The sequence below is a fragment of the Cellulophaga sp. BC115SP genome (assembly GCF_009905545.1).
Lineage (GTDB): Bacteria > Bacteroidota > Bacteroidia > Cytophagales > Spirosomataceae > Flectobacillus > Flectobacillus rivi.
In genome coordinates this window covers 230686-288356 of sequence record NZ_JAAALB010000002.1, presented here as the reverse complement: position 1 = coordinate 288356, position 57671 = coordinate 230686, and the positions used below count along the sequence as shown (strand labels likewise).

Genomic DNA, 57671 nt, shown 5'->3' with positions numbered 1-57671 from the left:
GAAGAATATTCAAATCATTTATTACTAAACTGAGGATGATTGTTGTATTGTAGGGTTAATCGTCAAAAATGTTTTTTTATTACCAAATGGTAAATTCCGTTTGGTATGATTTTTGCGGCTTTATTATCAATTCTCTATTTCTTTTAAACCTTATTTATTAGTTTGAAAATGAGAGAGTTATAGCCTAGCCTTACTATTATGATTCTCTTTGCCGTCATTTATATAGACTCATACAAGCAGCTTCATATAGTAACTTCCGACCATTAAGATTATTTGTGGACAGTTGCTTATGCAAAATCTGGTAAATCATATATTTGAAGATACATTTGTAGGATATTGGCTTTGGGACGCAAGCACAAATCTGAACTCATGTAATCCAACATTTCTCAATCTTCTGGCATACCCCGAGGCAAAATTTAACGCATCGGAGGTTTTTTGGCATGATTACCTGTCTGCTTCGGATTCATTTGATTTTCAAAACGCATTCGAAGAACTTTCTCAAACGCTTGAACCACGCAATTTTTCGTTTAAATGGCGCATGAAGTTGCCAAATCATGAAGTTCGATATGTTCGTGCGGGATTTAGAAATCTTCTCAATGACTTTTCGATCGAAGCGGTAGTGGGTAGTTTTATCGACATTACAGAAGAAACGCTCCAATTATTAGATGTTCAAAAAGAAGAAAAACTCTATCAACAAACTTCACAATTAGGAAAGAGTGGCGCTTGGGAATTTGATTTTGCCAAAAATTGGTTTTATCTCAACAAGCCAGCTCAAAAGATTTTGCATCAACAATCGGCTTGCGCGGATTGGGAGGTGCTTCAAAGTGTTTTTGCTCACAAAGAAGATTTTCTTTCTTTTGAGAGAAATATCAAAGCTTTGTCGCCTTCACAGAATACATTCTTGTTGGAGTTTGAGGCGAATAAAACGCTTGGGGTTGGACGTTGGTTTAGAATTATTGCAGAACTAAAGAGCGCAACTATATCATCGACAAAGGTTTTCGGTGTAATTCAGGACATTACAGATTTTAAATTGTTTGACGAACGACTCAATGTAATTTTTGAGCGCTCAACCGACGCACATTTGGTATTTGACGAAAGCGGTATCATTGATTGTAATGCAGCAGCAGTTGAAATGCTTGGGTGTGATGATAAGGTAACTCTATTGAGATACCATCCAGCTCATTTTTCCCCTGATTTCCAACCTGATGGGATGACTTCTTTCGAAAAGTCGAAAAAAATGGATGCCTTGGCACGCCAAAATGGGTATCACCGATTTGAATGGCTTCACAAGCGTTTAGATGGCACGACTTTTTTGGCTGAGGTAACACTCAATCCCATTCGATTAAATCAGAAAGATGCGCTTTTGGTGGTTTGGCATGATATTACAGAAAGAAAAAAAGCAGAAGCAAAACTAGCCAATACCCAACTTTTGCTCGCCGAAACTCAAGTGCTGACTCACTCGGCAAGTTGGGTACTCGATTTGTCAACTTATACCAATACTTATTCGTCGGCGGCTTGTGAAATATTTGAAATAGAAAATGTGTCAAGTTTTCCTCAAATCAATCCACTTGATTGGATAGATGAAAGTGCAAAGACTCGATACCAAAATTTATTAGAACAGGCTATCCAAAACCAAGAAGAGTTTGAGATAGAGCTATTGCTTAATCTTAATAACGGTAAAAAGAAAGTAATCCGAAAAATTGGAAAGCCGACAGTTTCAGAAAGTGGGAAGATAGATAAAATTATTGGGGCTATTTTGGACATTACTCAAGAAAGAAAAGACCAAGAAGCCATTTTAGTGAAGCAAGAGCAGTTTGCCAACTTTATTACCAATACACCTGCTGCCGTAGCGATATTTGACACCAAAATGAATTATATCGCCTATAGCCAGCACTGGATTGACTCTTTGTTGATTCAAGAACAAGATTTGGTAGGGCAAAATCATTATGAGATTTTTCCTAATATTCCTCAAAAATGGAAAGCTATCAATGATTTGTGTTTGAAGGGTGAGATACATCATTCTAAGAGCGATACCTATACACGTGCAGATGGGAAGGAGGAATGGCTATCTTGGGATGCTCGTCCGTGGTACTTGGATTCAGGCGAAATCGGAGGGATCATCATTTGTCTTGATGTGATTACCGACCAAATTGAAGCCAAAAATACCCTTATTCTCGCCAAAGAGGAGGCCGAACAAGCAGCAATTGCCAAAACACAGTTTTTGTCAACCATGAGCCACGAGATTCGCACACCGATGAATGCCGTGATTGGTATCACGCATTTATTGATGCAAAATGCCCGTGAAGACCAAGCTGAATATTTGAAAATTTTGAAGTTTTCTGCCGAAAATTTATTGGTTTTAATCAACGATATTCTTGATTTTAATAAAATAGAAGCAGGAAAAATTACTTTTGAAGAGGTAGATTTTAGTCTGAAAGACTTATTGGGCAATATCCGAGCCGCTCTATTGCAGAAGGCTATTGATAAAGGAATTCAGTTGAAATTGATGATGGACGATGATCTTCCTGATGCGGTAAAGGGTGATTCGGTAAGAATAGGTCAAATCCTGACCAACCTTGTTTCCAACGCAGTGAAGTTTACGGATTACGGACGAGTTACCATTTCGGCATCAATTCTTAAAAAAGATGCAGATGCCACGACGGTGACTTTTGAGGTAAAAGATACAGGAATTGGCATACCTCAAGACAAATGGGATTCTATTTTTGACAGTTTTACGCAGGCCAGTTCAGAAACTACCCGAAAATACGGTGGTACTGGATTAGGGCTGACCATTACGAAGCGATTATTGGAGTTACAAGGTAGTAAAATCCAATTAGAAAGTGCTCCAGGGGAAGGTTCAATATTTTACTTTGACCTTCGTTTGAAGAATAGTTCATTCCAATTTAAAAAACGTACCGAACCTGATATGACAAGTCAAAAACACCCAAGTTTGAAAGGACTTAAATTATTAATTGCCGATGACAATCGAATAAACATCATTGTGGCGCAACAATTCTTTAAGCGATGGGATATTGAAAGCGATGTGGCCGAAAATGGCGTACTCGCTGTTCAAATGGTACAGCAGTCTGACTATGATATGGTCTTGATGGATTTACAAATGCCCGAAATGGATGGATATGAGGCTACACAAAGTATTAGATCATTGAGTAACGATAGATTTGCTCAGATTCCAATCATTGCATTGACAGCTTCAGCCATGCTTGATATTAAAGATAAAGCATTTTCAGTGGGGATGAATGATTATATTTCAAAGCCTTTCAATCCTGACGAACTCTATCGAAAAATTGCTTTGTATAAAAAAGAAAGTACTCAGGAGGTGTAAAAAGCTATTCATTTGAATGAAAATACCTTTGATTTAAGTACAAATTTTGTGAAAATTCGTATTCCAGCAGTAGAGATGCAGTGATTGCGTCTCAAGTCAAGTTATATCTAGCGTAATAGCATCAAAAAAGCGGTCGAAAACTATTTTCGACCGCTTTTTTGGTAAAAGCTTGGAGTATAATCCCAATCCTAAAAATTCGGAATGATTTATGTTTTAGCAACAAAGCATTGCGGCTCTAAAGATGAAAAAGAGATTTAATAATAATCACTTATTCACTCAATTAGATACGACACCTATTTTATGATTAGAAAATATCAAGGAACCTTCAACACTTTTCCTTGATAAACAGGAGCAATCTTGGTATTGCCAGTAGTAGGAGTGACCGAAATCAAGTAAAGGTTAGGAGATAGGTCTGACATATCTACAGGAAGTAAATTGTTTTCCGCAATCATATTTTCCTGAGCTTGTACGAGTCTTCCTAAACTATCATAAATTTTTAGATTAAAATATTGACTTTCAGCATCTAAACGCACAAAAAGTATTGAGTTGCAAGGATTAGGATAAGTAGGTAGTTCTTGAACAGGAACGAAGTCATCTATGGTCCAATCGCCCGTGTATTCATAACAACCAATATCGTAGGCACCCCCAATAGGTCGAAGGGTATCTGTCAAATCTGTTTTTAAATTAAGATAAGCTAAGTCTTTACCCGCATTTACCAGTGGTGACGAGAGTCTTGGCTTGTAATTATCGTTATTGGAATATTGAAGTTTTGCGTTGTCTATCGATTTGTCCGTAAAGTTATTTGAGGCAATGTATCTTACTGTCGGATAGGTTTTGATATATTGGTTAGTAGGAGTTTTGAGCAGTAAATTATTATAAACCTCATACTGTTGGATATTACTGTAAAGTTTAAGGCTTTCTCCTTTGGTACTGATGATACTATTGTTCATGATTCTGACGTAGGTATTTTCGGTAGAACGAGGTCTGGTATCTGAGAAAATACCATTCCCTCCAACATTATAGATCAGATTGTTATATACTTGCTGATTGCCCAAACCTCCAATCATTATAATACCCGTTCCGTTTACATCATGGATAATATTATTATAGCAGTCGCCACCAGCACCTCCGCCAATCTGAATACCATTTACCTGATATATCGAAAATGGATTATACCCCGTATGTTGGAGTTCATTGTGATGGACTTTAGCATCAGGCGCACACGCATATTGGATTCCTTCGGCTGCAGTTCTTTGGACTTTATTATGGTGTATTTCTAATCCATAAATCAGGTGAGGGGATGCCAGCACTTTGCTACCATCGCAAGTGATTTCTTGTCCCTCGTTCCAAAACGAACTTCCTATATACATCCCTTCGCTTCCTGTATCGTGAATATAATTGTGATGTATCAATATATTAAACATCGCAAAATTGCCTTCCCAGTTACTTTGGTCACAAAAAGGATCAGATTTTACCATGATTCCTGCAAATCCCACGTGGGAAATCTCAGTATTTGCCACCTCGATATCGCTACTTGTTCCCTCTATTTTGATACCCATTGAAGCACTAGCGTTTGAACTTACACCAATGCCCTCTTTCAAACTAGCATCTCCCGAGCCTAAAAATTGAATATAATTACAATCAGAGAACAAAACTCCGACATTGTAACCTGTGATGTTGACTCTACCACCGCAGTTGATGATTTTGATAGGCTGTGAAGCCGTACCTTTGATATTGGTAAATCTCATTTCGGTATAATCACCAGCAGTAATACAAACCGTTTGTCCAGGTTTGACAGGTAAGTTGGAAGGGTCAAAGTAGTTGGCTTTGCTAATTTTAATGTCACAATTACAGTTTTGTGAAAAGGACGAAAAACTCGCAAGAAGTCTCAGAAAAAATATCGTAGTTATAATTAAGCGCATAATTCTGTAAACCAAGATGAATAAATTAATAACTGGCGGATAATTAATCGAAACATTAAGCTTAATAATAGGTGGTTTTAACAAAATTATGAAATTTTCGCATTTATGTATCTTTTTGCTCTAAAATGTATTTTTAGAAAAACCTTTTCTATTTTGAGCTACAATTTTAAGCCATCGTTGGAGATCACTCCAACGATGGCAAAATACTTAAATATCAAGAAAGAAGAGATGAGCCATACAGCTGTATCTATGCTACAATTGGATACTATCCTTCTGTTTGAAAGCGCCTTCAAACAGAAGAGATATGATTAACTCATAACATCTTCCTACTTACGATGATAAGAATGCCTATCTTTGCGACAAAATAAAATAAGAATGGCAGATAGTGAATGGATAGAAGAGCTTTGTCAATGGCTCGAATGGCAGGGTATTCCTTTTCAAAAAAGCACAGAGCAACTGGAAGGACAGATTTTGCCTTTGTTATATTTTCCTACTAAAAAAATAAAACTCCTTCTATTTGATATTTATCATTGGGAAAGCACACCACTTTCAGAAGCGTATGGCACTAAATTGAGCCAGTTAGCTCAATCTACAGGTATCAAATATATTTGTCTTTGGCAAGATTTATGGTACACCAAGCAGGCACTCCTAAAGGCAAGAATCAGCAGTATATTGGGCTTTTTTACCAGATTGCATGCACGTCATTGTGTAGTCTCCAGAATTGATAAGCCTCTAATGGATGTTTTCCTACAAACACACCATTTACAAGGAAGTACGCAAGCCAAACTGAAATATGGACTTTTTCTCAAAAAACAATATATCCCTAAATACTTAGGCGAAAATTTTCCTACAGATGAAAATGCAATGATTGCTGTAGCAAGTTTTAGCGGCGCTCGTACCATGAAATGGGGCGATAGACAGGATTTTCGTTCGTATGAATTACTACGATTTGCTTCACTGCAAGGATATGTTGTGGTAGGAGGGATGGACAAACTCATGAAGGCTTTTATGCAAGAAAACCAGCCAGACGACATCATGAGTTATGCAGATAAAGATTGGTCTGATGGGCGTAGCTATCAGGTGCTAGGATTTGAGCAAGTGTTAGATTTTGAGACAATTACCTATTATTGGGTGAACTCGAAAACATACGAGCGTTATCCTGAAAACCGTATTCTCCAACAATACTCTGTAGAGGAATTGAAATCCCAAGGTTGGATTAGAATAGGCAATTCGGGTAGTTTAAAGTACATAAAAACTCTTAGAAAAGAATAGGAAAGTTTTATTTATGCAATATGAATTAATCACCATATTAGGTCCAACAGCTTCAGGAAAAACGCATTTGGCAGTACAATTAGCGGCACAGCTCGATGCCGAAATTATTAGTGCAGATTCAAGGCAAGTGTATCGTGGAATGAACTTGGGAACGGGCAAAGACCTAGAAGAATACTGTATAGGAAATAAAAAAATTCCTTATCACTTGATTGATATTGTAGAGGCAGGAGACAGTTATCATATTTTTCAGTTTCAAAAAGACTTCCAAAAAGCATTTAACGATATTCGTAGTCGTGGCAAAATTGCTATTCTTTGCGGAGGTAGCGGATTGTATTTGGAGGCAGTTTTAAAAGGCTTTCAATATACGGCTGTTCCCATAGATGAGGCGTTTCGTGCGACCTTACTTCCCTTAAGCCACGAAGAACTCCTAAAACGTTTTGATACAGTAGCCTCGTTTGTACCCAAAGCAGATACATCTACCCACAAACGCACCATCAGAGCCATTGAAATAGGAGAGTATCTTAAAGCGCATCCTGAGTTTGAATTGCCACAGCAACAAGTAATCAATTCAATCATCTTTGGACTAAATCCACCTGTAGAATTACGTCGAGAAAAAATCACTAGACGTTTACATCTGCGTTTTGAACAAGGAATGGCGGAGGAGGTAAAAGCATTACTTGATACTGGTGTCAGCCCAGATAAGTTGATATTTTATGGCTTAGAATACAAATGGATAACGGAGTATTTGCAAGGTACAATAGACTACCAGACAATGTTTGATCGATTAAATGTAGCGATACATCAATTTGCTAAAAGACAAATGACTTATTTTAGGAAAATGGAGAAAGATGGTTTGATTATCAATTGGTTAGATGCAGAGCCGTTTACTCAAATTCAACAATTTATATAGGCTTTTTTAGGAGTGTTTTGTTACTTTGTTATAGAAAAATCGTATAAATATTACAATTCGATTAGGGTTAGCCTGTTCAAAGTTGTCATTGTATCAAATTAGAGATTTTTTCACACTCTTTTTCACTCCTATCTAAAATGTCAGTCGTTATTTTTGCCCTTGTATTATTAGGAATGGGTTTTTACCTTTCCTATTCAGTGAGTAGCACTCACAAAGAAAAGAAGTTTTCCAAATAAGAAAACTTTCTAGATGCTTGATTCGTAGTAAGGCAATATATGCACGGAAAATATTACTTACTAACCCATAAGTGTTCCTGCTTTGTTAAATTTTATTAAATGTTAGGTTTTGAAATTTGAAAATGTGTACGGTATTTTCAAATTTCAAAACCTTTATTTTTGGCCTAGAAATCATCATCTAGTGCTTCCAAAATATTGATTAATTCGTCCATATCGGCAAAACCTGGACGAATTTCTTGCCCACCTTTCAGAGCCAAACCTTTAAATCCTACTTCTTCCAATAATTGGTTTGCATTGTCCTCTGTAATACCAAAACCTAGGAGAATTGGATATTGTGCTGCCCAAGTTTCGATTTGATTGGTGATATCATCTATTGGAGTAAATTCATCCGAATTTTCTAACAAAAAATAGGTAATATATCCCGCTGTCGATTGAAACAAAGCTGGAAGATTAGCTTCAGCAAAATCAGTTTTGAGAATAATGGGTAAATTCAACTCTTTTAAAACATCTAAATCTGGCAAATCAGTCCCTGAATTGGCCGAAATCTGGATTGCATCGGGTAAAAAAGTGCTTACCATTTCTTGAATATGCAACGCATTATTCGAGCTAGTCTCACCCACGATTTGAACGCCTGCAAGCCAACCTCTCATTTCTTTGTATTTCTCAAAAGGAACATTGTCCATTGAAAAACCAATATATTCAACGCCCATTCCTGCACAGTAGCGAGCATCTGATAAATTATTTACCTCCGAAACCTTAACGATAGTTTTTAACATAATTGTTTGCTTCTTGTAGGGCAAAACGTTTACCCTAGAATTTTTGCAAAAGTACAATTTGACCAACTCAGAACCAAAAAGCTAGCCGTGGTGTTAGAAAAATATTGTATTTTTGCAAAAGAATATTTGGTTAAGAAAAGCTGTCAATCTTTGATAAGTACCATTATTGGATTTACAACGTTGTTCTGTCCATTATTCAAAATCATATTTAAAAACAACGGAGGACTTTGAATCCTCGCCGAAAACATGAGTAAGCACGGAAGAATTTTAGTCGCCATGAGTGGCGGTATCGACAGTTCGGTGGCAGCAGTAATGCTTCACGAGCAAGGTTACGAAGTAGTTGGTATGACCATGAAAACATGGGATTATGCCTCGTCTGGGGGAACCAAAAAAGAAACAGGTTGTTGCTCGTTAGATTCCATCAACGATGCTCGCAACATTGCTGTAGAGTTGGGTTTCCCACATTATATTCTCGATATTAGAGAGGAGTTTGGAGATTATGTAATCAACCACTTTACAGGTGAATACTTGGAAGGACGTACGCCAAACCCTTGTGTAATGTGTAATACGCACATCAAGTGGGATGCGCTTTTGCGCCGTGCCGATAAGCTTGATTGCGAGTTTATTGCAACAGGACATTATGCCAATATTCGTGAAGAAAACTCACGTTTTGTGATTTCTAAAGGTGTTGATACTTGGAAAGATCAAAGTTATGTTTTGTGGGGTGTTTCGCAAGAAAGTCTTTCTCGCACTAAGTTACCTTTGGGGCATTTGACCAAAAATACCATCAGAGAAATGGCAAAAGAACGTGGCTTTATGGATTTGGTCAACAAATCTGAAAGTTATGAAATCTGTTTTGTGCCAGACAATGACTATCGTGGCTTCTTGAAACGCCGAGTAGAAGGTTTGGAAGATCAAGTGCGTGGCGGAAACTTTGTAGATACCACTGGTAAAGTTCTAGGAAAACACGAAGGTTATCCATTTTATACCATCGGTCAACGCAAAGGTTTGGGTATTGCCCTAGGCTATCCAGCTTTTGTAACGGAGATTCGTAAAGAAACTAATGAGGTGGTATTGGGACGTGATAAAGATTTGGAGCGTGATGGTATGTGGGTTGGACAATTGAACTTGTCGAAGTATGCCTCTATCCCTGATACGTTAGAAACTATCACGAAAGTTCGTTATAAAGATCAAGGAACACCAGCTAAAATTATTCAAGAAGGAGAAAAAATTAGAGTAGATTTCCATCAGCCTGTATCAGGTATTGCGCCTGGTCAAGCGGCGGTGTTCTATGAAGGAGAAGATGTTGTTGGCGGAGGCTGGATTACAAAATCGTTTAAACAAGATGCCACTTCTGGTATATATGCTGCGGTAATGCAGTAATATAAACGTTGAATTTAGAGAGACCTTTTTCAAATATGTTTGGAAAAAACTCATTACAACATCAAATATTTTAGCAAGAGGATAGATTCGAGAGATAGTCTATCCTCTTTTTTGTTTATTCTTTTCCTGAAATTTTACTATTTTTGATTTTCTAACCAAAATAATATCTATGAAATACAATCAACAATGGCTCTGTGAAAAGTACAATTACGGAGAGCCAATTAAATATCTATTTTTCTGGGGGCATCAGTCTACAAAAGATGGTAGCCTTTCTAAGTCCTGTTTTAGTCAGTGGTGGCAATCACCATTTGAAGTCGACAGAGAAGTTTTTGTAACAGCCGAGCATTGGATGATGGTACATAAAGCCAGACTTTTTCAGGATGAATTTACAGCTGAAAAAATCCTAAAAGTGAGGAGTCCAGCAGAAGCCAAAAAACTTGGACGCTCGGTAAAAAACTTTGATTCAAGGATTTGGGATACTCACAAATTTAATATTGTTGTTGAAGGTAATTTTCATAAATTTTCTCAAGATATAGCTTTAAAGGAGTTTTTATTAACCACCCAAAATAGGGTTATTGTAGAAGCAAGTCCTGTAGATTCTATTTGGGGAATAGGCATGGCTTCTGACCACCCAGACGTAGAAAATCCGATGGAGTGGGAAGGCGAAAATCTATTGGGTTACGCACTTATGGAGGTGCGAGATAGGTTGCAGAACTTTAGGCAATAGGGATCAGGCATTAGGCAAAGGGTATCTAATTTGTGTGAAATGACATCTTATTTAATAGGACATAATTCATAGCATTACTCCTAATTATTTGGAGTAATGCTATTTTATTTCCAAATCGTCAAATAATTCCCTATTTCAACTTATTGGGTTCAACACCTTCGAAAGTCATCTTAACATCTTTAATGGTACCGTCTTCTTTAAAATACAGATGATCGACACATACTACACGATGGTCACGGTCGAGATTAGGAATAGGGCGACGGTGATAAACAATGTACCAATCATCAGATTTAGGAGAATTAATTACGGAATGATGTCCTGCGCCTGTTGCAACCTTTTCGTCTGCCACTAAAATAGTGGATTTCTTTTCAAATGGTCCCCAAACTGAATCTGCCACCCCATAGGCTACTTTGTAAGTACCATTAGTCCAACCACCTTCCGACCACATCAAATAATATTTGCCCTTACGGATAAACATAATTGGTCCTTCCACGTAGCCTTTTGGTGTGATTTCTTTGACCATTTCCCCGTTTTCTAAAGGCATTAAACCCGTAAAATCAGGTTTGAGTTTGGCAATATTACAGTGTCCCCAACCTCCATAAATAATATAATATTGTCCGTCTTTATCCTGAAAAACTGCTTGGTCAATAGGTTGTGCTTTATTGTAAAATTGATTGATAAGAGGTTTCCCAAGATAGTCTTTATAAGGACCTTCGGGTTTAGAGGCTATGGCAATACCTATTCCTCCCACCTTATCATCTTTGTCTGGATTGTTTGCGCCAAAGCCCTTACGTTCGGAGCTTTGAATATCATTTGCTGAAAAAAATAAGAAATACTGCTTGCCTTTTTGTACAATTGATGGTGCCCACATTGCCATTTTGGCCCATTTTATGGCAGTAGTGTCCAAGATTCGAGAATGTTTTTTCCAATTGACTAAATCTTTGGACGAAAAGGCATCAAAGAATATTTGGTCTTTGTATTTAGCCGAAAATGTTGGAAAAATCCAATATTCTTTATTCAAAATGACCGCTTCGGGGTCGGCATACCAGCCTTCAAAAATGGGATTGCCTGAGGTTTTTTTAGGAGCCTGAGCTAACACATTTGAAAGAGAGATGATAAATGTTAAAAAACAGTAAATAGAAAATTGAGATATTGATTTCATAAAATTTGGGTTTGATTATTACCCCAAGTTATGACCAATAAAAATCGAATCCAAAGCGCTAACATCCTATAGCAGGGCATAACCCTGTAGCCCAATCTCTAACCCTGTTGACAATACGTTAATATTTACTTTACAAAAAAAATGGAGTCACAAGATAAACACTTATAGGTTTTTACAGGGATGCTTAATATTGTACGAAAGGCATCATAAACAAAAGGGGTTTGAATCCGCTGTCCATAATTTTGATGACAACAGGGGCATTGATTTTTGACAGTGGTTCTACTTTTCATCTTAAAGTAGTAGAGCATACCAATAATTACACTCACAACGAAAACAATCGCTGTGAGAAAAGCTAGGTTTAATAGTTCGGCTTTCATGAGTTCTAACTTGTCAAGTATATATCGTGTGTTTAAATAGGAAAAGTATCAAATCAAAATAGTTTAAAATAAGGTTTACATTAGTACTGTACAGTTTAGTACAAGGCTAATAAAGTTATCTTGATAGTGTTTTCCTATGGGCAAAATACACCCATTACTCAGTGTAACTTCCTGAGTACTAAACTCTATCAGATGGTCGATGTTGATTAAATAAGAGCGATGAATGCGTATAATCCTGTCATAATTTAAGGAGTTTTCTATGTGTTGAATACTTGTTTTTAGAATGTACCTTTTCTGACCACTGGTCATTAATTCTACGTAGTTGCCTGAGCTTTTTGCAAAAACTAAATTCTTATATGGCATCTTAACATATAAGTTATTTTGTTTTACAAAGACGTACTCGCGTCCATTGTTTTCTTTAGGTTCGAGTGTTGGCGAGATCGAAAAACTATCACTTTTTTTTAGATAAACCATTTAATACATAAGTGTTTGAAAGCAACTAATTTGAAAATAGAAGCTCGAAACAATGCTTTTCATTTTAATTGCCTAAGGTGAATGTTTAATAATGTCAAAAACAAGGTTTTAAAATATTCTAAAAACGGACAATTTAAGAAGTACCTAGGCGAGAAGTACAGTGATAAAATGATGTTATGGTTTTCTTTTCAATACATAAACTCGATTAGAAGATAATGGCGATACCTCTAAAAGATTTTATCCTATTAATTTGCAAGAAGAAGAAAAGTAGCTAATTAAAATTTTGGCAAGAAAAAATTGAGTGGAATTCAAATGATGTAGCTGTTGAAAAATAATGAAATGTTACAGGTTTTAAATTTTATGGCGAAAATTCCTCAGTTATCTTTTGAATTCTTTACAAATCTCGTCAAACTGATGCCTGAAAGCAATATCTTATTGGATATAAATTTAGGCTTAAAGATAATTAGATGCAAATTTTTTTCACTACTTAGTCAAGAAATTATGTATTTTCTTTAAATACTTACAATTAGGTATTTGTAGAAGTATATTCAGCAATATTTGGGTAGGATGGATAGAGATAATTCATAAAATTTGCTTTATAAAACTAACAAAATATATGAGTCTTTTTTTATATGATGAGTTTGATTCTCAGGTCAATTGGCTTCCACAAGATGGTGTTGTCAACTACTATGGTAAACTTTTTTCAGAAGAAGAAGCCAATCGATTCTTCGAAGAGCTTTGGACTACTATTGATTGGAGAAATGATGAGGCGATGATGTTTGGCAAAAAAATCATTACCAAACGTAAAGTCGCTTGGTATGGCGATAGTCCTTTTCGCTATACGTATTCTAAAGTTACCAAGGAAGCGTTGCCTTGGACACCAGGATTATTGATGCTAAAGAATAGAATTGAAACGGCCACTGGCGAAACTTTTAATTCATGTTTACTCAACCTCTATCATACTGGTGATGAAGGCATGGCTTGGCATAGCGACGATGAAATTGATTTGAAAAAAAATGGTGCTATTGGTTCAATCACCTTTGGGGCTGAACGAAAATTTGCTTTCAAACATAAACATACAGCCCAGAAAGTGGAAATGCTATTAGAACATGGAAGCTTGTTGGTGATGAAAGATACCACTCAAACATTTTGGTTACACCGATTACCGCCTTCTAAAAAAGTCAAAAAACCAAGAATCAATCTGACTTTCAGAACTATCGAAAATCAGCGATTTTAGGTTAATACAGGCTGTATTCTTCGTTCATAATACCAAACAATTTTATCCAAAAGTACATCTCCGCCACCATAAAAAAATACTGCTCCCAAAGGAGGGTTGGCTGTAGCTAATCCTCCATAAGTGTAGGGACGCCAAATCCAACAGTTGTAATATGTACCAATGAGTTCAGTCGTAAAAACCGCTATTCCAATGAAAAAATACACATTCTGCCATCTTTTTCGTCTGACCAATACAAAAAATAACAGACCAAATAGCAATGAAAAATGGTCGTTCCAACCATAACCAACCGCTACAAATACTAGTGCATAAAATACAATGAAAATAGGTCTTAATACCTTGTCATAACGAGCAGCCCATGATGTGTGTGCGAAGATATAACCTGTGGCATATACGATGCTATGACCAAATGGCACATAAAAAGGTACATAAGGCGTACGATAATCATACATTCCTGCGCCATTGCAGAAAATTAATTCCCCTAAATAGGACAAAAAAATCATAACGAAAAGTAACTTTCGCAAATGAGCATCGCTGTGTTTGAAAAGTAATCCAAAATAACCAAGTGTCAGTATATCAGCTAGATATCTGCCGTCAAATATATTTTGGGCAAACCAAGGAGAATCGACAAAAAGTAAGGCTGTAATAAAAGGGAAAAAGCCCCAAGCCAGTGCCAACAGTGCCTTGAAGTTTTGAGTGTTTTGATTAAAAATGGGAAAGGAAAGAATATATTTCATCGAAAGTCATGTCAAAAGTTATCTGAATGTGAATTTAACATTTTGGGCAAGGCCAACTCACAATTTACCACGATTACTTAAGTTAGTGGGCAAAATTAAAATAATTTTACCCGCAATAGGCATTAAGCTATATGCCATAGGCAAAAAGTATTTCTAACAAAATCATGAATACAATTTTTACCTAATGCCTACGGCTTATAGCTTACAGCATATTAATGCAATTTTATTTTGCATTAATACTCAAATAATCTTGCAGAATTAAGTTGGATAAATTATGAGATAAAACATTAGTAATCAAAAAAATACACTCAAAACTCACAATTCAGCACTCATATTTATCTCCATTTAAAAGACTTGTTATCGATAGCCCTCATCGTACATAAAATACCATCTAAATGATCATATTCATGCTGGAGCAGTTCTGATAAATCACCTTGCATATCCCAAATTTGCTCCTGCCAATTTTCGTCTAAATAACGAATCGTGAGACTTTTATGTCGCATTACTTTTACTAACAAACGAGGGAAACTCATGCAGTCATCCCAGAGTTCAAATTGTTCTTCACTGAGATTTTCTAACACAGGGTTGATAAAAACTACGGGTTTGTCAATATTCATATAAATTACCCTTTTCATAATGCCTAATTGTGGCGCCGCAATAGCTCTACCAAAATTGTACTTTTCTCGGATTTCCTTCATGACATTATGTAGGTCTTCAACCCATTCTTTTACGAAGGGTAATTCTTCTTTTGTCACTTCTTGACATATCTCATAAAGTCGAGGGTCGCCCAAGACTAGCAAATCATCTAAGGTTTTCATTTTTGAATCAATTATTTATGCAAAATCTGGAATATCTATTTAAAAAAAGTAGTTTAAATTTACAGAAGAATATGAGAATTTTAGAAACCATACAGATACAAGATGGAAAGATTTTACAATTATCTTACCATCAAGCACGCATGAACGCCGCCCGAAAGCAACTTTGGCAGTGCAAAAACGTCATAGATTTAGCGTCAATGCTGATGATCCCATCAGAACATCAGAGCGGTATTGTACGTTGTAGAGTAGTGTATCAACAAGAAATAGAGGAGATACAGTTTATTCCATACCAGTGGAAAAATATTCAGAAAATAAAAGTAGTAGAAGCGCCTCCTATCGATTATGCTATCAAATGGCTTGAAAGAAGTGTTTTTACACAACTACTACAAGACAACTCTGAAGCGGATGAGTTGATCATTACTCAGAATGGATGGATTTCAGATGCTACTATCGCGAACTTGGCATTCTGGGATGGAAAACAGTGGTTTACGCCTAATACTCCATTATTAAAAGGAACAAAACGACAATATTTGTTGGATACGCATCAAATAAAAGAAAAAGCGATAAAGATTGAAGACCTGAAACATTTTGAGAAAGTCTGTTTAATCAATACTTTCAGAGATTTATCATATCAAGATGCAATCATTCTTTAGCGCTTTAACATCACAATTTACTCAATTACTCCCTCACAACTCATTCAATAATTGCCGTGGCAGAAGAACAAAAAACACCTTCGTTTTTATTAAGACAAAAATTCCCCTTTGAACCAACGGTAGGGCAGGTTGAGCTTTTTCAGAAAATGGAAAAGTTTATCCTCAATACTGATGATTTTGGTCCTTTATGTTTTTTGCTAAAAGGATATGCAGGTACAGGGAAAACCACGGTGATTTCGACAATAATTAAGGTATTGCCCAAATTTGGTTATAAATCTGTTTTGTTGGCACCAACAGGTCGTGCCGCAAAGGTAATGTCCAATTATTCGAAAAAGACTGCCTTAACGATTCACAAGAAGATTTATCGCCAAGTTGCCAACCAATATACAGGTAGCTTAGAGTTTCAGCGTCAAAATAATTACGCCACCAATACCATTTTTATCATCGATGAATCCTCAATGATTTCGGATGATGCCGAGTTTGGCACTGCGGGTTTGCTCACCGATTTAATGGAATATGTGTTTACGCACCCAGAGTTAGATTATAATGGGAACAAAATTATTTTTGTTGGGGATACCGCACAGTTACCGCCCGTAGGAAAGTTTATGTCGCCTGCGCTGGAAAAAGTTTATATGGAAGGACAGTTTCACTTGGGTGTTTTGGAGCAAGAACTTACCGAGGTAATGCGTCAGGATGCTGAATCAGGAATTTTGTATAATGCTACCCAATTGCGTAGTACGCTTAGTACCAACAAACCAAAAATCTCTTTTGTAACTAAAGGATTTAGAGATTTTTATAAAATGACTGGTGAAAAGCTGGAAGACGGACTGAACTATGCCTATCGTAAATTTGGTCGTGAAAACACGATTATTCTGACTCGTTCCAATAAAACTGCTGTTCTCTACAACCGCTATATTCGCCAACAAATTTTTGCCTTGGATGATGAGCTTTCAGTAGGAGACTTGTTGATGATTGTAAGAAATAATTATCACTGGTTGGGAGATGACTCCCCAGCGGGATTTTTGGCCAATGGCGATTTTGTAGAGGTTATGAAAATCCGAGGCGTAGAAGAAATGCACGGTTTTCGCTTTGCAACGCTTTACTTGCGTTTGCTCGATTATGAAGACCATCCCGAAATTGAAGCGAAAGTATTGTTAAGTACCTTGTATTCCAATAATCCTTCTTTGAACAAAGATGAAAGTAAAGCGCTTTACGACTCTGTAGCCTTGGATTATGAGCATATTACCAACAAAAAAGACCGTATTGCCGAAATTCGTAAAGACCCCTATCTCAATGCACTACAAGTAAAGTTTGCCTATGCACTCACTTGCCATAAATCGCAAGGTGGTCAGTGGAATGCTGTGTTTGTAGAACAAGGCTATTTGACTGACGAACAAATCAATGAGGATTTTGTACGATGGTTGTATACGGGCATTACACGTGCTACACATGAGGTATTTTTAGTTAATTTTCATAATGAGTTTTTTGATTAGTACTGTAAAAAATATTCTAAAAAATTGATAAATGATAAGAGGTTTGAAGCAATTCAAAATCTAAAAGGCTAAGTTTTTCGTATTTTTCCCAAACGAGAAACTTATGAAATACATACTTGCCTTTACTTTGTTTTTGATGAAAACCAATTTTGTACCGAATGCCACGGTCGAGAAAGTTGATTTAAGACGCTATTGTGGTGTCTGGTATTCACTTTACTCTTTACCCACCATGTTTGACCGCAATACCCGTGAAACCACTGGATATTATTCCCTCAATACGAAAGGGTATTTCGATGTAGTAACCACTTATAAAAAAGGGAATGATGAGGAAGTCCACTCAGTAAAATCTAAAGTTTTTCCTGTTGCGAATACCAATAACGCTAAGCTCGAAGCACAATTTTTATGGCCATATCGAGTGGATTATTGGATTATCGAACTCCCCGAAGATTATTCTTATGTGGTAGTGGGACATCCAGAGTACAAATTTTTGTTTATCATGAGTCGTCAAAAGACTATGCCACAAAAACAGTTGGATGATATTATCGCCAGATGTAAAGCAAAAGGCTATCCTGTCGATAAATTAAGTTCACAGAAGCATGACTAAGGAATAGTAAATGATATTTACTTTCTGAAAAAATCTTCTAATTAAGACGTTACTTAGTAGAAATATACCAATTGAATCTTTTAGGTTATATAGCGTTATTCGTTAGTTTTATTTGGTTTAGAGATCTAAGAAATCTTGTAAACACAGTGATATTTCTACCGAATAACGTTAATGTAAGTTAGTGCAGAATTATGAGTCATGAATTAGGTAATTGCCATTTTGAATGCCGCAACTGTAAGAGTTGCCACTATATCAATTTTACCTCAAAGACATAATTCTCAATTCAGCACTAATCATTTCCTGATCTAAAAATTGATATTATCTCTAAACAGTATGCTTTCTAGAAGAACCTTTTTGGCTTCTTTGGGAGTCTTGCCATTGACTACATTTAGCTTTGGAAAACCCAAAACGAAGGTTTTGCCTTTATCCGATTTTGTTAAGCATCTTGAACCAATTGGTCGTCGATTGGAAATAGAAGGATATTACGTTTGGTGTGCTTCGCCGATAATAGCTCCAGATGGTAAAGTACATGTTTTCTTTTCGAGATGGCCAGAAAAATACAAAATGGGTGGATGGATTCACAAATCCGAAATCGCTCATGCTGTTGCTGATTCACCGACTGCTCCTTTTCAAGTGATAGGTACTATCCTTGCCCCAAGAGGCGAAGGATATTGGGACGCTACTACTTGTCATAATCCTCATATTCAATTTGTTGATAATCAATATTGTTTGTTTTACATGGGTAATTCCAATGGTAAAACAGACACTAAGCGTATTGGTATTGCCACAGCGCCAAGTCTCGACGGGCCTTGGACTCGCTATGACAAACCGCTGTTAGAAGCGGGTGCTGAAGGTGCTTGGGATGACCATTGCACTACGAATCCCTCTTTTATCAAACATCCCAATGGGGAATATTGGTTGTATTACAAATCTTGGAATACGAAAGAATACCAAGAAGCCCAAGGTGCTATTCGAGGAAATCGAAAGTACGGTTTAGCGATAGCCAAAAACCTTATGGGTCCTTATCAAAAGTATAAAGGAAACCCTATTGTGGATTTTTCGAGAAAAGGTAATAATGCTCAAGTTGAGGATGCTTTTACTTATTTAGAAAAGGGGAAATTCAAAATGCTTACCCGTGATATGGGGTATTACAACCATGAGGTAGGTTTATTTATGGAGTCTAAAAATGGGAAAAAGTGGAGCGAACCTACGGTATCGTTTCTCCCTGCTGAAGCCTACATTACCGAACCACCAGCACCTTCGCACCTTAAGCGATATGGTAGATTTGAACGCCCGCAATTACTCATGCAAAACGGTAAGCCAACCCATCTATTTACTGCCATGCAAGGCGGGAAATATGCTACGTCTAGTTGTTTTATTTTCCGTTTGAGCTAAAATTTTACTACTAATATTCACTAATTTCTTTACCAATAAACCTGATTTATTTCATGAAAAAAATCGTAAGTAAAGTATTACCCTTTGCCATGGGGTTACTGATGTCGCATGGTATTACGGCTCAATATCAACTTGAAAATTTAGACAGAGGGTTGGTCGCAGTGCGTACTAATCCCAAATCTGTTTTTTTGAGTTGGAGAATCCTTGGTACTGACGCCAAAAATCTTGCATTTAATCTTTATCGCGGCAAAACAAAACTGAATGCCAACCCAATTTCAACTATATCTAACTGGGTGGATAGTAGCGGAGTTGAATCTGAAGAATACAGCGTTAGAGCCGTATTAAATGGCAAAGAACAAAAAGCCTATTCTACCAAAGTATTAGCACAAAACTTTATTGAAATCCCACTGAATATCCCTACTGGAGGTACAACTCCAGACGGAAAACCCTATACCTATTCAGCATCGGATTGTTCGGTTGGAGATTTAGATGGTGATGGGCAATATGAAATCGTACTGAAATGGGATCCAACTAACTCGAAGGATAATTCTCAAAAAGGCTATACAGGCAATGTCTATTTGGATGCATATCGTATGGACGGGAAGCAATTGTGGCGTGTTGATTTAGGTAAAAATATCAGAGCTGGTGCCCATTATACTCAGTTTATGGTTTTTGATTTTGATGGTGATGGCAAGGCAGAAATTGCGTGTAAAACTGCCGATGGAACCACAGATGCAATAGGAAAAGTGATTGGAGATGCAAAGGCTGATTATCGTAATGAAACAGGATATGTATTGGATGGTCCTGAGTTTTTGACGGTTTTTGAAGGAGTTTCTGGAAAAATTCTTGATTCTGTGCCATTCACGCCTGAGCGTGGAGAGGTAGGAGCTTGGGGCGATAAGTATGGCAACCGAGTGGATAGATTTATTTCTGCTGTGGCATATTTGGACGGTAAACATCCAAGCCTGATTACAGGACGGGGCTATTATACTCGTTTGGTTAGAACTGCTTGGGATTTTGAAAAAGGAAAAATCAAAATGCGTTGGAATTTTGACTCCAACGATGCTGGAAACGAAGCTCACAGAAGTATGGGAAATCATCAGATGAGTATTGCCGATTTGGATGGAGATGGAAAGCAAGAGGTGATTAGTGGGTCATCTGTTATTGCCTCAAATGGTAAAAGTTTTTATGCTAATGGCTTGGGTCATGGCGATGCGCTGCATGTTTCGGATATGGATCCAACCATAAAAGGCTTAGAGCTTTGGCAATGCCATGAAGAACCCGCTAAGTATGGAGAATATGGCATGGAGTTTAGAGATCTATTGACAGGAAAACCTATTTGGGGTGTATCTGGAGAAGGAAAGGATGTTGGACGCTGTATGGCTTCGGATATTGATCCAACGCATTATGGATATGAAGTTTGGGGCTCAGTAGGAGGACTTTATGACTGTAAAGGCAATCAAATTAGTGCTACCAGACCTCGTTCGATGAACTTCGCTGTTTGGTGGGATGGTGACTTAACTCGTGAGTTATTGGACGGTAATCATGTAGATAAATGGGATTACCAGAATGGACAATTAGTTCGCTTGTTTACTGCTGAGGGTTGTTCGTCAAACAATGGAACAAAGGCTACGCCAGCGGTTTCAGGAGATTTGTTTGGAGATTGGCGTGAGGAAGTTGTGTTGAAAAAAAATGATAGCTCGGCATTACGAATTTTTACTACTACCATTCCAACGACCTACAAAATGCCTACTTTGATGCACGATGCCCAATACCGTGTGGCAATTGCGTGGCAAAACTCTGGTTATAATCAACCTCCACATCCAAGTTTTTATTTGGGCGAAGTTGCACCGAAGTAATTTGAAAATTTGAAGATGTGTTGATTTGAAAATGGATTGTGATTTTGCGTAGCTAAATACCCGAGGGTCACGCTTAATTTAATGAATTTTACGAGTAGAGACACAATGCTTTGTGTCTTAAGCCGAGCCGGACATAGCATATAATATAAAAAAATGCGTTCGAAAAGAGCTTTTCGAACGCATTTTTTTATACTATATCTCAGGGGAATAATCACTAATTTACTCAATATCAACTCACTAAATTAGTGACGAAATTATTCTGGAAGTAACTGGATAATTCTTCCTGGACCTTCTACCGAAATATAAATCAAGCCATCTGGACCTTGTTTTACGTTACGTACACGTCCGATGCTTTCCAATAGTTTTTGTTCTTTTACCACCTTGCCATCTTTAATTTCGAGACGGCTCAAATATTGATATGCTAAACCTCCAACTAACAAACTTCCTTTCCAACCTTTGTATTTATCACTTGTAATAAAAGAGATACCACAAGTTCCGATAGATGGAGTGTATTGATGTTGTGGAAGCGTAACACCCTCTTTTGCAGGAGCTTTAGAAATCGTTTTTCCGTCGTAGTTGATACCATAAGAAACCACAGGCCAACCGTAGTTTTTACCTTTTTGGATAACGTTTACTTCATCACCGCCACGAGGACCGTGTTCTGATTCCCAAATTTCTTGTGTAGTTGGATTAAAAGCCAAACCTTGTGGGTTGCGGTGACCATACGAATAAACCGTAGAAGGAGCAGAGTTTCCTTCTAAAATAGGGTTGTCGCTAGGCACTTTACCATCGTCGGTCATACGGTGTACTTTTCCCCAAGGAATCGTCACATTCTGCGCATTCATGTTCGGTGATTCGGCACCACCGTAGCTAGTTGCACCACCTTCTCCGATTGATAAAAACAAAAATCCTTTATTGTCAAACTCAATGCGACTACCGTAGTGATTGTACATGGTGTTGGTAGCAGGAGTTGTAAAAATCTTTTCAGTACCCGTAATAGCATCACCGTTAAGTTTGAAGCGAATCAAATTTAATTGTGATCCATCACCAGTGCCTTTACTTACATAAGTCGCATAAATCCAACCATTTTGAGCATATTTTGGATGAACTCTTAAGTCCAATAAACCACCCTGTCCTTTTACAAATACATCCGTTGGAGCTCCTGAAAGTTCAGTAGTTTTTCCACCTGAATAGCGGTAAAATTTACCTTGTTTCTCTGTAAAAAGTAAGTCTCCATTAGGAAGAAAGTCCATTCCCCAGATAACATCCTTGTCATTGACAATGATATTAGATTTGAGTTTTGGTTGAGTATCTGCGGTAGCGTTTTCTGTAGTAGGTTCCAATCCTCCATTAGTTTTGCAAGAGAATCCAGAAGAAAGAGACATGATTGATAAACAAGCACACCCTAAAAGTACATTTTTCATAATAATTGAATAGTTGGTTTTAATTTTCTTACAAAAGTATCATAATCAAGCTTTTCTCTGTCGGGGCTGTAGGGCTTTTGGTACCAGATTGTGGAGCCATTCAAGAGTTAGGACAGGACGAAGTATTCCCAGGTATTGCAGATTTAGGATTTCTGATTTCGGAAATAAAGTAAAATACCTTTATTTCAAGAAATACAAAAGATTACACTTCCGAAATCCAACATCTGATATCTGAAATAGATAGTTTTATAATCCTTCGTTCACTACTAATCTCATGCAATTTGAAATCTTGATTTAGAGTTTAATTTTTTCTCCTTGTTGTGGAAAAATGATGTTTAATCCTAATATATTTTGAGCTTTCACCTGTTCAATGATTTTTTGCTCGTTTATAGCTGGGGGTTTCAAATGCGTGATAACAACATTTAAGCCTTTCATATTTTCTTTTCCAGCAAGGTCTGCCAAAACACTCATTTCTTTCATCAACCATTGTGGTGTTAGGTGACCAAATAACAAATGATTGGGTTGTTCGTTGGGAAAAGAAACCTCGATAAGAATGCCCTTCAATTGCTTGTTTTTAATCAATGGTGCTATGTTTTTCCAAAGGTTTTTCAACTTTCCTGCTTTTTCTAATTCATCAGGTCCTGTGTCTCCCAAATACAATACGTACGAATCTTGATGTTTAATCAAAAAGGCTGTACTTTCAAAAGGCTCAATATGACTTAATGAAAAAGCTTTTACCGTCATGTCTGTTCCTGCAATTTTTTCCTCTGTTTCGAGTGGTAAAGTTGCATAATGGTATTTTTTCAAGAGCACTCCAACGCCCGCATCGCCAAAATTTACCCAAGTTTTATCATTGAAATAGTTTTCTTGCATAATAGTCATGCACTTTTGTGTAGCATAAATACTTTTTGCGGTATCGCCAGGGGAGTTGATAATGAGTCCAGAAGCATGGTCGAGGTGTGGGTGAGAAATGAAATAACCTTTGATGTATTTTCGCATCACCTGCGAAGCAGATAAAGTAAACGTTTTTTTCTCCACAGCTTTTTGCAAACCTGCATAAACCGTTCCTGCGTCTAATGCCACAAATTGCTCAGAACCACTCGCACCAAGCATATAGCATGACATATTACTTTCGTCGGTGCCACCTTTTACGCCCAAAGGAATTAAATCAAATTGTGCTTTTTGCCCTAATGTAGCGAGACTTAAAAGGGATAAGGTTGCTAGTGTAAAGATTTTTTGCTTGTTGAATCGTATCATAAATGAAGAATATTAAATGCTAATTGTTGGTCTAATGAGATGATGATTGTCACTAGAAACCGTAAAGTTAGTAGATTCGAAATTAAATTATGGTTGAAGTTGAGATTTAAAAGCGTTTGTCTCAGAGACGACTAATGTTGGAATACTTTTTGCAGAAATTCCTTCAAAGAAAGTATCTATTTGAAGCGTAAAGAATAAAAAATGAGAAATATTGCTTTTGTTTTATCATTAAATTTCTATATTTAAAAAAGGAATTACTCTTTCGGCATAATACTTGATAGGTGAGGTTATTTGAATATACCTGTTTATCTGGTAAAAGCCATAGCCTAACTATTCTTGTATATAGATTCAACCCGTGTACTTATGTTTGAAAAAATCCTTAACAAATTTCTGAGCCTGATTGTCTTACTCCGCCATGGACGAATGACACCAGATGTACGTTATTATTACCGCCATACTTATCGGTGTCAGCTAACACAACTTAAGTATATTTTTCGGGACTATGTAATCAAGAAACCTTACAAAGAAATTGAGTTTCAGGGGGAGTTTGCTCCTGAACTAGAATTTACGATTCCGTTTGCCTACTGGCATTTTAAAAATGGTACCTTGAAAAGTACCAAGGCAGCGCTTTTTACCAAGGAAATGTATTTCTTTTCGCCTCATCATGAAGAAGTCTTTGATGTAAGAACCAACGAAGGAAATTATAACTTTGAGTTACCGAGAGTATTGTACAGTCAAGATTATGATATGACCAAATGGCTTGAAGTGCCTTATAAAGAGCATTTTAAGAACGATGTTTATGTCTATGACAAACCGATGCTGATGATTGCAAATCGATATAATATGGAATGGGGAGGAGCACCCATTAGTTTTTATAGTATCGAAGATTTGGACTTTATGATTAGTCATTTGAAAAAAGACTATACCATTCTTTATAACCGCCCACGCCCTCAGAATATCACTAATGATACCAGCGATATTTACGAACTCAATGACTACGAATGGCTAGCCGAAACACATCCTGAGGTAGTTTTGATGGAAGATTTGTATAAAGAGAATAAAATTAAAGCCAGAAATTACAACCATTTCCAACTATCTGTATATGCCAATTGTGAGAAGTTTATCTCGATACATGGAGGTACTGCCGCTTTGGCGAGTTGTTTTAAAGGAGCCAATATTATTTTGTCAAAAAAAGGACCAGAACATCATTTTGGTTGTTTCAAAACACTTTTTCCTAAACTTTCAGGAGCTACGATTTATCATGCCAAAACCAATGAAGAGGCGAGAGACTTTGTGCTAAAACATTACGTAAAATCATAATCGTATGGCAAACAACTATTGGCTAAAATCTGGCTTTTTGAATATTCTCCAAAGTTTGACTAATGTACTTTTTGGCTTTGGAGGCTTTTATATGTTGGTACGTGTTTTGGATAAAAACCAGTTTGGCGCTTGGACACTCTTTATGACGACTACCTCTATTTTGGAGGTAATCCGAAATGGGTTGATTGGAAATGCCTTGGTGAAGTTTTTGTCAGGCGCAAAGCCTGAAGAGAAAACCCCAATTATTACGGCTTCGGTAACAATTAGCGCATCGCTTTCGGTTTTTTGTGTATTGCTAAATTTGATTTTTTCACATTTTCTCAGTGTAATGTGGCATACGCCTGAGCTGGAACCAATGTTTTATGTGCACAATATTACCTTTTTGCTTTCGGGTGTATTGGCTATTTTTAACAGTGTCGAGCAAGCGCATTTAGCGTTTAATGGGGTTTTTATTACGACCTTTATTCGTCAAGCAGTCTTGTTTCTATTTATTCTGGTTTGTTTTATTACAAAGTTCACGATTCCTTTAGCGTATTTGGTGTATATTCAGATTGTGGCAGTTGTGATAGCAACTTTGATTGGATACAGCTACGCCAGAAAACACTTGACACTCGATAGACAGTTGCACAAAGAGTGGATTAGTAAATTGTTTCATTTTGGAAAATATACCTTTGGTACATCGGTAAGCTCTATTCTGTCGGGGACTATCGACCAAATGATGCTTGGAGCTATGCTTTCTCCTGTGGCTTCGGGGGCATTTAATGTGGCGGTACGAATCACAAATCTTATCGAGATACCAACCAATTCTATTGCTACGATTGTATTTCCACAAAGTGCCAAGCGTGCACAAGAAGGCTTAGATGGAGTGCGATATTTGTATGAAAAATCTGTGGGAACAATCTTGGCTTTGGTGATTCCCGCGATTATATTTCTTTATCTATTTTCTGATTTAATCGTCAATATTATTGCAGGTGGAAAATACGATGACTCGATTCCTTTATTGAAGATTACTTTGTTGTATTGCATTTTTGTACCTTTTGGTCGTCAATTTGGTATCGTTATCGATTCTATTGGCAAAACCAAATTGACCTTCTCTGTAGTAGTTTTTTCGGCTTGTTTAAACATTGCGATGAACTACTTTTTGATTAGTTCGCAAGGAGTAATGGGGGCGGCTCGGGCAACTTTAGTGTCCAGTTTTATTGGTTTTATCATCGGACAAGTAATTTTGTATAAAGAACTAAAAGTAAATGTGCTTCATCCATTTGTTTACGCTTTTAGATTCTACCCAGAATTTTATCACCAATATATCAAGCCTCGTTTAAAAAAAGTTTGATATGCAATCATTTTTAATGAAAAAGTATTGAGTAATATAGAAGAGAGCAACTGGTTCAAGACTTAGTCTTGGACCTATTTTTTTGAACAGTTTTAAAACTGTGGCAAGAGTGAGTCCGAGACAAAGTCTCGAACTTGGAAATAGACAAGCATCAGGATGATACATGATGGAGTGAAGACATTTGGAGGCTATATTTGATAGTTTAGGCTTATTAGGATTTTTTATACTACTAAGCTATTCTTAATTGTATAACTTACCATTTTAACCGTGAAAAAAAACCTCCAAAATCTATTCATAGCATCATTTGTCCTGATAAGTTTCGCTTCGATAGGACAATCAAAAAAACTTAATTTACAAGGAACATGGCGATTTGCCATAGATTCCTTAGATAACGGAATACAAGAAAAATGGTTTTCTCAAAAACTAAAAGACAAGGTAAAGTTACCAGGCTCGATGCTTGAAAATGGCAAAGGAAATGCAGTAACACTTCAGACTCAATGGACGGGTAGTATCTATGATAGTTCTTGGTATTTTAATCCTCGCATGGCAAAATACCGCCAAGATCCTCGCCCAAAATTCCCCTTTTGGCTTACTCCTAAAAAGCATTACGTAGGTGGCGCATGGTATCAACGTGATATTGTCGTTCCTGCTGACTGGAAAAATCAACGTATTTGGCTAAATCTTGAACGTCCACATTACGAAACACGCGTATGGATTGATAATCTGGAAATTGGGTTACAAAATTCTCTTTGTGTAGCCCATGTTTATGATTTGACGGGAAAACTCAGCACAGGAAAACATACGCTAACAGTGCGAGTTGATAATAAGACCAAAGCAATCAATGTGGGGAAAGATTCTCACAGTATTACGGATCATACTCAAGGAAACTGGAATGGTATTGTTGGAAAAATGGAGTTGTCTACCGAGGGACAAGTTTGGTTTTCGGATGTACAGGTATATCCGAATGTAAAAGAAAAGCTTGCCAAAGTAGTGATTCAACTGGAAAATAATCTGACCACTACAGTTTCTGGGAAAATTAGCCTTTCTGCCAAAAGCTTCAATTCATCCAAACAACATTCAATTGCACCTCTAGTGGTAGATTTTAAAGCGGACAAGGGAAGCAATACATTAACCTACATCTTACCGATGGGTGATAATTTTTTGACTTGGGATGAATATGTGCCTGCTTTATATAAATTAAACGTCCAAGTTTCTACAAACGAAGGTGTGCAGTCGGTAAGGGATGTTCAATTTGGCATGAGAGATTTTGCGATCAATGGAACTCGTTTTGAAATTAATGGACGTCCAATATTCTTGAGAGGCACGGTCGAAAACTGCCAGTTTCCATTGACTGGCTATGCTCCAATGGATGTGGCATCTTGGGAGAAAGTTTTCAGAAAAGCCAAATCTTATGGGCTGAACCATTTCCGTTTTCATTCGTATTGCCCACCAGAAGCTGCCTTTATTGCCGCCGATTTAGTGGGTATTTATCTGCAACCTGAAGGTCCAAGCTGGGCAAATCACGGTTCGTCTTTGGGTGATGGACATCCGATTGATCAGTATATCATGGACGAAACCAACCGTATGGCGAAAGTTTATGGTAATTATGCATCCTTCTGTATGTTAGCTTATGGCAACGAACCAAGAGGAGGAAAGCAGGTAGATTATTTGACAAAATTCATTAAATATTGGCAAGCGAAGGATCCTCGTCGCAAATACACAGGTGCTTCGGTTGCCATGAGTTGGCCATTAGTTCCTGCTAACGAATATATGATTAAGTCAGGACCACGCGGTTTACCTTGGGACAAACTCCCATCAAGCAGTGCTGATTTTGGAGATATGGTCAAAAACTTTACAGTCCCTTACGTTACACACGAGTTAGGTCAATGGTGTGTATTCCCTAATTTTGATGAAATCAAAAAGTATAAAGGACTTTATGAGGCTCGTAACTATGAACTTTTTCAAGAAGATTTGAAGGATAGAGGAATGGCAGATAGGGGCAAAGATTTCTTTATGGCTTCTGGAAAACTACAAGCCATTAGTTACAAGCACGAAATGGAAATGGCATTTAGAACGCCTCTTTCAGCAGGATTTCAGATGTTAGGTCTCAACGATTATTCAGGACAAGGAACTGCTTTGGTCGGTTTGCTTGATAGTTTTTGGGAGGAAAAAGGATATATCGATGCCAAAGAATTCCGTCAATTCTGTGACTCAACAGTTGTTTTAACTCGTTTTCCCAAATTTATTTTTCAGCAAAATGAAAGTATCCAAATTCCATTTGAGTTGTTTCATTTTGGGCAAAAAGCTTTGTCAAAAGCTGTAATTGCATGGCAAATTGTTGATTCAGAAGGAAAAACTGTGCAAGCTGGCGAGTTTCAGCCCGCAGATTATGCGATTGGGAATAACCTCTCAGTTGGAAAAATTACGGTTAATCCACAGCAAATTAACCAAGCCCAAAAACTGTTACTTAGAGCGTCAATTAATGGTTCAGAAATTCAGAATCAGTGGGCGTTTTGGGTATATCCAACAACTTTACCAGCTGTAAAATCAGAGGAGGTTTATTCATGTAATAGTTTAGATGAAAAAGCTTTACAGATTTTAGAAAAAGGAGGGAAGGTCTTTTTACAAGCTGCTGGAAAAATAGAAAGAGGCAAAGAAGTGGTTAATTATTTGCAACCTGTTTTCTGGAATACCTCATGGTTTAAGATGCGCCCACCGCATACTTTAGGGTTTGTTTGTGATCCTAAGCATCCTGCGTTCCAATCATTTCCTACAGAATTTCATGCCAATGTTCAGTGGTGGGAATTGGTCAATAAAACACAAGTGATGCTGTTGGACGAATTTCCGAAAGGATTCAAACCTGTGGTACAACCCATTGATACATGGTTTTTGAATAGACCTTTGGGTTTGATTGTAGAGGCAAAAGTAGGCAAAGGAAAGCTATTGATTTGTAGTGCCGATGTTAGCTCAAATTTGGATACAAGACCTGTAGCTCGTCAACTAGCCTATAGTTTGCAGCAGTATATGGTCTCTTCAGCTTTTAACCCACAGACTTCGGTTGATTTACAAGTAGTAAAAAATCTTTTTGATAAGTCTTACAATCCTAATTTTAATACCTATACCAAAGATGCTCCTGATGAGTTGAAGGTAAAAAAGAATGGTATGAATCCCTGATTAGTGATAGATTAAAGATCTTATTCCTTCTAGGGTACGACTTAAGTTGTATCCTAGAAGGATTTTTTTTGATATAATCTTTAACGCCTAAATCCTGTTACAAATAGGCTTATAAAAGCAGTTGTTAGGTTTTTATAACTATTTGAAAATAAGTTTATAAGCTAAAATTTTAGGTGTTTTTGTAAGAATGATTAATAAAATATTTTAAAAACATTATGCCTTGTTCTCTTCCTCATTCAACCTAAATTGCAATTGATTTTATCCTGAAAATTCTACTTTTAAGATAATTTTAGCTTAAAATGTCCGATTTGGTTGAGTATTTTATTCTTAAAATGGATTATTAAAATAATTTACAATAAATTAATATTTAATAATTTATTTTATTAATTTGGTTGCGAAATCCAACTAACACTTTCAAAACTAATTGCTAGAAAACAGTTTACAGGATTTCAAAACCGCATCAACTTACCGTATTTAAACCATGAAAAACAACGAAAGGAGGGAATCTTTTTCTCCGTAACACTCTAAAACTATTTTTTTCAAATTCGCTCTATCAGAGCCCAATTTTCAATTTTCATCATTTTAATTCCTAACAATGAAAGCATGTAGAAAAATTTTTACTACGTTATTTGCTACACTCTTGATTTTGACTGGACAGTTCGTAATGGCTCAACAAGTAGTCAAAGGAAAGGTCGTGGATAGCAATCAATCTGCCCTAGCAGGCGTAAGTATTTTAGTGAAAGGTACTACCAAAGGTACAGTAACGGATGGTTCGGGTAATTTTACGATTTCTGTTGCCAAAAATGCCTCTTTGATTTTCCAATCATTGGGCTTCGCTACAAAGACCGTTGAAGTGTCGGGACGTACAACCATCGATGTGGTATTGGAAGCTACTTCTCAAGACCTTGATGAGGTGGTTGTTACGGCCTTGGGGATCAAACGTGAACAAAAAGCCCTTGGTTACTCAATTGGAACAGTTTCGAGCAAGGAAATCACCGCTTCGGGTAATACCAACTTTGCTTCGGCATTGTACGGTAAAGTAGCAGGCGTTAAAATTTCTACGGCGCCAGGTGGTGCAACATCAGCTGTAAACGTACAGGTACGTGGGGTAAACTCATTGAATTATAATACTCAACCACTTTATGTTGTGGATGGTATCGTAATCCGTGATTTTAACCAAGCAGGTGCAAATGGCTTGAACAACGGCGGTTATTGGGATGATCAACGTATCCGTGGTAATGGTATCTTGGATATCAACCCAGCTGATATTGCAAGTTTGTCGGTATTGAAAGGTGCATCAGCAACAGCCCTTTACGGTTCTGAAGCTTCGAATGGTGTAATTGTTATTACAACAAAATCTGGTGTAAAAGGCAAAGGGTTAGGCGTTGAATTAAACTACACGTATAACCAAGAACGTGTAGCATTTACACCTCAATATCAGAATGTTTACGGCCCAGGTTATGACCGTGCTACAAACCTTGCAGTTGGTGCTGATGAAGAAGGTTTTATCACAAACCCTGATGGTTCTAAGCGTGTTAACTTCAGAGCTTACGGACAATTTGGTCCTAAAATGGACGGTAGAATGATGCCTTGGTGGGACGGAACGATGCAGTCGTATAGCGCAAAACCAAATAACTTTAACGATTTTTATCAAACAGGTTATAACTCAACGGTTAACGCAGCATTCTCAAATGCAACTGATAAAGGTTCTTACCGTTTTTCTTACACAGGAACTGACTATGCAGGTATTATGCGTGGAAGTGGTTTGAAACGTAATACTTTCAACTTGAACTCTTCTGTAAAATTAAGTAATAAAGTTACTGCTGATGTGGTTGTAAGTTATATCAACTCAAAAGTGCACAACCGTCCAGAGCAAATCAACCGTGTAACAGCCAACTATGGTGGTTTTTATAGCCGTGCGGAAGATATGAACAACTTCTTGAATCATTACCAAACATCACAAGGATACAAATATGTACCGTACAATGTTCCTGAGCGTAATCCTTCAGAGGCGTTCAAATACAACATTCGTGGTGGTGATATTATGGACTTGTTGTGGAATGCTTTGCGTAATAGCGAAGACGAAAACCAAGACCGTGTATTAAGTTCAGTGACTTTGAATTACAAAATCAATAATGAATTCGGATTACGTGGTCGTGTAGGTAATGACTTTACAAGTTTGGGTACTGAAGTAAAGAAATACAACGAATTTCCTGCTTTGTTTAACTCAGGAAATAGTACTGGTGAATACCGTGTTGCAAGTGGTCGTTACTCAATCGTGTATGGCGATGCGATGTTGACTTATGCTAAAAAATTGAATACAGATTTTGATTTGTCAGCTTCTGCTGGTGTGCAAGGTCGTCAAGAAAAATACTATGACCAATCAGTTGGTACAAATGGTGGTTTGGTAATCGAGAACTGGTTTAGTATGAACAACTCTACTAACGTATTGAATGCTAGTGCTTCACGTAGAGAAATGATTAAGTTTGCTTACTTGGGTACTTTGAATGCTGCTTACAAAAACATGTTGTTCGTAGAAGGTACTGCTCGTCAGGAATACTCTTCAACATTGCCAGCAGGAAATAACAGTTATTTCTACACTTCGGTAAACTCTGGTTTTGTATTCTCAGACGCATTCCAAATGCCTAATTTCATGAACTACGGTAAAATCCGTGCTTCTTATGGTATTGTGGGTAATGCTCCTCCATTGTATGTGGCAAACACTACGTATTCTCAAACGATTTTGCAAACGGCTTACGGTGCAGTTCCTGCTTTAAGAGCAAGTTCTAGCTATGGTAATGATAACATCAAACCTGAACAGAAATTTGAGAATGAATTTGGTTTAGAAACGAAATTCTTCAAAAATAAGTTAGGATTTGATTTGACTTATTACAATAGCCGTATCAAAGATCAAATTCTTCAAACGTCTATTCCTACAAGTACAGGTGCTAGTTCGGTATTGGCAAACGTTGGTGAGCTTCGCTCTTTTGGTTGGGAAGCATCGATTTATGCAACTCCTATCAAAACACGTGATTTCACTTGGAACACACGTATCAATGCTGCCATCAACCGCACAAAAGTTGAGAAGTTGGCAAAAGGTATCCCTCAGTTAGTGGCTTATGATGCTGACCAATCTGCTATTAAAATCGTAGCTGACGAAGGTGATTATTTAGGAAATATTTACACTCACGTACGTGCGACTGACTCAAAAGGTAACTTTATCATCTCTGATGATGGTCTTTATACCTTAACATCTGACTACAAAAAAGTAGGTAACGTTATGCCGAAATTAATCGGTGGTTTCTTGAACTCATTTACCTACAAAAACTTCACTTTAGACATCAATATGGATTACCGTATCGGTGGACAATTGGTATCAAACCCATTGTTGTATGCGACGGGTGCTGGTATGTTCGAAAGTACAATGAAATATCGTGATGCCGAAAACGGTGGTTTGCCATATTATGTAGATGGAAGTGGCAATAACGTGTTGTTGTCAAGTCACACTGCAACTGCTCCAAACGGTGGTAAAGTATATCATGATGGTGTAATGTTGGACGGCGTAACCGCTAGTGGTGAGAAAAACGGTAAAATCATTGATGCTGCCTCGTATTACATGAATACTTATACTTGGGGTTCGTCGGGTTGGTATGAAAACGGTGCCGTTTATAACAACAGTTACTTGAAAGTTCGTGAAGCAATTTTATCTTATACTTTGCCTTCGGCAGTAGCTCAAAAATTGCGTTTGCAAAATGTTCGTGTGTCTTTGATTGGTCGTAACCTATTCTACTTGTACCGCACGTTGAAAAATCTTGACCCAGAAGCACCTATCGGTACTAGCTGGAACCGTCAAGGTATCGACGAAGGTTCAACAGCAGCAACTCGTAGCTTTGGTGTGGCTTTACACGCAAGTTTTTAATCAACCAATCAGACATTTTATTTAGAAAAGTATGAAAAAGACATTCATCAAAATAAGTGCAATGTTAGCGATTGTAGCTACTTTGATTAGCTGTAAAGACCAACTCGGTGACTTGTACCTTAACCCTGAACAAACAACGACTCCTTCAGTTGAGAAATTTTTTACTCAAATTCTCAACAATGATCGTATCTACCCAAAATATTGGGATATGCGTACTTTTGCGTTGACGCACGCAGGTGTATTTTCTCAAGTGATTTCATTTACCAACGATAAATTCATTTACCGTGAACAAGCGCAATATACCGAGCAACGTTGGGGTGATTTTTACACAACGAATGGTAATGGTAGTGGTCCTTTGGCGCATTATCGTGAAATAGAAAAACAATACGCTAAACTTTCAGCTACAGAAAAACAAAGTGCAGATGTGTTTGTGAATGCAGCGAAAGTAGCAATGTTGGAACAAACGGCTCAAATGGTTGACCTTTGGGGAGATATTCCATTTTCTGAAGCAGGAATGTTGAACTTAAATGGCTCGATTACATCGCCAAAGTTTGATGACGCAAAAGAAGTGTACTACACTGTAATTGCAGGTTTGAAAGATGCTTCAAATTATTTTGCTACGGCTAACTTGAGTAGTGTAACGGCTGGTTCGTTCAAAAAGCAAGATATTCTTTTCCAAGGCGATATTACAAAATGGCGTCGTTTGGCAAACTCTTTACGTTTGCGTGCATTAATGCGTATTTCATTCGTGGATGAAGCAAAAGCAAAGGCAGAAGTATTAGAAATGTTGAATAACCCAACACAGTATCCTTTGTTGGAAGAAACAACTCAAAATGCTTTGTTGAACCCAGTAACAACTTATATTGACAATTTGCGTAATGCTTTCTATGAGTCAAATAACCATTTGGGAGCTTCGTTCTTGTTGGATAAAGTATTAAAACCTGCTAATGACCCGCGTATTGCTGTAATTTATGACAAAGGCGGTCGTCAGGATGGTAGCAAATGGGTAGCCAATGCAGATTATTATGCAATGCCATTAGACTTAAACTCAACTGACCAAGCTACAAATATTACTAATGGTAAATATGCAGTGCTTGACTCAGCTACGTTTGTGTATAACAGCAAATTACCTGGTGTAATCTTTACTTCAGCTGAAACACATTTGTTGAAAGCAGAAGCGTATGAGCGTTGGGGAACTACTACAGATGCGGCAACAGCTTATAACAAAGGTGTAGCTCAATCAATTGCTTATTACTATGCTTTGAATAACTTGAGCAATAGTACAGCGCCAAAATTGACTGCTCCATCTGCCGCAGCTGTAAATGACTTTTTAGCAAACTCAACGATTAAATATGCTGGATCTTCGGCTCAAAAATTAGCCTTGATTTGGACACAAAAATGGGTACAATTTGGCTTTATGCAATCGGTACAAGCTTGGTCTGAACTTCGTCGTACAAAATATCCTCAGTTGACATTTGTAGCGGACAATACTTCAGGTTTTGCTTTGCCACCAAACAGATTGACTTACCCTGGTCGTGAGCGTACATTCAACCCGAACTATAGTGCTGTTTCTAGCAAAGATACTCGCGATGCGAAGATCTTCTGGGATGTTAAATAAAACAGATAAGTGAAAAACTGAATGATAATAAAAATCCCCCTCATCTATGTAGGTGAGGGGGTATTTTTTTAGTGCTGAGTGGGGAGTGTTGAGTTTTCAAAGAATTTTAGATTTGGGATTTCTGATTTCCGAAACGAAGCAAAATACTTTTATTTTTTACAAAATATAGAAGCTTACACTTCCGAAATCCAACATCCGATATCCGAAATAAACAGTTTTTACTTAGTTCAACCTATTTTAGGCAAGGACAACTCACCATTCACAATTCATCATTCAAAACTCATCATTCACAACTCATCACTACAAAAGTTCTGCTATCTCCATAATTCTGTGAAGTATCATATCGATTTCGTCATCGAGGGTTGCGAGATTACTACTGGTAATATTTTCAGGGTAAAATCTCAAATATGTCATCACCGCCTCACGAACCCATTGAAGATTTTCGTCGGTTACCTCTGATGTTGACAATGCTTGACTCAACGAGTTTGATAAAATATCTTCAGCTCTAAGTTTTAATAATAAACCTGTTTGACCTGTAAGTGATTCTTGCTCAGCGAAGCACTGAACTAAATGTTCGAAATTGGCTTTGAGCAATCTCAGATATACGGGAGTTAACGTTTCCATGGTAATTCGTTGGCTGGTAATACTACTATTCTATTTTGCATAGCAGGATTGATTGCTCTAAAATCAAAGCTCCCATCTGCTTTCTTTAATCTACGATACACCAATGGAATCAAAATTTGTTCGCCTCCACCAGCTAAATATGGTTGACCTATGTTTAAGTTATTTGAGAGTTTTTGTGCCGCAGCTAATCCTCTCCAAACCCAGATACCTCCCGCAGGAACGGTGTATTCTACAATATTTTTGAAGCTATTCCATTCCGGCTGAACGGCAGTTCCACCAATTACTTCAGATATTGATTTGGGTTTAGTACGTGTCCAATAACCTCCTGTAAATTGGTCCCATCCGTCATTACATACTCTATACAATTTTGTTCCTTCTGGCAATTGCTCCAAACTAGCGGTGTTGTTCACAAAAGACATCACATCTGGCGCATAGCTTACCGCAAAATCTGGGTCAAAACTTCCACTTGGTAATTTTACTTTGAAGTTCGCAAATTGTGTTCCTTGCGAAAAACCATTGGGTTGATAAGACCCGTTGGCCAAGCCAGGAAAGTCGAAGTTACGAATAATTACCTTTCTATGGTAAATACTCAAAGCATTGTTTAGGTCGGTGTAAAGTTTCTGCTTGTTTGAAGTCGTGTCAAAAGTACCTTTTAAGATACTTTCGTTTAATCCATCACGAATCCATTTTGACAAAGTAGTATCCGAGCCTGCTGGCAAACTGCTGCTGAGTTGGACAATCCAAGCACGGGTACTGTCTTTTGAAATAGTAATTCCTGAAAAAGAAAATGAACTGAATGATAATAATAATAAGGTACAAAGCATCAAGTGCTTCAAGGTAGGTTGGGTTTTCATAATTGTTTGTGTCAATTGAAAGGAAATTAATTTGATTTGAGATTACGAAGGTATAGAATATTTTCAATTATAAATGCAGAGTTTTTAATTTAAAACCCAATAATATGCTCTGTTGTGTTTGCGATTGAATATTTTAATAGGGACAGATTCATTTGTAATAAAAAATCGCCTTGTTGGTTGTTAGTCAACAAGGCGATAGAACAATCAAACTATTGCGGATTTAGGATTTCTGATTTCGGAAATAGGAATGTATTCTTCAATTTTTGCATTCGTGTCGAATGAGGCACTCGACAAGCGACAAGACCTCGTACTACTTTTACCTATGTTATACGAGTTTTGCTGTCGCTAATTGGTCAGTGAGACACTGACCACGGATGGAAAAAAACATTCACAATTCACAAATCATAATTCAACATTACTTAAACTCAATCCATTCGAGGCTACACAAGTCTTTGTTTGGAGTATCTTTCTTAGTAAAGACAAAATACAAATCTTGTTTTCCTGTTGGTGCTTGAATACCCACAGTTTGCTCAGCATATTTGTCCCACGCACCTGTTGGACTATACGACAATGTACTAACTACAGGACCCGTTGGCGAACCAGTATGAACTTCCACAGTAGCAGCCTTGTCTCTTGACGAGAATTTGTAAGTTAATTCATTAATACCTTTCAAATCGATATTTTTTAAGACAAAATATGAACCATTGTGAATAAAGCCCAAACGCTTGTCTTGACGACCAAGATTATGTAATTCGTCAGCCTCAGCACCATAAACACGATTTGGACGCAATACCAAAGTAGCAGTTTTGTTTAAAGCCAAAATCGTTTTTGGTTTCCCTGCTGGAGCTACCAACGAACCTTTGTCAGTGTACGAAGCTGTAATCACATAGCGACCTTCTTGCTCCTTGCCAACGTGCTCTTTCAACGCCACTGTTCCTTTTGGAGCAATACGGTTTTCAACTGGTTCTGATCCCAATGAAAGGATATATTTCACCATTTCGGTAGTTTCCTCTCTAGAAAGTTGTGGGTGCGCGCTCATTTCACGGTCGCCCCAAAGACCACCACCACCAGTAATAATCTTGTTCGCAAGTTTAGCAATAGCCGTCTTATCATCACGATATTTTTTGGCTACCTCCTTAAACGCTGGACCAGCTGAAGGCGCATTCAATTGGTGACATGCCTTACAGTCTGAGCCTGCAATTAATGATTTTCCTAAGCTAAACGTAGAAGTTAATTGCTGGTGACCCATTTGTGGTTCTCTACTTACTTTTGGAATATAGTTCAAAACTACCTTCACACGCTTCGAGTCGATAATTTTATCTTCCTTGTCTTTTACATCAACAGCATATTTCAAATTACTTGAGTTAGCTTTGAAGAAAGTACTGTTTTCTTCTGTCGAAATAGCTACATCTGGTAAGGTATTACCCACTTTTATGGTCAAAGTTTTAGTATTGCTGATTCCTGCTTGATCTTTTACCGTTAACGATACTTTATAAATACCATTTTTCTTGAAAGTATAACTTGGATTTACTTCTGTTGAAGTACTATTTCCTTCAAATTTCCATAAATAAGACAATTTATCGCCTTTGTCATAATCCAAACTTTGTTCGCCTTTAAACTGAACTGTCATTGGAGCTAAACCGATAGTATCTTGTGCAATTGCTTTTGCTACAGGTGCTCTGTTTCCGCCATTAAAGTCGATTTTTACCAAACGAGCATCTTCATTGTCAATACCATATACCGAACCATATTCTAATAAATACATAGAGCCATCTTGACCAATTTCCATATCTACAGGACGACGGAAATCACCTGTTTGAGGCATAAACTGCTCCAAAGATTGATAGTTCTGGTTTTCGTCCAATCTTACCGCAAATATCCAGTTGCGCATCCAATCATATACAAATAATGCTTTGTCATAATAGGAAGGCATTTTACTTTTGTTAGCAATTTTGGCATCATAATGATACACAGGACCACCCATAGCACAACGACCACCCACACCTAGTTCAGGAAACTCTGCTGATTTATTGTAAGGATACCAAATCATCGCTTTTTGAGCTGGAGGGAGGTTCTTGATACCAGTATTGTTAGGCGAATTATTGATAGGAGTGTTTGGTTCAAATAAATCTCCGACTTTTTTAGTGGCAAAATCATATTGATGATAAGGCTTGCTATCTCCTACAAAATATGGCCAACCGTAGTTACCTGCTTTTTTGGCTTGGTTAAATTCGTCATAACCTCTAGGTCCTTGGACTCCATCATTTCCCGCATCAGGACCGATTTCGCCCCAGTACACAATTGAAGTTGCAGGGTCTACCGAAATACGGTAAGGGTTACGACAACCCATAACATAAATTTCAGGACGAGTGCCAGCAGTGCCCTTCGGAAAAAGGTTACCTTCTGGAATGGTGTAAGAGCCATCTTTTTCGACATGAATACGTAGGATTTTACCACGTAAATCATTGGCATTTCCTGCCGAACGTTGCGCATCAAACGTAATACGTCCCTCACGAGAATCAATAGGCGCATGACCACTTGACTCAAACGGAACAGTATTGTCTCCTGTTGAAATAAACAAGTTGCCATGAGCATCCCATGCCAGAGAACCACCTGTATGCGCACTCACTTCCAAATCAATCGGGAACTCGATAATAGATTGCTCACTAGCCAAATCAAGATTACTTTCGCTATCCACTTTGATACGGGAAATACGCTGTCTGGTTTGTTCTTTATCCTGAATCGTATAGAAGAAATACAAATAGTGATTATCCTTAAAATTAGGGTCAATCGTCATACCCAACATTCCATTCAGGTATTTGTCTACTGCCTTTACAGGAAAATCATATAATAGACGAGTTTTCTTTTTGGCAGGTTCATACACATAAAACTTTCCTGCACGTTCCACAAAAAACACACGACCATCGGGCGCAACTGCCAATTCCATTGGCTCATTGAGGTCGTTAGATAAGACAGTTTTGGTAAAACGATTTTCGTCAGGACGATTTAAGGTATCCACCTTTGTAAAAACCTCAGAGGGATAGGTTGAGGTAGGTGCTGGCTGGTGAATAAATGAGTACAAACCCAAGGATGCCCCAACAAGCACTGATAGTTTAGAAAGTGACATAGTTATTTATATAGTTAATTAATCTTTAGAAAATGGCCTCAAAAGCCAAAAGTTTCTTGGTCTGGGATTAAAATTAGAGTGACAAACCCAAAAAACTATCATGCCTTAGGGCAATGACCTAACATTATTAACTAATAGAGTTCAAAAAGTTGGAATTATACCCAGTTGGAGGAGGAAAATGTGTTTTTATTAACCTTGTTGGAGTTATCTCCAATGAGAAATATGCGTCAGCTACTAGTGGGTTAGTCCATATAGTTGGGCTATTGCTTGCGCATGCTCATTTAACTCCATAGCCGCCAGGCTATGGAGTTAAATGAGCATGAAAAATCTTATTGGCTAGTTATTAATGCATTTCTACATTTGCCTTTTGACTGAGCTGGGTATTTTTTTGTCGCTCTATCAACAGCTTTTGCTGTAATTGTAGTTGCATTGCCTTGGTAAATCTTATCTTATTATTTAGAAGTCTTATTTTTTTTTGATATTGTTGATGAAGCCCCGATATTTTGTTGTTAAAGTTAGCAACAAGCATAGAATTACTTTCGTGACATTGTCTCAATTGTTCTTCATAATCTTGCAAACTAGTTTTATATTTTACAAGTTCTAAACTGTCTAACTTTATAGCATCTGCCAAATAATTAACTTTTTGGTTTAAATCTTTCAGTTTCTGAGACTCTTCATCAAATTTGTTAATCAAAATATAAGTTTTTTCTCTTAAGCTCCCTAATTCATTCTCGGTGTACACAAGATTTTTGGTTAGTCGCTCTTTAGACGATTGAAGCCTTTCGAATTTGGAAGTACTTACACATGAGTACAAAAATAGGTTCGTAATCAAAACAAAATTAATCGTGTGTGAGGTTTTCATAATGGTATAAATTTTAGCACGAGTAGATGATATTTTCTTGACTGTTGAATATTTCTATCTTGAAATAATCTAAAACATAAAGAATTATATCCTTAGATTATCAAAATTGAAAATGTATGTCAATGAAAATATGTTTATTAACAAGGGACAAAATATTGCTTACTGAAATATAAGTTTATACCCCTAAAAATTAGCTATATTAAATGGTATCATGAGTCTTTGAGAGTAATTCTTTTTTTCTGAAAATAAGGTCGTCATTGAATTTCTCTTTAGCCTTATTTATTGCTATTTTTATTTGTCGAATGTCTACAGGTTTGTTTAAAAATGAGGAAATAGTAGCTGCTGTTGAGGATGACCTCCTCTGGAAATCACTAAATAAAACGGATGAAAGTACAATGATTTGGATATTGACATGAGAAAACTCTTGCTTGAAATCACTCAAAATTTCCAAGAATTCATACCCATCGATTATGGGCATGTTTAAGTCCAAAAATACTACAACATGTTTATACTGGGTTGATTTTAGCCAGTTTATAGCCTCAAGACCATTCGTTACTTCTTGATTGGATAGACTAAGGTCTTCGAGTGTTTTTGAGAGGATGAATCGATTTATTTTATCATCATCTACAATTAAAGAAATAGGTTCTATACGCATGGATAGGAAATTTAGGATATGAATAGAGATAAAAGTTCACCTTTTGAGTTGATGTTGAGTTTGGCATAAATCTTCTTTACATGGTCATTGACAGTATAAAAACTAATTTTCATATTACTGGCGATTTCTTTGTAAGCCATACCTTTGAGTAAATAATTTACAACCTCTATTTCTCGTTTCGTAAGTATTTTTTCTAATCCCAAATAATTTTCGGCTGTATGAGGGATTAGAAAATTTTTAAATTCTTTCGAAAAAGGAAAGTCAGTTTCTTTAATTACCTCTGATGGATACCTAAACATCGAAGTCAAAATAGGAGGAATTAAATAACAATTTGCTCCAGCTTTAAAAGATTCTAGGATAAAACTATCGGAGGTATCGTTAGTGATGATTATTATTAGTGACTGAAGAAACCTTTGTCTTATACTGCTGATTTTCTCAGTTCCTAGATAGTTGCTCTGTTTCACTTTAATAAAAATCACTTCGGGTTCAGGACTATCATTTACCTTGACGAGAAAGTTTTCAAGATCGTTTCCTGATACAATCAAGTCGATATTTTTAAAAGTCGTAAGAAATTCCTCCATGTTTAATATCTTATATTGGTTTTCATCAATTATTCCGATTAGCATATTATATAGATTAAAAACTAATTAAAAAAACGGTTCAGGAAAGATAACAATATAGGCTAATGGGTAATATATAACTGTATGACACTGTTAGAGGAACCTTTTAACATAAATTTATTCATAATAACAGAAAATTGTGCGGTTTGATTATTGATTCATCAGTAAGGTGTAAATTATTGAATGATTACTAATTATAAGTGGGACAAATCATTCGACAAAGTATTCTAGAGATAGTTGTTTTAATTCAAAATATGATACAAAGATAAAGATTAGTAAAATAATTTAAAATCCCTATTTTTAGGGGGGCTTTTGAGTATCCCTTATTTTTTCAAACCTTACAGTTGGATAGTAAAGCAAAATTAATTTTAATTGTAATAAAAGCTTTGTGAATGAAGAGGATATCTCAAACGACTGGGAGTAAGAATTTTACTAATGCTTTTTTAGAATGATTAATTGTTGATACTTTAGTTAAGTATTCTTTAGATTGGATATTAAGTTGTTGTTTATCAGGTGTTTGATTCAGATTGTTTAGAAGAGGTAAAATTATGTTTAAATTGTAGTAAAAGGTAATGGATAGATTCAGAGATAGTACTATCGTTCGTATAGAAGTGCTGGGAGAACAGTTGTTCAAGTTTGATATAATATAAATTTATTAATAAGATACCCATAGATAATGACTATACAGTGGTTCTCTATGGGTATAATTTTCCTATTTAAAATGTATCATGCTTATGGATTAAATGTGATAAAACAAAGACTACATAAAATTCAAGTTTGATAAAATTTTATCCCTCAGAATTTTATGAAGTTTAGTGTAATTTAATATAAAATAAAATTAACTATTATGTATATACGTTTCTTGTGTTTTGGCATTTTCTTTTACAAAAAACACCGACTTACAAGAAAGACATTTGTAGGATTTTACCTGAATTCCTTTGATTTCTCTGATTTTGTTCATCAAAAAAGGAGTTTTGATGCGCGTACCATAATTCTGTGAGCAAACTGGGCAATGATTATGAGAAACTAATCTTTTGTTGACGTATAAGTAGTATTTGTAACTAATGTAAACAAATAAAATCGAAATAGTGAGTAATAGTGAAATTAGTAGGTCTAACATATTAGTGTTCATGGTATTTATTTGGTGGGTTTAATTTTGAAAATTGGTTTTTACATAAATTCATAAATGCTTAGGCAAAACAATTCTGTTGAAGTAGTTAAAAACAACCTCAAAAATTTTAATCCAGATTATATTTTGCTCAAGTCAATACCCAACAGTAATACTTAGTTAGGCTTGAACCCAATTCAAAATCTGCTAATAGAGTAAGTTTAAATCAACTTGTAGATATAGTCTTGGTTGACAAAAACAATTCTATTTCCAAATTTTTAAATTTAGAGCATACAATTCCACTCCTCAAACTGTTGGAATTTAAGGAAATTGAAACTGTTTTATATGACTACCAAGGCAAATAGAGTAAAGTCATATAGTCGTTTTATGGACTAAAGTTTTACAGTATAAAATTTAAATGAAGCAAGTAAATGAGTTGTTTGAAATGGGTAAAATATACCACATTGAATATGCAAGAAGTACGATAATGATTTGGGAGCTGTCACCAAGGTAACTTGTCCCATACCGAGAGAGATAGCTTATAATTAAAGAACTCTTTGAAGTGTAACTATAGCGTATGCCAACTCGATATAATGGTTTAAATAAAAATCTCTTGGTCTTTTGGTAATCGTATGTTGCTTCATGTATTGCTACAAGTGCTCTTAAGCAATTTTACTTTAGACCATTTCTAAACTACCTCCAATTTACTTTTTTATTCTGAACAATGCACTATGAAATTAGCTAAAGGTAAAAGTATCTTTCTTCGATATATGAAATACTTCAACATGAATGTTAGTAAAAAACAAAAAGTATTAGGAAATGATTAGCACCTGTCTCAAACAGATTCAGGTGGAATAATTCAGGATTTAGGCTATTGGATTATTGATGGCAAAGCTACATACTTTTTTTTTTGTGTGAAATCCCTAAAAGTAGTGGTAAGGGATTTCACACAAAAAAAACAACCTACGCACCTAAATAATCATACCTCTTTAGTAGTTGTGTTCTACTTTCGAAACCCTCTATTCCTCGGATGAAAATCTACAATCGTCTGTTGTAGATAGGCTCGGTCGAGGTGGGTGTATATCTCGGTGGTTGTGATGCTCGAATGCCCCAACATTTCTTGAATGGCTCGCAAATCTGCTCCTCCTTCAATCAAATGGGTTGCAAAAGAATGACGGAATGTGTGTGGACTGATATTTTTCTGAATACCTGTTATCATAGCAAGGTCTTTGATAATCAAAAATACCATCACTCTAGTGAGGTTTTTTCCCCGACGATTTAAAAAGAGATGATCCGAAAAATCAGTCTGAATAGGCTGATGCTTTCTGATTTCTTCCATATAAATCTTTGTGTAGTGCATGGCATCTCTGCCTATTGGCACTAATCTTACCTTATCTCCTTTGCCTCGAACTCGTAGGAAGCCAATATCAAAATAGCACTCCGAAATTTTTAGCTCTACCAGTTCCGACACACGAAGCCCCGAACTATACAATACTTCTAGCATCGCTCTGTTGCGTGTGCCTTCGGGTGTGGATAGGTCGATGGCTTCCAGCATTTGTACTATTTCAGGATAACTGAGGGTAGAAGGTAGTTTTCTGCCAACTTTGGGCGACGCTATCAGAAGAGTTGGGTCTTGTTTGATGACATCTTCTACTTCAAGATATTTATAAAAAGCTTTGAGCCCCGAAAGCATACGTGCTTGAGAGGTAGCTTCCAATCCGAGTTCGTCGATGTATTGAAAAAAACTGAAGATGTGCTTGTCGCTAACCTCAGTTACTGAAGGTGCATCTTCATGGGTGATTTCGAGATATTCCCAAAATTTACTAACGTCTCTGATATACGCCTCGATAGAGTTTTCTGAAAGCGCCCTTTCGAGGGTAAGGTAGTTTTTAAAGTTTTTTATATAAATTTGCCACATCTTGATACTTTCAAAATAAGTGAAAACAAAGCAGTTTTATGAACTAGCGAGTTTGAGGCTTTGTTTTTAGGATATAATTTTCATTGTATTTTGCGAAGCTAATCAATATTTGGCATATTCGTAAAATCAGGCGAATCGGATGGAGCTTTTTCAAGGCCTGATTGCATTTTTAACTTTAAATCGATACTGTTGTGACAAAAAAGCAGATTTTAATCGTGAATGGTCCTAACTTGAATTTGTTAGGAAAACGTGAGCCAGAGATATACGGTCACCAAACATTTGAGCAATATTTTGAAATACTAAGAGACAAGTTCGAAAGTCATGTAGATTTGCACTATTTCCAGTCAAATCACGAAGGTGCTTTAATCGACAAAATCCACGAAGTAGGTTTTACTTTTGATGGTATTGTTTTGAATGCTGGCGGACTCACACACACGTCTATTGCCTTAGCTGATGCTATTGCGGCGGTAAAAACCCCAACCGTAGAAGTACATATTTCGAATGTTCATGCTCGTGAAGAGTACCGTCACCATAGTTTTTTGAGCAAAAATTGTATCGGAATTATCATTGGCTTTGGCTTGAGAGGATACGATTTTGCTATCCAAACATTTTTATAATTTGGATTTGGGGTGACAAACTCAACACTCATGGATTCACATTAGGATTGCACGACTGGTTTTGAACTATTTCGGATTTGAGATTGCTGATTTCGGAAATTTAAAAAGTGCTTTAAACTTCCGAAATCTAACATCCAATATCCGAAATAGTCAAATTTGTTTGAACTCCCAATTCTCCACACTAACGGCCTTACTACGATGATTACATTTTATCCAGGACCTTCCAAAGTTTACCCAGTGGTTGAGCATTATCTCAAACAAGCCTTTGACGAGGGCGTGCTTAGTATCAATCACCGTAGTCAGACTTGTATGCAGATTACCCGCTCTGCTATCGATTTGCTTCACCAAAAACTTCATATTCCTGCAGATTATACGATATATTTTGTATCCTCGGCTACCGAGGTGTGGGAAATTATCGCCCAATCGCTTACCCAGCGTCATAGTTTACATTTATACAACGGAGCTTTTGGCGACAAATGGGCAGAATATGCTGGACGTATTTTACCACAAGTATCGAGAGTATTTTATGATTATGAACAGTCAATAGAAGAGATATTATTGCCAGACTCCGACGCAGATGTGGTTTGTTTGACCCACAATGAAACCTCTAATGGTACGCACTTGAAGCAATGGAATACTATTTTGCAGAAATATCCAGAGGCACTCATTGCGGTAGATGCGACTTCTTCAATGGCAGGAGTAGAGTTAGATTGGCAGACAGCAGATATTTGGTTTGCTTCTGTGCAAAAATGTTTTGGCTTACCCGCTGGTATGGCAGTGATGGTATGTTCACCCAAAGCGCTGCGATATGCTGAAATAATTGGCGATAGAAAATACTATAATAGTCTGTTGTTTATGAATGATAATTTCAAAAAATATCAGACTCATTATACACCCAATGTGTTGGAAATCTACTTATTATCTAAGATTTTAGAACAAATACCAGATATTTCAGAAACCTCTGCTCGAATTGAAGCTCAGGCAAAAGAGTGGTATGATTTTTTTGAAGAACATTTTGATGCAGATTTAACGAATGGAGGTGTAAAACCTTTGATTCAGATCCCAGCATTGCGTTCGGATACGGTATTGGCTATTGAGGCGCAACCATCTGTAGTCAAACATATCAAGCAAGTCATGGAAGCGCAAGGGATTACTTTAGGCAATGGCTATGGCGCATGGAAAGAAAGCACCTTTCGTATTGCCAATTTTCCTGCGATTTCTGAGGCTGACCGTTTAGCGTTGCGCGAACAACTGTTATTACATTTGCCCAACAAAGCCGTTGTAACAGTTTAAAAAAATATTGTGCTCTAGGCTATATGCTGTAAACAATAGGCAAGAAGTGCGATGATAATTTCATAAAGAATATTTTGCCGAGTGCTCATAGCTGACTGCCAAAGGCTGAAAAGATAGCGTCTGCTTTTTCATCAACTAAACCCCTTTCAAATCATGAATTTCAATCTAAAAGAGATTTTCTCTGTTTCACTCATTTTATTTTCTGTGATCGATATTCTTGGGTCGATTCCTGTGATTATTGATTTACGTAAAAAAACAGGTAATATCCACCCCGAGCAAGCTACTTTGGTTTCAGGCGGTATTATGATTGCTTTTTTATATGTCGGAAAATCTATTTTGAGCCTTTTCGGTGTCGATATTAATTCCTTTGCCATCGCAGGAGCATTGATTATTTTCTTGATTGGTCTAGAAATGATTTTAGGACGTAATATTTTCAAATCTGAGGAGGTTTCAGGTTCAAAAGCTGCTTCGATTGTACCTTTAGCATTTCCAATTATTGCTGGAGCAGGTACCATGACAACTATCCTTTCTTTGAAATCTCAGTATGATGAGATTAACATTTTGATAGGGGTGTTTCTCAACTTAATCTTCATATATATCGTGCTTCGTTCAAGCGAATGGATTGAAAAAATGTTAGGTCAAGGAGGTACAAATGTGCTCCGAAAAGTGTTTGGAGTAATTCTTTTGGCGATAGCAATCAAGATTATCAAAACAAGACTAGGATAGTTCTGAATGATGAGTTTTGAGATATTTTTATAGGTATTCATATCGTAGAGACGCAATGCTTTGCGTCTTAAACCGAGTCAAATCTAGCATTGTAGTATCAAAAAAGGCGGTCGAAAAATTCATTTCGACCGCCTTTTTTAATGAGTATGCGATATTCTAGGAAAAAATATAGAATACTTTCAGTTATGAGTTTAATACATTAAGTAATAGGAAGGATTAAATAAATGGTATTGAGGTGTAATTTGGATATAACATTTTGATTATGAATATCTTCAAATACCTCATATACTATTCACTAATAACGTCTTCCTACTTAACAGATATACTGTTAACAAATAACCTCGTCATTAGAAATTGAAATTTAAACGAGCAAATACATATCTACCGTTAAATCCAAACTGTTGTACACGACGAGAATACACAAAACGTCCAGCGCTCATGTTTCCTGAGTGAGTATGAATATCTTGGTAAACATCAAAGATATTGTTTGCTCCAACAGCAAGGTTAATTCCTTTCGCCACTTGGTAGTTTAATGTTAAATCAGTAGTGATTTTTGGCGCAAAAGTTTGGTCTAACGTCTCCTTGTTGTTGTTATTGAAAGCATTAGCTACAAAGTTAGCAGAGCTCAACATTGTTGGGTCTAAATATACCACTTCACCAAAACGCACCGCACGAAGCATGGCACCAAACTTACCAAACTTATAGTTGATAGTACCCGTGATTTTGCTTCTTGGACTTGCCACCTCAATACGGCTTTGGTCTTCACGGTTGAAATAGTTGCCTAATTGACCAGTTTCAATCAATGTTGGAGTGGCTTTGATAGCTGGTTTACCATCAGCCCCTTTGATTACTTCGTTGTCAATAAATGCACCTGCTAGCGTAAATTTCAAAGAGTGTCCTTGTGGTAAACGAGTGGCATAAGCTACCACAGCTTCTATACCGCGTGAACGAGTATCGATCGCATTGGTAAAGAAGTTAACTGTAGTTGCTCCTGCTTGAGCCAATTGAGCAGCAATAGTAGCATTGCCATTAGCCGTAAAGTTATTGGTCAAGATGATACGGTCTTTAATATCAATCTGATAAGCATCGACTGTTACTTCTAATTTACCCAATTCTGCCGTAGCACCAATGCTGTAGCTTTGTGAAGATTCAGCTTTTAACTCAGGAATACCAAAGATTTTGGCTGGCTGACTGCTATTCGGAAATGTACCACTTTCAACAGGCGTTTGTACACCATTAATAGTTTGGAACAAAGTATTTGTTTTTGAATAATACTGTTGTTGTAAAGACGGCGCTCTAAACCCTGTACTTACGGCTCCACGTATCGCTAGTTTGTCCAACAATTTATAACGAGTCGCTACTTTATATTTTAGTCCTGTACTACCAAAATCCGAATAGTTTTCTAGACGCAAAGCACCTGAAACTACCCATTTTTTAGTTACGTCTAATTCTAAATCTGTATAAACCCCAACGTTGCTACGTGAATGTGTCCCTGCATTTGAAGGTAAGAAACCTGGGAATACTTGCGCACCAGCCGCAACACCTAAGCTTGTGTTATAGTTTTTGTAAGACGCTTCTTCACCAGCACGAGTGCCAAATTCATCAACACGATATTCTGCACCAAACGCTACGTTCAAACCTTCCAAGATATCACCGTATTTACGACTCATGTCAAAATTGGTCGTATTTTGTGAAAATGTATTACCTCCTGCATCAAACGAAGTTTGTGGAGTGCTTACACTGCCAATTTGAGAATAGTTAATAGAGTTTTGAACACCATAATCAAAGATATTCTTACCATAAACATTACTTAAATCGAAGTTCCAGTTTTTAGCAATTTTACCACGAATACCCGCCGCAATGGATAAATCTGTTACATCTGAGGTGATTTCAGGCAAAAACCCATTTGGATAAAGTGCAAAAACTCCTGTACGAACTGCCGCAGGAACACCATTTGGATAACGATAAAAACCTGCAGCGTTACCTTTTTTGTTGTTATAACCTCCAAAAATATAGGCTTCAATATTATCATTGATAGGCATAGCACCGTTTACCACAATACCGCCACCTTTTACTTCAGAGTTACCAATACGCATATCAAAAGCATCACGTGTAAGTCCTTTACTTGCGATAATTTGGTCGTCGGTTTGACCTGTTACAGTTGGATATACCTGACCAGTATATGTACCAGTACGGTTGGTACGTCCTCTCGAAACATATTCACCTGTAATATTCAAAAAGCCTTTATCTCCTAGTTTAATACCATAGTTCAAACCAATTTGTCCCGTAAAACCATCTTGAACCGATACATCTTTAGGCAAACCGTTGCTGAAATTAACAGCATAATTCTTTGCATAAGATGTTACATATTCACCTGCCGATAGATTTCCTGATAGACCTGTTTGTTTTTTCAATACAATGTTAATAACACCTGCAATGGCATCAGAACCGTATTGTGCCGCTGCTCCATCACGAAGGATTTCTATTTTATCAACGGCAGTAGCAGGGATCGCATTCATATCAGTACCAACAGTACCACGGTTTACGGTACCATTTACGTTGACCAAAGAGGACTGGTGTCTTCTTTTACCATTTACCAAAACTAATACTTGGTCTGGTCCAAGTCCACGTAGTTGAGCTGGGTCAACGTGGTCAGTACCATCCGAAATAGCCTGACGAGAAGATTGAAATGAAGGAGCAACGAAAGTCAAGATTTGGTTAATGTCAACTTGTCCAACATTATTGGTTACTTGCGAAAGCGGAATAACATCAACAGGCACTGGCGTGTCTATTTTGGTACGACCTTCACTGCGTGTACCTGTTACGACCACTTCTTCCAACGAAGAAATACTTTCTACCAAACTAAAGTTTTTGCTTGTACCACTCGCATCAATTTGTACATTTTCAGTAATTACTTGATAGCCCACAGCACTAACTTTGATCATGTAACTTCCTGCTTGAAGTTTTAATACATAATTCCCATTGCCATCAGATACCGTACCTGTAGTTCGTCCTTGTACACTAATTGATACCCCAGGAATTCCTTGACCTGTTTTGCTGTCCTTAATACTACCTTTTAAACCTTGAGCAAAAGTGTAAACACTTGAAAATAGTAGTACTAAAATCATTGAAAATCGATAGAACTGTCTCATAGAATAGTTGTTTATAAAAATTTAAAAAATTGATAAAGCATTTGATTTTTTCAAATAACAAGTTTTAAATCTATCTCATAAATCGACAAAATGCAAAAAAAATCTGATTAAAGGTTGTAAAATGACGATATAAGTCAATAATTGTTGGGAAAAATCGAAAAAGAGGGCTGAGATTAATAGAAGGATTTTTTAGGTCATAGAAAAAAAATTAGGTTTGAACAGCAAGTTTTATCTTAAATATAACGTCTAAACTTCAAATACCAAATCACTTGGCTAAATTATCTCTATGACTGAACAAGAACTAGTAAAAAAACTACAACAAGCCGATCAATTGGCTTTCAAACATCTTGTCGATAAGTATCAAGACAAGGTGCAGAATACTTGCTGGGGTTTTGTGAAAAGTTCGACAGAAGCAGAGGATTTGACACAAGAAGTTTTTATTGAAATATATGAGTCCATTCATACATTCAAATTTGAATCAAAGCTTGGAACTTATATCTATCGAGTGGCAGTAAATAAATCTCTCGACTATATACGTAAACAAAAAAGTCAAAAGCGTTGGGGAGTAATATTATCTATCTTAAGCTGGAGTGAAAACAAAGAGTTGCCCTCTATGCCAGACTGGGAGCACCCCGGTGTCACTTTAGAAAACAAGGAAAGAGCCAGTATTTTGATGAGTAAAGTCGAGGAATTGCCCGACAATCAACGTGTGGCTTTTACGCTTCACAAAATCGAAGGGCTTTCGTACCAAGAAATCGCAGAGGTAATGCAAGTATCATTGGCTTCTGTCGAATCTCTAATATTCAGAGCAAAACAAAATTTAAAAAAGAAACTACAAGGATATTATCAGCAAGGAATCTAACACGATGGAAACAAATAACGATGAAATAGAAAAAACCTTACAGAGCTTAGATACGCTCGAAAGGGTAGAAGGTAATCCATTTTTGTTTGCGAAAATTCAATACAGAATTAGCCAACGAAATCATAAAAAAAACATTAACCCTGTTTGGAAAACAGTTGGGGTAAGTTTTGCATTGTTACTGTTATTCTTCAACGTACTGACGGTTTGGAATAATCTAAAGTCCCAAAATGAAACAAATATTATGGTCGAATTAGGTAATGAGTTTGGTATAAATACTGGTTTATCGCAATTGTACTAATTAATAGATACTCTATTCAAAAAAATATTTTTAGTTATGAAATTATTCTCTCCTTGGATATTCGTTGGTTTGGTAATCATGAATATTGCTTTACTAGCCGTAATTTGGCTGGGACGCCCTGCTGGAAGACCTCCACATGGTCAGCCTTTTGGTATGGGGCACGAAGGCCCTCGTCTTCAAGATTATTTGGAGTCAAAATTGAATTTTGATGAAAAGCAAAAACAAGCTTATGAAACACTGATTCATGAACATCGTCGCCAGATAGATTCCCTCCATCTGGCGATTCAAGAAGCCAAAAAAGACTTATACAGTCAAGGGTTATCACAAAATGATTCGATTATCTCTCAAAAGCAAAATCAGATTGCGAACCTTATAGCCAAACAGGAGCAGATCAATTTTGACCATTTCAGAAAAGTAAGAGATAAAGTCTGTAATCCTCAGCAGCAACAAGAGCTCGATACTATGATTGGCGAAGTGTTGGAGCAAGTATCAAGACCTCCAAGATAGCAATAAGTTGATGCTGAATATTTAACAGATAAGTAATCAGAAATTCAAATAACGTAGTGACAACCCATGCGGTTGCAGTGTTAAATGGATGAACGTAGTGGTAACTCTTGCAGTTACCGCATTCAAAATGGCAACTGCTAGAGTTTCAGCTACACCCCAAAAACGATAAATAAGAACTCTGTTGAACAAAATAAAAACCTTCGTACAGTCCTAACTCTTAATTCATCAATAATGAATCATCTCTACCCACAATTATGTTTACTCAAACTGGCAAAAACCTTTTGCCTTAAATGTTAAAAACTATGAAAAAGCAATTATTTGCATTGGCTTTTATGGGTTTATTTTCTTGTAAAAGCGATAATACTACGTCTGTAACTCCTGACAATACCACTACGACCTCGGACGTGGATATATCTGTGGTACAATCTAAGTTTTCGAATTCTGGTTTATCTGTTACAGTTGAAGGCAATTATTTGGTCATTAAAAGCAATGGTATTCCCAATCATAAAAGCCCCTATTTTCAATCTACAGATGCTAGATATGAGGCATATAACGGAACCAATACACGTTTTAATCTAAATCCTAATCGGATATCCTCACAGAATTTAGTGTTTAAAATGCCGCTTCATCCTGCAAAAGCTAGTACACATGCTTCTACGCCTCTAGGACCAATTGGTGTGTCGCTCAATGGCGTTCCATTCTTTAATCAATATGCAGGACCCAATCAGCCTCTGACCAATGAGATTAATTCCTTTGACCAATACTTAGGTCATCCTCAACAGACTGGGCAATACCATTATCATCAGGAACCTGCTTACTTGACTACTCAAAATGGGAAATCAGCTTTTCTTGGGTTTCTGTTAGATGGTTTTCCTGTCTATGGTCCTCAAGAAAATGGTAAGGCGGTATCCAATGCTGATTTGGATACTTATCACGGACATTCGCATGTAACAGCGGAATTTCCTAAGGGAATTTACCATTATCATATAACAGATGCCGATCCTTATATCAATGGCTCAGGCTTTTATGGAACGGCAGGAACAGTCAGTCAGTAATAGTTGCGAATTGTGAGTGGAGAATTGCGAATGTAAATTTTTAATTATCAATAATTTACATTCAAAATTTCCCGCTCATTATTCAGTAATTCCTAGTTCAAGACTTAGTCTTGGACAAACTTTTTAAACAGTTTTAAACTGTATTAATATAAAGTTGGATATGAAATTTTACCATTGGTTTATTCTCTTCATAAGTCTCAATTGTATGTTTGCTTGTGAAAAATCACCACAACATTATCGGTGGGATAATAAGGCTTTTGTGTACCAACAAGATATCCTTTTTTATCAAGGAAAACCTTTTTCAGGCGTGCTCGATACCTTTTTCCCAAACCATCAAAAATCTTCGGAAAGAGTTTATAATCATGGAAAGCTTGAAGGATGGGAAACACAATGGTATGAAAATGGTAATTTGTCAGAGAAACGTTTTTATCGCAATAACCAAAAAACTGGGCATCATATTGCCTTTTGGCAAAATGGTCATAAACGCTTCGATTATCACTTTGTGGAAGATATGCCTGTTGGTGAACATAAGCAATGGTATCAGAGTGGACAGCTTTTTTCCTTATGTCACTATAATGAACAAGGTCAACCTTCAGGAAGACAAAGTTTTTGGTATGAAAATGGAAAACTCAAAGCCAATTTTGAGGTAGTCGAAGGAAGAAGATTTGGATTATTAGGTGCTAAAGGTTGTATGGGCGAAAACGAAAAACTTCAAACAGGATTATAATGAATAAAATAACTCTTGTTGTACTCATAAATGTACTTATTACAAGTTGTTCTACCTCCGAAAAGAAGGCGAAAATACCTTTTTACAATACAGCAGATTTTACCACTATTTGGAATGCTGACAGTGTCACACATCATATTGCAGATTTTAGTTTCCAGAATCAAGCAGGTCAAAAGGTGATGCTCAATACGGTAAAAGGCAAAATCCATGTTGCCAATTTTTTCTTTACCATTTGTCCAAGTCTTTGTCCTCGACTGATGGATGGCATGCAAAAGGTGGCACAAGCGTATGCCAAGGATAGTTCAGTCAGAATTATGTCCTACAGCGTTATGCCCAATCGTGACAGTGTTGCAGTTTTGGCACGTTATGCAAAGACAAAAAATATAAACTTGCCTCAATGGCATTTACTGACGGGTGATAAAAAACAGATTTATGAATTGGCCAGAAAATCCTATTTCGCAGATGAAAATTTAGGTGTAGCTAAAGACGAAAACAATTTTTTACATACCGAAAATTTTATTTTGGTAGATTCCCAAAACCGAATTCGTGGAATATATAATGGTACCTTAGCCACAGATATAGAAAATTTGATTGCGGATATTCGAGTGCTGAAAGAGGAGGGGAATTGATATAATTGGCAAAAAAGAAAAGAGGTTATCCCATCGGACAACCTCTTTTTCTTTAGAATACATACCGAATACCTATACCCAGATTAAGATAGATAGTAGGTGAAATATTGTAGGAGATGTAATTACTTTTAAAGGTAGACATTATTTTTTCATTTGTTGACTGACTAAATTCTAGGGCAAATACATTTGCACTTACTATAGGGACAACGAGTGCTAATTTCTTATTAACGAAATAACTTACCCCTCCTGAACCTCTAAAAGTTACCCCAGACGAGAAGGTGTTGGTATCTTCATTGTTAGATGGAGTAAAGTCATCTTTAATAGATTTGGAAGTATTTCCTACATTAAGATTCCCTTGGAGCCTTCCATAAATGCCTAAATTCCCAAATATTTGTTTATAATATTCATTTCCTAAACCAACGGAGAATCTATATTGTGAATTTTTCTCGTTGTATTCAAGATTCCTTTCTGTTGCTGATTGACTAAATCCAAAAGTCCAGAAACGAGCTTTTGATTTTGTTACAAACTTTCCGTAAGTAAGATTTAAGTTAGAAGATAAAGCATCACTCTGAGTGGAGTTCTTTAAACTAACTATTCCTATTCCAAACGACCCGTCTAAGTATTTTTTGCCTTCAATGTATTGTCCAACGCTATAGAAACTAGATAGTAGACAAAAAGATATAACTAATAAGCTAAATTGTAACGTTTTCATGATTTTTCTAGGTTATAGTGTTTTACCGATAGCAATTTTAAAAGAACCAATAGAGGGTGATAGTCCGATAGAAAAAGCCTCCCAATTTTTTACTAATAAATCTGTACTTTGATAATTGACATAGCCAATATTAGCACTACAATCTAGAAAAAGTTTACTTTTAAAATGATATCTCAATCCTACATTGGCTAGTATGGAAGCTCCCCAACCATCATTTTTATATCCTTGGTTTGACCTAGCGAGTAGGTATTTCCCCATACCTACAGCCTCAGCATATAAACCTATATTTTTGTTAAGAGGCTGAAATTTATTGATAAAGTAGCCTGCTCCAATAGCATGTGAACCATATTTAAAGTCGACGCCTGATTCAGTCCACATAAGCGTATAATCTGCTAACCAGCCTCTGGAGACCTTATTGGCTCCAAATTTTCCTGATTTGAAGTATAAGTTCAAATTTTGAACATGTCCTGTCTGAGAAGATGTAAAGGCGTTTGAAAAGGTTCCACTAAGAGAACCACCCACAAGCCAGTTTTTAGTGCCTGGGTCGTATTGTGCTTGAGATGAATTGTGGACCATGAGTAGTATCACAGTCAAACAGGTTAGAAAAAGTATTTTCATGTAAGTATATGGTGTTAAAAATTTGTACGAAAGTAAGAATCCTTAAGTACAATTCAAGTGATTTAACAAAACTTTAACAAAAAGAGAGCGCTCTACCTATGGCAGAGCGCTCTTCTATATTACTCGTTTCTTAGTGCGAAACAATCCTAATTGAACAAAACGGTGTAGAATAAACGTAATATTGTACTTTGTATAAAAAACAAATAATAGATGCTAAAATGACTGTATAGATAGAATTGAAACACTTTATATCTACTTTGGTAAAATCTACCACTAACTGATATACTACTAACCAGTAACATCTACAATCTAAAAAGTCTTGCCAATAGATATTTTGAAAGTTCCAACACTTGGTACAATCGCACCAGAAAAGTTCTTTACATCACCCATACTTTGGTATTGAAGCGTCCCTACGTTTGTTCCCAAATCCAAGAACCATTTGTTTTTCATACTGTAGCGTAGCCCAACATTACCTTCAATTGTTGCAGCCCAGCCATCAGTGCCAGTGCTTCCTTTTGAGGTATTGTATAGATATTGTGCTTTGCCAACGGCTTCGGCATACAAGGCTAAATTTTGAGTGATTGGTTGAAATTTGCTCACAAAATAGCCTGCTCCAAAACGATGCTGGTAATAGGTCGTGTTAAGAGTGGACCCTGATGATGTTAAAAGACTATAGTCTAAAAGCCAACCTTTTGCTACATTGTTTTCTCCAAATTTTCCTTTTCTGAAAGTCAATGAAACGGCATTGCTATGTAAATCTTCTCTGCCAAGATTGCCAAATGTGGTGTTATTAGTAGCTAATGAACCACCTAGTTGCCAGTATTTTGTATTAGGGTCGAACTGTGCTTTTGAGGTTAAAGAAAGTGCGCTCAACGCGGCAACACAACAGGTTAGAATGAGTTTTTTCATGATGTAAACGGTGTTAAATTTTGAACAAAGCTAAAAGGTCATTTTTAGAAGAGCAATAGTAAAAGCAATTCAACATGCTTATTTAACATTAATTAACTAAAATCTGCACTTGGCACTTTTATGTTCTTTTGTGGTAAACCTCAAAGATTATTTATCTGAAATTAGTAGTGTACGAAGGGAGTATTTCGGATATGGGAGTTTTTTCTTGCTATATCTTGTAAAAAATAAAAGTAGTTTTCTGTATTTCCGAAATCAGAAATCCCAAATCCGAAATGCTTACGCATGTTGATTCTTTCGAGATAAAGCCGAAAATTGATTATCTTCACGGTTTTTTAAGAGAAATGGCAAAAAAAGCAAAATATTATGCAGTGTGGAAGG

46 protein-coding genes (1 of these 46 running past the window's edge) are annotated in these 57671 nt (G+C 36.8%); 26 read left to right on the top strand and 20 right to left on the bottom strand.

Features of this window, described 5'->3' with window-relative positions; genetic code table 11:
- Positions 1–289 precede the first annotated feature (289 nt).
- Positions 290–3343: a PAS domain-containing hybrid sensor histidine kinase/response regulator gene (locus GVN22_RS02665; protein WP_166549526.1), complete on the top strand. Its 3054-nt coding sequence runs from the start codon at positions 290–292 to the stop codon at positions 3341–3343.
- Between the two features lie 314 nt (positions 3344–3657).
- Here GVN22_RS02665 and GVN22_RS02660 read toward each other — a convergent pair whose 3' ends face one another.
- Entirely contained in the window at positions 3658–5265 is a 1608-nt protein-coding gene (locus tag GVN22_RS02660; RefSeq protein ID WP_166549525.1) for a T9SS type A sorting domain-containing protein, read from the bottom strand.
- A gap of 375 nt (positions 5266–5640) precedes the next feature.
- Here GVN22_RS02660 and GVN22_RS02655 point away from each other — a divergent pair, with 375 nt between their 5' ends.
- Together GVN22_RS02655 and miaA are read left to right on the top strand one after the other, a co-directional pair.
- On the top strand, positions 5641–6537 hold the full coding sequence (locus GVN22_RS02655; protein ID WP_166549524.1) for a hypothetical protein: 897 nt from the start codon (positions 5641–5643) through the stop codon (positions 6535–6537).
- Positions 6538–6550: 13 nt separating this feature from the next.
- On the top strand, positions 6551–7447 hold the full coding sequence (miaA, locus tag GVN22_RS02650; protein ID WP_166549523.1) for a tRNA (adenosine(37)-N6)-dimethylallyltransferase MiaA: 897 nt from the start codon (positions 6551–6553) through the stop codon (positions 7445–7447).
- Between the two features lie 400 nt (positions 7448–7847).
- Here miaA and GVN22_RS02645 read toward each other — a convergent pair whose 3' ends face one another.
- The gene (locus GVN22_RS02645; protein ID WP_166549522.1) at positions 7848–8459 is read right to left on the bottom strand and encodes an N-(5'-phosphoribosyl)anthranilate isomerase; all 612 of its coding nucleotides are present in this window, start codon (positions 8457–8459) and stop codon (positions 7848–7850) included.
- A 246-nt stretch (positions 8460–8705) separates the two neighbouring features.
- Here GVN22_RS02645 and mnmA point away from each other — a divergent pair, with 246 nt between their 5' ends.
- Together mnmA and GVN22_RS02635 are read left to right on the top strand one after the other, a co-directional pair.
- Complete coding sequence (gene mnmA, locus GVN22_RS02640; RefSeq protein ID WP_166549521.1) at positions 8706–9842, top strand: tRNA 2-thiouridine(34) synthase MnmA; 1137 nt, start codon at positions 8706–8708, stop codon at positions 9840–9842.
- Positions 9843–10011: 169 nt separating this feature from the next.
- Entirely contained in the window at positions 10012–10569 is a 558-nt protein-coding gene (locus GVN22_RS02635; RefSeq protein WP_166549520.1) for an NADAR family protein, read from the top strand.
- 130 nt (positions 10570–10699) lie between these two features.
- Here the strand turns inward: GVN22_RS02635 and GVN22_RS02630 are convergent, their stop codons facing one another.
- Together GVN22_RS02630 and GVN22_RS28370 are read right to left on the bottom strand one after the other, a co-directional pair.
- Positions 10700–11731: a glycoside hydrolase family 43 protein gene (locus tag GVN22_RS02630; RefSeq protein WP_166549519.1), complete on the bottom strand. Its 1032-nt coding sequence runs from the start codon at positions 11729–11731 to the stop codon at positions 10700–10702.
- A 452-nt stretch (positions 11732–12183) separates the two neighbouring features.
- Complete coding sequence (locus GVN22_RS28370; RefSeq protein WP_166549518.1) at positions 12184–12471, bottom strand: LytTR family DNA-binding domain-containing protein; 288 nt, start codon at positions 12469–12471, stop codon at positions 12184–12186.
- Positions 12472–13198: 727 nt separating this feature from the next.
- On the opposite strand from GVN22_RS28370, the gene GVN22_RS02620 reads away from it, so the two are divergent.
- Complete coding sequence (locus tag GVN22_RS02620; protein WP_166549517.1) at positions 13199–13819, top strand: alpha-ketoglutarate-dependent dioxygenase AlkB; 621 nt, start codon at positions 13199–13201, stop codon at positions 13817–13819.
- Here GVN22_RS02620 and GVN22_RS02615 read toward each other — a convergent pair.
- Both GVN22_RS02615 and GVN22_RS02610 read right to left on the bottom strand, forming a co-directional pair.
- Positions 13816–14553, bottom strand: coding sequence for a hypothetical protein (locus GVN22_RS02615; RefSeq protein WP_166549516.1), 738 nt, complete (start codon positions 14551–14553; stop codon positions 13816–13818). The genes GVN22_RS02620 and GVN22_RS02615 overlap by 4 nt on opposite strands.
- 335 nt (positions 14554–14888) lie before the next feature.
- Positions 14889–15371 carry a peptide deformylase gene (locus GVN22_RS02610; protein WP_166549515.1) on the bottom strand — a complete coding sequence of 161 codons (483 nt, stop codon included), beginning with the start codon at positions 15369–15371 and terminating at the stop codon, positions 14889–14891.
- Positions 15372–15442: 71 nt separating this feature from the next.
- Between GVN22_RS02610 and GVN22_RS02605 the strand changes: the two genes are divergently transcribed.
- The 5 genes from GVN22_RS02605 (at position 15443) to GVN22_RS02585 (ending at position 21375) form a co-directional block, all read left to right on the top strand.
- A complete protein-coding gene (locus GVN22_RS02605; protein WP_166549514.1) occupies positions 15443–16024 on the top strand; it encodes an aminotransferase class IV in 582 nt (193 codons plus the stop codon).
- A 56-nt stretch (positions 16025–16080) separates the two neighbouring features.
- Positions 16081–17517: an AAA family ATPase gene (locus tag GVN22_RS02600; RefSeq protein ID WP_166549513.1), complete on the top strand. Its 1437-nt coding sequence runs from the start codon at positions 16081–16083 to the stop codon at positions 17515–17517.
- Positions 17518–17620: 103 nt separating this feature from the next.
- Positions 17621–18121 carry a lipocalin family protein gene (locus GVN22_RS02595; protein ID WP_166549512.1) on the top strand — a complete coding sequence of 167 codons (501 nt, stop codon included), beginning with the start codon at positions 17621–17623 and terminating at the stop codon, positions 18119–18121.
- Between the two features lie 333 nt (positions 18122–18454).
- Positions 18455–19516: a glycoside hydrolase family protein gene (locus GVN22_RS02590; RefSeq protein ID WP_166549511.1), complete on the top strand. Its 1062-nt coding sequence runs from the start codon at positions 18455–18457 to the stop codon at positions 19514–19516.
- A 53-nt stretch (positions 19517–19569) separates the two neighbouring features.
- Positions 19570–21375, top strand: a complete 1806-nt coding sequence (locus GVN22_RS02585) for a rhamnogalacturonan lyase (protein ID WP_166549510.1) — start codon at positions 19570–19572, stop codon at positions 21373–21375.
- 254 nt (positions 21376–21629) lie between these two features.
- On the opposite strand, the gene GVN22_RS02580 is transcribed toward GVN22_RS02585, so the two are convergent.
- Positions 21630–22799 (bottom strand): PQQ-dependent sugar dehydrogenase, encoded by a 1170-nt coding sequence (locus GVN22_RS02580; RefSeq protein ID WP_166549509.1) that lies wholly within the window; start codon positions 22797–22799, stop codon positions 21630–21632.
- A gap of 294 nt (positions 22800–23093) precedes the next feature.
- On the bottom strand, positions 23094–24056 hold the full coding sequence (locus GVN22_RS02575; RefSeq protein WP_166549508.1) for an MBL fold metallo-hydrolase: 963 nt from the start codon (positions 24054–24056) through the stop codon (positions 23094–23096).
- Positions 24057–24419: 363 nt separating this feature from the next.
- Here GVN22_RS02575 and GVN22_RS02570 point away from each other — a divergent pair, with 363 nt between their 5' ends.
- The 5 genes from GVN22_RS02570 (at position 24420) to GVN22_RS02550 (ending at position 35420) form a co-directional block, all read left to right on the top strand.
- The gene (locus GVN22_RS02570; protein ID WP_205690761.1) at positions 24420–25376 is read left to right on the top strand and encodes a hypothetical protein; all 957 of its coding nucleotides are present in this window, start codon (positions 24420–24422) and stop codon (positions 25374–25376) included.
- 4 nt (positions 25377–25380) lie between these two features.
- Positions 25381–26709 (top strand): flippase, encoded by a 1329-nt coding sequence (locus GVN22_RS02565; RefSeq protein ID WP_166549507.1) that lies wholly within the window; start codon positions 25381–25383, stop codon positions 26707–26709.
- A 267-nt stretch (positions 26710–26976) separates the two neighbouring features.
- A complete protein-coding gene (locus GVN22_RS02560; protein WP_205690760.1) occupies positions 26977–29883 on the top strand; it encodes a sugar-binding domain-containing protein in 2907 nt (968 codons plus the stop codon).
- A 595-nt stretch (positions 29884–30478) separates the two neighbouring features.
- On the top strand, positions 30479–33802 hold the full coding sequence (locus tag GVN22_RS02555; RefSeq protein WP_166549506.1) for a SusC/RagA family TonB-linked outer membrane protein: 3324 nt from the start codon (positions 30479–30481) through the stop codon (positions 33800–33802).
- Between the two features lie 31 nt (positions 33803–33833).
- Positions 33834–35420 (top strand): SusD/RagB family nutrient-binding outer membrane lipoprotein, encoded by a 1587-nt coding sequence (locus GVN22_RS02550; protein WP_166549505.1) that lies wholly within the window; start codon positions 33834–33836, stop codon positions 35418–35420.
- Between the two features lie 300 nt (positions 35421–35720).
- Here the strand turns inward: GVN22_RS02550 and GVN22_RS02545 are convergent, their stop codons facing one another.
- From GVN22_RS02545 to xerD, 8 genes are all read right to left on the bottom strand, one after another.
- Positions 35721–36044, bottom strand: a complete 324-nt coding sequence (locus GVN22_RS02545; RefSeq protein WP_166549504.1) for a hypothetical protein — start codon at positions 36042–36044, stop codon at positions 35721–35723.
- The gene (locus GVN22_RS02540; RefSeq protein WP_166549503.1) at positions 36032–36898 is read right to left on the bottom strand and encodes a hypothetical protein; all 867 of its coding nucleotides are present in this window, start codon (positions 36896–36898) and stop codon (positions 36032–36034) included. Before GVN22_RS02540 ends, GVN22_RS02545 begins: the two co-directional genes overlap by 13 nt.
- 415 nt (positions 36899–37313) lie before the next feature.
- Positions 37314–40025, bottom strand: a complete 2712-nt coding sequence (locus GVN22_RS02535) for a PQQ-dependent sugar dehydrogenase (RefSeq protein WP_166549502.1) — start codon at positions 40023–40025, stop codon at positions 37314–37316.
- A 343-nt stretch (positions 40026–40368) separates the two neighbouring features.
- Complete coding sequence (locus GVN22_RS02530; RefSeq protein WP_166549501.1) at positions 40369–40767, bottom strand: hypothetical protein; 399 nt, start codon at positions 40765–40767, stop codon at positions 40369–40371.
- Positions 40768–41086: 319 nt separating this feature from the next.
- The gene (locus GVN22_RS02525; protein WP_166549500.1) at positions 41087–41542 is read right to left on the bottom strand and encodes a response regulator; all 456 of its coding nucleotides are present in this window, start codon (positions 41540–41542) and stop codon (positions 41087–41089) included.
- 11 nt (positions 41543–41553) lie between these two features.
- Positions 41554–42123 carry a LuxR C-terminal-related transcriptional regulator gene (locus tag GVN22_RS02520; protein ID WP_166549499.1) on the bottom strand — a complete coding sequence of 190 codons (570 nt, stop codon included), beginning with the start codon at positions 42121–42123 and terminating at the stop codon, positions 41554–41556.
- Between the two features lie 877 nt (positions 42124–43000).
- Positions 43001–43123, bottom strand: a complete 123-nt coding sequence (locus GVN22_RS28065) for a hypothetical protein (RefSeq protein ID WP_255494237.1) — start codon at positions 43121–43123, stop codon at positions 43001–43003.
- A gap of 1150 nt (positions 43124–44273) precedes the next feature.
- Positions 44274–45188, bottom strand: coding sequence for a site-specific tyrosine recombinase XerD (gene xerD, locus GVN22_RS02515; protein WP_166549498.1), 915 nt, complete (start codon positions 45186–45188; stop codon positions 44274–44276).
- Between the two features lie 191 nt (positions 45189–45379).
- On the opposite strand from xerD, the gene aroQ reads away from it, so the two are divergent.
- The 3 genes from aroQ to GVN22_RS02500 all read left to right on the top strand — a co-directional run bounded on the left by aroQ (position 45380) and on the right by GVN22_RS02500 (position 47824).
- The gene (gene aroQ / locus GVN22_RS02510) at positions 45380–45805 is read left to right on the top strand and encodes a type II 3-dehydroquinate dehydratase (protein WP_166549497.1); all 426 of its coding nucleotides are present in this window, start codon (positions 45380–45382) and stop codon (positions 45803–45805) included.
- A gap of 198 nt (positions 45806–46003) precedes the next feature.
- Positions 46004–47098 (top strand): aminotransferase class V-fold PLP-dependent enzyme, encoded by a 1095-nt coding sequence (locus GVN22_RS02505; RefSeq protein WP_166549496.1) that lies wholly within the window; start codon positions 46004–46006, stop codon positions 47096–47098.
- A gap of 153 nt (positions 47099–47251) precedes the next feature.
- Entirely contained in the window at positions 47252–47824 is a 573-nt protein-coding gene (locus GVN22_RS02500) for a MarC family protein (RefSeq protein WP_166549495.1), read from the top strand.
- Between the two features lie 347 nt (positions 47825–48171).
- Here GVN22_RS02500 and GVN22_RS02495 read toward each other — a convergent pair whose 3' ends face one another.
- On the bottom strand, positions 48172–50976 hold the full coding sequence (locus tag GVN22_RS02495) for a TonB-dependent receptor (protein WP_166549494.1): 2805 nt from the start codon (positions 50974–50976) through the stop codon (positions 48172–48174).
- 286 nt (positions 50977–51262) lie between these two features.
- Here GVN22_RS02495 and GVN22_RS02490 point away from each other — a divergent pair, with 286 nt between their 5' ends.
- The 6 genes from GVN22_RS02490 (at position 51263) to GVN22_RS02465 (ending at position 55054) form a co-directional block, all read left to right on the top strand.
- A complete protein-coding gene (locus GVN22_RS02490; protein WP_166549493.1) occupies positions 51263–51838 on the top strand; it encodes an RNA polymerase sigma factor in 576 nt (191 codons plus the stop codon).
- A gap of 4 nt (positions 51839–51842) precedes the next feature.
- On the top strand, positions 51843–52136 hold the full coding sequence (locus tag GVN22_RS02485) for a hypothetical protein (protein ID WP_166549492.1): 294 nt from the start codon (positions 51843–51845) through the stop codon (positions 52134–52136).
- A 36-nt stretch (positions 52137–52172) separates the two neighbouring features.
- Positions 52173–52643: a Spy/CpxP family protein refolding chaperone gene (locus GVN22_RS02480; RefSeq protein ID WP_166549491.1), complete on the top strand. Its 471-nt coding sequence runs from the start codon at positions 52173–52175 to the stop codon at positions 52641–52643.
- A 302-nt stretch (positions 52644–52945) separates the two neighbouring features.
- Complete coding sequence (locus GVN22_RS02475; RefSeq protein ID WP_166549490.1) at positions 52946–53698, top strand: YHYH protein; 753 nt, start codon at positions 52946–52948, stop codon at positions 53696–53698.
- 205 nt (positions 53699–53903) lie between these two features.
- Positions 53904–54425, top strand: a complete 522-nt coding sequence (locus tag GVN22_RS02470; RefSeq protein WP_166549489.1) for a toxin-antitoxin system YwqK family antitoxin — start codon at positions 53904–53906, stop codon at positions 54423–54425.
- Positions 54425–55054, top strand: coding sequence for an SCO family protein (locus tag GVN22_RS02465; protein ID WP_166549488.1), 630 nt, complete (start codon positions 54425–54427; stop codon positions 55052–55054). Before GVN22_RS02470 ends, GVN22_RS02465 begins: the two co-directional genes overlap by 1 nt.
- Before the next feature lie 52 nt (positions 55055–55106).
- On the opposite strand, the gene GVN22_RS02460 is transcribed toward GVN22_RS02465, so the two are convergent.
- The 3 genes from GVN22_RS02460 to GVN22_RS02450 form a co-directional block, all read right to left on the bottom strand.
- On the bottom strand, positions 55107–55766 hold the full coding sequence (locus GVN22_RS02460) for a hypothetical protein (RefSeq protein WP_166549487.1): 660 nt from the start codon (positions 55764–55766) through the stop codon (positions 55107–55109).
- A gap of 12 nt (positions 55767–55778) precedes the next feature.
- Entirely contained in the window at positions 55779–56384 is a 606-nt protein-coding gene (locus GVN22_RS02455) for a hypothetical protein (protein ID WP_166549486.1), read from the bottom strand.
- 309 nt (positions 56385–56693) lie between these two features.
- Positions 56694–57293, bottom strand: coding sequence for a hypothetical protein (locus GVN22_RS02450; protein WP_166549485.1), 600 nt, complete (start codon positions 57291–57293; stop codon positions 56694–56696).
- A gap of 341 nt (positions 57294–57634) precedes the next feature.
- Here GVN22_RS02450 and GVN22_RS02445 point away from each other — a divergent pair, with 341 nt between their 5' ends.
- On the top strand, positions 57635–57671 hold the 5' portion of the coding sequence (locus GVN22_RS02445) for a viroplasmin family protein (protein WP_166549484.1). It continues 593 nt past the right edge of the window; only the first 37 of its 630 coding nucleotides appear in the window; the start codon lies at positions 57635–57637; its stop codon lies beyond the right edge, outside the window.

Excerpts from the sequence above, each read along its gene's own strand:
- GVN22_RS02665 (WP_166549526.1), top strand. The coding sequence starts at position 290 with ATGCAAAATCTGGTAAATCATATATTTGAAGATACATTTGTAGGATAT.
- GVN22_RS02660 (WP_166549525.1), bottom strand. The coding sequence starts at position 5,265 with ATGCGCTTAATTATAACTACGATATTTTTTCTGAGACTTCTTGCGAGT.
- GVN22_RS02655 (WP_166549524.1), top strand. The coding sequence starts at position 5,641 with ATGGCAGATAGTGAATGGATAGAAGAGCTTTGTCAATGGCTCGAATGG.
- miaA (WP_166549523.1), top strand. The coding sequence starts at position 6,551 with ATGCAATATGAATTAATCACCATATTAGGTCCAACAGCTTCAGGAAAA.
- GVN22_RS02645 (WP_166549522.1), bottom strand. The coding sequence starts at position 8,459 with ATGTTAAAAACTATCGTTAAGGTTTCGGAGGTAAATAATTTATCAGAT.
- mnmA (WP_166549521.1), top strand. The coding sequence starts at position 8,706 with ATGAGTAAGCACGGAAGAATTTTAGTCGCCATGAGTGGCGGTATCGAC.
- GVN22_RS02635 (WP_166549520.1), top strand. The coding sequence starts at position 10,012 with ATGAAATACAATCAACAATGGCTCTGTGAAAAGTACAATTACGGAGAG.
- GVN22_RS02630 (WP_166549519.1), bottom strand. The coding sequence starts at position 11,731 with ATGAAATCAATATCTCAATTTTCTATTTACTGTTTTTTAACATTTATC.
- GVN22_RS28370 (WP_166549518.1), bottom strand. The coding sequence starts at position 12,471 with ATGCCATATAAGAATTTAGTTTTTGCAAAAAGCTCAGGCAACTACGTA.
- GVN22_RS02620 (WP_166549517.1), top strand. The coding sequence starts at position 13,199 with ATGAGTCTTTTTTTATATGATGAGTTTGATTCTCAGGTCAATTGGCTT.
- GVN22_RS02615 (WP_166549516.1), bottom strand. The coding sequence starts at position 14,553 with ATGAAATATATTCTTTCCTTTCCCATTTTTAATCAAAACACTCAAAAC.
- GVN22_RS02610 (WP_166549515.1), bottom strand. The coding sequence starts at position 15,371 with ATGAAAACCTTAGATGATTTGCTAGTCTTGGGCGACCCTCGACTTTAT.
- GVN22_RS02605 (WP_166549514.1), top strand. The coding sequence starts at position 15,443 with ATGAGAATTTTAGAAACCATACAGATACAAGATGGAAAGATTTTACAA.
- GVN22_RS02595 (WP_166549512.1), top strand. The coding sequence starts at position 17,621 with ATGAAATACATACTTGCCTTTACTTTGTTTTTGATGAAAACCAATTTT.
- GVN22_RS02590 (WP_166549511.1), top strand. The coding sequence starts at position 18,455 with ATGCTTTCTAGAAGAACCTTTTTGGCTTCTTTGGGAGTCTTGCCATTG.
- GVN22_RS02585 (WP_166549510.1), top strand. The coding sequence starts at position 19,570 with ATGAAAAAAATCGTAAGTAAAGTATTACCCTTTGCCATGGGGTTACTG.
- GVN22_RS02580 (WP_166549509.1), bottom strand. The coding sequence starts at position 22,799 with ATGAAAAATGTACTTTTAGGGTGTGCTTGTTTATCAATCATGTCTCTT.
- GVN22_RS02575 (WP_166549508.1), bottom strand. The coding sequence starts at position 24,056 with ATGATACGATTCAACAAGCAAAAAATCTTTACACTAGCAACCTTATCC.
- GVN22_RS02570 (WP_205690761.1), top strand. The coding sequence starts at position 24,420 with ATGTTTGAAAAAATCCTTAACAAATTTCTGAGCCTGATTGTCTTACTC.
- GVN22_RS02565 (WP_166549507.1), top strand. The coding sequence starts at position 25,381 with ATGGCAAACAACTATTGGCTAAAATCTGGCTTTTTGAATATTCTCCAA.
- GVN22_RS02555 (WP_166549506.1), top strand. The coding sequence starts at position 30,479 with ATGAAAGCATGTAGAAAAATTTTTACTACGTTATTTGCTACACTCTTG.
- GVN22_RS02550 (WP_166549505.1), top strand. The coding sequence starts at position 33,834 with ATGAAAAAGACATTCATCAAAATAAGTGCAATGTTAGCGATTGTAGCT.
- GVN22_RS02545 (WP_166549504.1), bottom strand. The coding sequence starts at position 36,044 with ATGGAAACGTTAACTCCCGTATATCTGAGATTGCTCAAAGCCAATTTC.
- GVN22_RS02540 (WP_166549503.1), bottom strand. The coding sequence starts at position 36,898 with ATGAAAACCCAACCTACCTTGAAGCACTTGATGCTTTGTACCTTATTA.
- GVN22_RS02535 (WP_166549502.1), bottom strand. The coding sequence starts at position 40,025 with ATGTCACTTTCTAAACTATCAGTGCTTGTTGGGGCATCCTTGGGTTTG.
- GVN22_RS02525 (WP_166549500.1), bottom strand. The coding sequence starts at position 41,542 with ATGCGTATAGAACCTATTTCTTTAATTGTAGATGATGATAAAATAAAT.
- GVN22_RS02520 (WP_166549499.1), bottom strand. The coding sequence starts at position 42,123 with ATGGAGGAATTTCTTACGACTTTTAAAAATATCGACTTGATTGTATCA.
- GVN22_RS28065 (WP_255494237.1), bottom strand. The coding sequence starts at position 43,123 with ATGAACAAAATCAGAGAAATCAAAGGAATTCAGGTAAAATCCTACAAA.
- xerD (WP_166549498.1), bottom strand. The coding sequence starts at position 45,188 with ATGTGGCAAATTTATATAAAAAACTTTAAAAACTACCTTACCCTCGAA.
- GVN22_RS02505 (WP_166549496.1), top strand. The coding sequence starts at position 46,004 with ATGATTACATTTTATCCAGGACCTTCCAAAGTTTACCCAGTGGTTGAG.
- GVN22_RS02500 (WP_166549495.1), top strand. The coding sequence starts at position 47,252 with ATGAATTTCAATCTAAAAGAGATTTTCTCTGTTTCACTCATTTTATTT.
- GVN22_RS02495 (WP_166549494.1), bottom strand. The coding sequence starts at position 50,976 with ATGAGACAGTTCTATCGATTTTCAATGATTTTAGTACTACTATTTTCA.
- GVN22_RS02490 (WP_166549493.1), top strand. The coding sequence starts at position 51,263 with ATGACTGAACAAGAACTAGTAAAAAAACTACAACAAGCCGATCAATTG.
- GVN22_RS02485 (WP_166549492.1), top strand. The coding sequence starts at position 51,843 with ATGGAAACAAATAACGATGAAATAGAAAAAACCTTACAGAGCTTAGAT.
- GVN22_RS02480 (WP_166549491.1), top strand. The coding sequence starts at position 52,173 with ATGAAATTATTCTCTCCTTGGATATTCGTTGGTTTGGTAATCATGAAT.
- GVN22_RS02475 (WP_166549490.1), top strand. The coding sequence starts at position 52,946 with ATGAAAAAGCAATTATTTGCATTGGCTTTTATGGGTTTATTTTCTTGT.
- GVN22_RS02470 (WP_166549489.1), top strand. The coding sequence starts at position 53,904 with ATGTTTGCTTGTGAAAAATCACCACAACATTATCGGTGGGATAATAAG.
- GVN22_RS02465 (WP_166549488.1), top strand. The coding sequence starts at position 54,425 with ATGAATAAAATAACTCTTGTTGTACTCATAAATGTACTTATTACAAGT.
- GVN22_RS02460 (WP_166549487.1), bottom strand. The coding sequence starts at position 55,766 with ATGAAAACGTTACAATTTAGCTTATTAGTTATATCTTTTTGTCTACTA.
- GVN22_RS02455 (WP_166549486.1), bottom strand. The coding sequence starts at position 56,384 with ATGAAAATACTTTTTCTAACCTGTTTGACTGTGATACTACTCATGGTC.
- GVN22_RS02450 (WP_166549485.1), bottom strand. The coding sequence starts at position 57,293 with ATGAAAAAACTCATTCTAACCTGTTGTGTTGCCGCGTTGAGCGCACTT.